55 protein-coding genes (1 of these 55 cut by a window edge) are annotated in these 55,609 nt (G+C 74.4%); 24 read left to right on the top strand and 31 right to left on the bottom strand.

The window, feature by feature from the left end; genetic code table 11:
• A protein-coding gene (locus tag IE98_RS0115145) for a rhodanese-like domain-containing protein (RefSeq protein ID WP_030269140.1) crosses the window boundary here: on the bottom strand, positions 1–350 show its 5' portion. The gene continues 217 nt to the left of window position 1, outside the view; only the first 350 of its 567 coding nucleotides appear in the window; its start codon is at positions 348–350; its stop codon lies off the left edge, out of view.
• A 185-nt stretch (positions 351–535) separates the two neighbouring features.
• On the opposite strand from IE98_RS0115145, the gene IE98_RS0115140 reads away from it, so the two are divergent.
• On the top strand, positions 536–808 hold the full coding sequence (locus IE98_RS0115140) for a metal-sensitive transcriptional regulator (protein ID WP_030269138.1): 273 nt from the start codon (positions 536–538) through the stop codon (positions 806–808).
• Between the two features lie 15 nt (positions 809–823).
• Here the strand turns inward: IE98_RS0115140 and IE98_RS0115135 are convergent, their stop codons facing one another.
• The 3 genes from IE98_RS0115135 to IE98_RS0115125 form a co-directional block, all read right to left on the bottom strand.
• Positions 824–1,564 carry a sulfite exporter TauE/SafE family protein gene (locus tag IE98_RS0115135; RefSeq protein WP_030269136.1) on the bottom strand — a complete coding sequence of 247 codons (741 nt, stop codon included), beginning with the start codon at positions 1,562–1,564 and terminating at the stop codon, positions 824–826.
• Positions 1,561–1,998, bottom strand: a complete 438-nt coding sequence (locus IE98_RS0115130) for a rhodanese-like domain-containing protein (RefSeq protein WP_078661031.1) — start codon at positions 1,996–1,998, stop codon at positions 1,561–1,563. Before IE98_RS0115130 ends, IE98_RS0115135 begins: the two co-directional genes overlap by 4 nt.
• Before the next feature lie 171 nt (positions 1,999–2,169).
• Positions 2,170–3,573, bottom strand: coding sequence for an MBL fold metallo-hydrolase (locus IE98_RS0115125; RefSeq protein WP_052390538.1), 1,404 nt, complete (start codon positions 3,571–3,573; stop codon positions 2,170–2,172).
• Positions 3,574–3,711: 138 nt separating this feature from the next.
• Here IE98_RS0115125 and IE98_RS0115120 point away from each other — a divergent pair, with 138 nt between their 5' ends.
• A complete protein-coding gene (locus tag IE98_RS0115120; RefSeq protein ID WP_030269130.1) occupies positions 3,712–4,680 on the top strand; it encodes a DUF1152 domain-containing protein in 969 nt (322 codons plus the stop codon).
• Positions 4,681–4,906: 226 nt separating this feature from the next.
• Positions 4,907–7,198 carry a terpene synthase family protein gene (locus IE98_RS0115115; RefSeq protein WP_078661042.1) on the top strand — a complete coding sequence of 764 codons (2,292 nt, stop codon included), beginning with the start codon at positions 4,907–4,909 and terminating at the stop codon, positions 7,196–7,198.
• A 65-nt stretch (positions 7,199–7,263) separates the two neighbouring features.
• Here the strand turns inward: IE98_RS0115115 and IE98_RS0115110 are convergent, their stop codons facing one another.
• Positions 7,264–7,809 carry a DUF1697 domain-containing protein gene (locus tag IE98_RS0115110; protein ID WP_030269127.1) on the bottom strand — a complete coding sequence of 182 codons (546 nt, stop codon included), beginning with the start codon at positions 7,807–7,809 and terminating at the stop codon, positions 7,264–7,266.
• Between the two features lie 39 nt (positions 7,810–7,848).
• Between IE98_RS0115110 and IE98_RS0115105 the strand changes: the two genes are divergently transcribed.
• A complete protein-coding gene (locus tag IE98_RS0115105) occupies positions 7,849–8,319 on the top strand; it encodes a pyridoxamine 5'-phosphate oxidase family protein (protein ID WP_030269125.1) in 471 nt (156 codons plus the stop codon).
• 64 nt (positions 8,320–8,383) lie between these two features.
• On the opposite strand, the gene IE98_RS0115100 is transcribed toward IE98_RS0115105, so the two are convergent.
• Positions 8,384–8,743, bottom strand: a complete 360-nt coding sequence (locus IE98_RS0115100) for an ArsC/Spx/MgsR family protein (protein ID WP_030269123.1) — start codon at positions 8,741–8,743, stop codon at positions 8,384–8,386.
• A 180-nt stretch (positions 8,744–8,923) separates the two neighbouring features.
• Between IE98_RS0115100 and IE98_RS0115095 the strand changes: the two genes are divergently transcribed.
• Positions 8,924–10,141 carry a cytochrome P450 gene (locus IE98_RS0115095; RefSeq protein WP_030269121.1) on the top strand — a complete coding sequence of 406 codons (1,218 nt, stop codon included), beginning with the start codon at positions 8,924–8,926 and terminating at the stop codon, positions 10,139–10,141.
• Position 10,142: 1 nt separating this feature from the next.
• On the opposite strand, the gene IE98_RS0115090 is transcribed toward IE98_RS0115095, so the two are convergent.
• Positions 10,143–10,757: an exonuclease gene (locus tag IE98_RS0115090; RefSeq protein WP_030269119.1), complete on the bottom strand. Its 615-nt coding sequence runs from the start codon at positions 10,755–10,757 to the stop codon at positions 10,143–10,145.
• A gap of 61 nt (positions 10,758–10,818) precedes the next feature.
• Here IE98_RS0115090 and IE98_RS50810 point away from each other — a divergent pair, with 61 nt between their 5' ends.
• The 5 genes from IE98_RS50810 to IE98_RS47905 all read left to right on the top strand — a co-directional run bounded on the left by IE98_RS50810 (position 10,819) and on the right by IE98_RS47905 (position 15,369).
• Positions 10,819–11,082: a DUF6011 domain-containing protein gene (locus IE98_RS50810; RefSeq protein WP_043174232.1), complete on the top strand. Its 264-nt coding sequence runs from the start codon at positions 10,819–10,821 to the stop codon at positions 11,080–11,082.
• The gene (gene murQ, locus IE98_RS0115080; protein WP_030269117.1) at positions 11,079–12,011 is read left to right on the top strand and encodes an N-acetylmuramic acid 6-phosphate etherase; all 933 of its coding nucleotides are present in this window, start codon (positions 11,079–11,081) and stop codon (positions 12,009–12,011) included. The genes IE98_RS50810 and murQ overlap by 4 nt, the downstream gene beginning before the upstream one ends.
• Before the next feature lie 97 nt (positions 12,012–12,108).
• Positions 12,109–12,948 carry a hypothetical protein gene (locus IE98_RS42465; RefSeq protein WP_234443547.1) on the top strand — a complete coding sequence of 280 codons (840 nt, stop codon included), beginning with the start codon at positions 12,109–12,111 and terminating at the stop codon, positions 12,946–12,948.
• Positions 12,949–13,108: 160 nt separating this feature from the next.
• Positions 13,109–14,947, top strand: a complete 1,839-nt coding sequence (locus tag IE98_RS0115070; protein WP_234443546.1) for a hypothetical protein — start codon at positions 13,109–13,111, stop codon at positions 14,945–14,947.
• A gap of 65 nt (positions 14,948–15,012) precedes the next feature.
• Entirely contained in the window at positions 15,013–15,369 is a 357-nt protein-coding gene (locus IE98_RS47905; protein WP_030269112.1) for a DUF5955 family protein, read from the top strand.
• Positions 15,370–15,456: 87 nt separating this feature from the next.
• On the opposite strand, the gene glnA is transcribed toward IE98_RS47905, so the two are convergent.
• Positions 15,457–16,872 carry a type I glutamate--ammonia ligase gene (glnA, locus tag IE98_RS0115060; protein WP_030269111.1) on the bottom strand — a complete coding sequence of 472 codons (1,416 nt, stop codon included), beginning with the start codon at positions 16,870–16,872 and terminating at the stop codon, positions 15,457–15,459.
• Positions 16,873–17,102: 230 nt separating this feature from the next.
• Between glnA and IE98_RS0115055 the strand changes: the two genes are divergently transcribed.
• Positions 17,103–17,570: an RDD family protein gene (locus tag IE98_RS0115055; RefSeq protein ID WP_030269109.1), complete on the top strand. Its 468-nt coding sequence runs from the start codon at positions 17,103–17,105 to the stop codon at positions 17,568–17,570.
• Positions 17,571–17,684: 114 nt separating this feature from the next.
• On the opposite strand, the gene IE98_RS0115050 is transcribed toward IE98_RS0115055, so the two are convergent.
• The 7 genes from IE98_RS0115050 to IE98_RS0115020 all read right to left on the bottom strand — a co-directional run bounded on the left by IE98_RS0115050 (position 17,685) and on the right by IE98_RS0115020 (position 25,121).
• Positions 17,685–18,374 (bottom strand): DUF4191 domain-containing protein, encoded by a 690-nt coding sequence (locus IE98_RS0115050; RefSeq protein WP_030269107.1) that lies wholly within the window; start codon positions 18,372–18,374, stop codon positions 17,685–17,687.
• Positions 18,375–18,509: 135 nt separating this feature from the next.
• Positions 18,510–18,710, bottom strand: coding sequence for a hypothetical protein (locus IE98_RS0115045; RefSeq protein ID WP_324605773.1), 201 nt, complete (start codon positions 18,708–18,710; stop codon positions 18,510–18,512).
• Between the two features lie 243 nt (positions 18,711–18,953).
• Complete coding sequence (locus tag IE98_RS0115040; RefSeq protein ID WP_030269103.1) at positions 18,954–19,907, bottom strand: lipoyl synthase; 954 nt, start codon at positions 19,905–19,907, stop codon at positions 18,954–18,956.
• A 121-nt stretch (positions 19,908–20,028) separates the two neighbouring features.
• Positions 20,029–20,799 carry a lipoyl(octanoyl) transferase LipB gene (gene lipB / locus IE98_RS0115035; protein ID WP_030269101.1) on the bottom strand — a complete coding sequence of 257 codons (771 nt, stop codon included), beginning with the start codon at positions 20,797–20,799 and terminating at the stop codon, positions 20,029–20,031.
• Between the two features lie 126 nt (positions 20,800–20,925).
• Entirely contained in the window at positions 20,926–22,836 is a 1,911-nt protein-coding gene (locus tag IE98_RS0115030) for a helix-turn-helix domain-containing protein (RefSeq protein WP_030269100.1), read from the bottom strand.
• A gap of 87 nt (positions 22,837–22,923) precedes the next feature.
• Positions 22,924–24,267 carry an MFS transporter gene (locus IE98_RS0115025; RefSeq protein WP_030269098.1) on the bottom strand — a complete coding sequence of 448 codons (1,344 nt, stop codon included), beginning with the start codon at positions 24,265–24,267 and terminating at the stop codon, positions 22,924–22,926.
• An 80-nt stretch (positions 24,268–24,347) separates the two neighbouring features.
• Entirely contained in the window at positions 24,348–25,121 is a 774-nt protein-coding gene (locus tag IE98_RS0115020; protein ID WP_030269096.1) for a 3-hydroxybutyrate dehydrogenase, read from the bottom strand.
• Between the two features lie 388 nt (positions 25,122–25,509).
• Here IE98_RS0115020 and IE98_RS0115015 point away from each other — a divergent pair, with 388 nt between their 5' ends.
• A complete protein-coding gene (locus tag IE98_RS0115015; RefSeq protein ID WP_420706187.1) occupies positions 25,510–27,075 on the top strand; it encodes a regulator in 1,566 nt (521 codons plus the stop codon).
• 11 nt (positions 27,076–27,086) lie between these two features.
• Here IE98_RS0115015 and IE98_RS0115010 read toward each other — a convergent pair whose 3' ends face one another.
• Both IE98_RS0115010 and IE98_RS0115005 read right to left on the bottom strand, forming a co-directional pair.
• Positions 27,087–28,400: an NAD(P)/FAD-dependent oxidoreductase gene (locus IE98_RS0115010; RefSeq protein WP_043174229.1), complete on the bottom strand. Its 1,314-nt coding sequence runs from the start codon at positions 28,398–28,400 to the stop codon at positions 27,087–27,089.
• Positions 28,401–28,840: 440 nt separating this feature from the next.
• Positions 28,841–29,752, bottom strand: coding sequence for a TIGR01777 family oxidoreductase (locus tag IE98_RS0115005; protein WP_030269091.1), 912 nt, complete (start codon positions 29,750–29,752; stop codon positions 28,841–28,843).
• Between the two features lie 161 nt (positions 29,753–29,913).
• Here IE98_RS0115005 and IE98_RS0115000 point away from each other — a divergent pair, with 161 nt between their 5' ends.
• Entirely contained in the window at positions 29,914–30,420 is a 507-nt protein-coding gene (locus tag IE98_RS0115000) for a GNAT family N-acetyltransferase (protein ID WP_030269089.1), read from the top strand.
• Positions 30,421–30,513: 93 nt separating this feature from the next.
• On the top strand, positions 30,514–31,494 hold the full coding sequence (locus IE98_RS0114995; RefSeq protein WP_030269087.1) for a DUF2510 domain-containing protein: 981 nt from the start codon (positions 30,514–30,516) through the stop codon (positions 31,492–31,494).
• Between the two features lie 66 nt (positions 31,495–31,560).
• Here IE98_RS0114995 and IE98_RS0114990 read toward each other — a convergent pair whose 3' ends face one another.
• The 7 genes from IE98_RS0114990 to cobU all read right to left on the bottom strand — a co-directional run bounded on the left by IE98_RS0114990 (position 31,561) and on the right by cobU (position 40,256).
• Entirely contained in the window at positions 31,561–32,076 is a 516-nt protein-coding gene (locus IE98_RS0114990) for a DUF4240 domain-containing protein (RefSeq protein ID WP_030269085.1), read from the bottom strand.
• A gap of 320 nt (positions 32,077–32,396) precedes the next feature.
• The gene (sucB, locus tag IE98_RS0114985) at positions 32,397–34,190 is read right to left on the bottom strand and encodes a 2-oxoglutarate dehydrogenase, E2 component, dihydrolipoamide succinyltransferase (RefSeq protein WP_030269083.1); all 1,794 of its coding nucleotides are present in this window, start codon (positions 34,188–34,190) and stop codon (positions 32,397–32,399) included.
• Between the two features lie 62 nt (positions 34,191–34,252).
• Complete coding sequence (gene lpdA / locus IE98_RS0114980) at positions 34,253–35,641, bottom strand: dihydrolipoyl dehydrogenase (protein WP_030269081.1); 1,389 nt, start codon at positions 35,639–35,641, stop codon at positions 34,253–34,255.
• 415 nt (positions 35,642–36,056) lie between these two features.
• Complete coding sequence (locus tag IE98_RS0114975; protein WP_030269079.1) at positions 36,057–37,553, bottom strand: leucyl aminopeptidase; 1,497 nt, start codon at positions 37,551–37,553, stop codon at positions 36,057–36,059.
• Positions 37,554–37,793: 240 nt separating this feature from the next.
• The gene (locus IE98_RS0114970) at positions 37,794–38,564 is read right to left on the bottom strand and encodes an adenosylcobinamide-GDP ribazoletransferase (RefSeq protein ID WP_030269077.1); all 771 of its coding nucleotides are present in this window, start codon (positions 38,562–38,564) and stop codon (positions 37,794–37,796) included.
• Between the two features lies 1 nt (position 38,565).
• Positions 38,566–39,684 (bottom strand): nicotinate-nucleotide--dimethylbenzimidazole phosphoribosyltransferase, encoded by a 1,119-nt coding sequence (locus tag IE98_RS0114965; protein WP_030269074.1) that lies wholly within the window; start codon positions 39,682–39,684, stop codon positions 38,566–38,568.
• A gap of 11 nt (positions 39,685–39,695) precedes the next feature.
• The gene (gene cobU, locus IE98_RS0114960; RefSeq protein WP_052390536.1) at positions 39,696–40,256 is read right to left on the bottom strand and encodes a bifunctional adenosylcobinamide kinase/adenosylcobinamide-phosphate guanylyltransferase; all 561 of its coding nucleotides are present in this window, start codon (positions 40,254–40,256) and stop codon (positions 39,696–39,698) included.
• A 93-nt stretch (positions 40,257–40,349) separates the two neighbouring features.
• Between cobU and IE98_RS0114955 the strand changes: the two genes are divergently transcribed.
• Positions 40,350–40,550: a hypothetical protein gene (locus IE98_RS0114955; RefSeq protein ID WP_030269070.1), complete on the top strand. Its 201-nt coding sequence runs from the start codon at positions 40,350–40,352 to the stop codon at positions 40,548–40,550.
• A gap of 67 nt (positions 40,551–40,617) precedes the next feature.
• On the opposite strand, the gene IE98_RS0114950 is transcribed toward IE98_RS0114955, so the two are convergent.
• Positions 40,618–41,310, bottom strand: a complete 693-nt coding sequence (locus tag IE98_RS0114950; protein ID WP_030269068.1) for a class I SAM-dependent methyltransferase — start codon at positions 41,308–41,310, stop codon at positions 40,618–40,620.
• Between the two features lie 188 nt (positions 41,311–41,498).
• Positions 41,499–42,092, bottom strand: a complete 594-nt coding sequence (locus IE98_RS0114945; protein ID WP_030269067.1) for a DUF3043 domain-containing protein — start codon at positions 42,090–42,092, stop codon at positions 41,499–41,501.
• 283 nt (positions 42,093–42,375) lie between these two features.
• Between IE98_RS0114945 and IE98_RS0114940 the strand changes: the two genes are divergently transcribed.
• Complete coding sequence (locus tag IE98_RS0114940) at positions 42,376–43,143, top strand: PspA/IM30 family protein (protein ID WP_030269065.1); 768 nt, start codon at positions 42,376–42,378, stop codon at positions 43,141–43,143.
• A 43-nt stretch (positions 43,144–43,186) separates the two neighbouring features.
• Entirely contained in the window at positions 43,187–43,480 is a 294-nt protein-coding gene (gene pspAA / locus IE98_RS0114935; RefSeq protein WP_030269064.1) for a PspA-associated protein PspAA, read from the top strand.
• 87 nt (positions 43,481–43,567) lie between these two features.
• Here the strand turns inward: pspAA and nadA are convergent, their stop codons facing one another.
• Positions 43,568–44,749, bottom strand: a complete 1,182-nt coding sequence (nadA, locus tag IE98_RS0114930) for a quinolinate synthase NadA (protein ID WP_030269062.1) — start codon at positions 44,747–44,749, stop codon at positions 43,568–43,570.
• A gap of 215 nt (positions 44,750–44,964) precedes the next feature.
• Between nadA and IE98_RS0114925 the strand changes: the two genes are divergently transcribed.
• The 3 genes from IE98_RS0114925 (at position 44,965) to IE98_RS0114915 (ending at position 48,038) form a co-directional block, all read left to right on the top strand.
• Complete coding sequence (locus IE98_RS0114925) at positions 44,965–45,891, top strand: NADP-dependent oxidoreductase (protein WP_030269061.1); 927 nt, start codon at positions 44,965–44,967, stop codon at positions 45,889–45,891.
• 89 nt (positions 45,892–45,980) lie between these two features.
• Complete coding sequence (locus tag IE98_RS0114920; protein ID WP_052390535.1) at positions 45,981–46,445, top strand: Lrp/AsnC family transcriptional regulator; 465 nt, start codon at positions 45,981–45,983, stop codon at positions 46,443–46,445.
• A gap of 210 nt (positions 46,446–46,655) precedes the next feature.
• A complete protein-coding gene (locus IE98_RS0114915; protein ID WP_234443544.1) occupies positions 46,656–48,038 on the top strand; it encodes a pyridoxal phosphate-dependent decarboxylase family protein in 1,383 nt (460 codons plus the stop codon).
• A 128-nt stretch (positions 48,039–48,166) separates the two neighbouring features.
• On the opposite strand, the gene IE98_RS0114910 is transcribed toward IE98_RS0114915, so the two are convergent.
• Positions 48,167–49,048: a GNAT family N-acetyltransferase gene (locus IE98_RS0114910; protein WP_030269057.1), complete on the bottom strand. Its 882-nt coding sequence runs from the start codon at positions 49,046–49,048 to the stop codon at positions 48,167–48,169.
• 206 nt (positions 49,049–49,254) lie between these two features.
• On the opposite strand from IE98_RS0114910, the gene IE98_RS0114905 reads away from it, so the two are divergent.
• The gene (locus IE98_RS0114905; RefSeq protein ID WP_030269055.1) at positions 49,255–49,608 is read left to right on the top strand and encodes a HesB/IscA family protein; all 354 of its coding nucleotides are present in this window, start codon (positions 49,255–49,257) and stop codon (positions 49,606–49,608) included.
• 123 nt (positions 49,609–49,731) lie between these two features.
• On the opposite strand, the gene IE98_RS0114900 is transcribed toward IE98_RS0114905, so the two are convergent.
• Both IE98_RS0114900 and IE98_RS0114895 read right to left on the bottom strand, forming a co-directional pair.
• On the bottom strand, positions 49,732–50,328 hold the full coding sequence (locus IE98_RS0114900; protein WP_159400916.1) for a hypothetical protein: 597 nt from the start codon (positions 50,326–50,328) through the stop codon (positions 49,732–49,734).
• A 117-nt stretch (positions 50,329–50,445) separates the two neighbouring features.
• Entirely contained in the window at positions 50,446–50,673 is a 228-nt protein-coding gene (locus IE98_RS0114895; protein ID WP_159400915.1) for a hypothetical protein, read from the bottom strand.
• 241 nt (positions 50,674–50,914) lie between these two features.
• On the opposite strand from IE98_RS0114895, the gene IE98_RS0114890 reads away from it, so the two are divergent.
• Complete coding sequence (locus IE98_RS0114890) at positions 50,915–51,889, top strand: carbohydrate kinase family protein (RefSeq protein WP_030269049.1); 975 nt, start codon at positions 50,915–50,917, stop codon at positions 51,887–51,889.
• 28 nt (positions 51,890–51,917) lie between these two features.
• On the opposite strand, the gene IE98_RS0114885 is transcribed toward IE98_RS0114890, so the two are convergent.
• Entirely contained in the window at positions 51,918–53,450 is a 1,533-nt protein-coding gene (locus tag IE98_RS0114885) for a cysteine desulfurase/sulfurtransferase TusA family protein (RefSeq protein WP_030269047.1), read from the bottom strand.
• Between the two features lie 339 nt (positions 53,451–53,789).
• Here IE98_RS0114885 and IE98_RS0114880 point away from each other — a divergent pair, with 339 nt between their 5' ends.
• On the top strand, positions 53,790–54,668 hold the full coding sequence (locus IE98_RS0114880; RefSeq protein WP_030269044.1) for a cytochrome c oxidase subunit II: 879 nt from the start codon (positions 53,790–53,792) through the stop codon (positions 54,666–54,668).
• A partial coding sequence (locus IE98_RS0114875; RefSeq protein ID WP_043174226.1) for a cbb3-type cytochrome c oxidase subunit I occupies positions 54,665–55,609 on the top strand: 945 nt, incomplete at its 3' end. The genes IE98_RS0114880 and IE98_RS0114875, both read left to right, overlap by 4 nt.

The following is a 55,609-nucleotide window of genomic DNA, read 5'->3' as shown; positions in this document are numbered from 1 at the left end:
CGGTCCATCGCCCAGGCGGCCCGGCCCGCATCCTCCGGCCGGTCCAGGGCGTGGCCGAGCTGTGCCCAGGCCGCGGTGCCGCCGGTCAGCGTCGCCACCGCGACACCGTGCCCGGCCAGCACCGCCGCGGCCCGCTCGGAGCGGGCGCCCGAGGCGCAGACCAGCAGCAGCGGGCCGCGCCCGGCGGCCGTCCGCAGCTCGGGCAGCAGGCCGTCCACCGCGTCCAGCGGCACGTTGAGCGCACCGGGCAGGTGGCCGGAGGCGTACTCGCCGGGCGTGCGGACGTCGACGACGGTGAGCTCGCCGGCCCGGGCCAGGGCCTGCTCGGGGGTGAGGGGAGTGGAGGTCACGGGGGAGTCCCTTCGGTTCGGGGGGCTTGCTCCTCGGGGGTGGAGGAGCTCGGGGGTGGGGTCTGTCGGGGGAGCGCGGAGGCGCCGTTCCCCGGTGCGCGGGGCGCGGCGGTCTCCGGGGAGATCGGGAAGCCGGCGGGGGCCGGGTACGCTATACCCCTTGGGGTATTCGGAGAGGAGAGGTCATGGAGCTGGCGGCCGAGGAACTGACGGGCGCGATCAACCGGCTGCGCCGCGCCCAGGGGCAGATCGCCGGGATCATCCGGATGATCGAGGAGGGGCGGGACTGCGAGGACGTCGTCACCCAGCTCGCCGCCGCGTCCAAGGCGCTGGACCGGGCCGGGTTCGCGATCATCGCCACCGGGCTGCAGCAGTGCCTCGCCGACGGCGACACCGCGGACGGCGACCAGCAGCAGGTCCGGACGAGACTCGAGAAGCTCTTCCTCTCGCTGGCCTGACACCGGCCGGGGGGCTCAGGTCACGGCGTCCACCAGCATGAACGCGGCCACCGCGAGCAGCAGCACGGCGAAGGTCCGCTGCAGCACCGGCCCCGACAGGCGGTGGGCCAGCCGCCGGCCGTCGCGCGCGGCCAGCAGTGCGGCGCCCGCGAACGGCGCCACCACCGCCCAGTCCAGCCCGCCGGCCGTGCCCGCCCGACCGGCGAGCGAGGCCATCGAGTTGGCGGATATCACCAGCAGGCTGGTGCCGACCGCGGCCCGCATCTCGAAGGCGAGCACACCGACCAGGGTCGGCACGGCCAGGAAGCCGCCGCCCACGCCCAGCAGTCCGGTCAGCGCCCCGAGCCCGGCACCGGCGCCGGCCGCCCGGGGCGCGGACGGCTCGCACCGGCCCGGTGCGCCCGGCCGCAGCATCCGCACCGCGGCCGCGCCCGCGACCAGCGCGAACGCCCCGGTCAGCACCGGCTGCGGCACCCGGGCCGACAGCAGGCCGGCCACCGCGGCGGGCACCAGGCCGGCCGCCGCGAACAGCGCGCCCGTCCGCCAGCGGACGTGGCCCTCGCGGGCGTGCCCGACCAGTGCACTCACCGAGGTCACCGTGACGATCAGCAGACTCGCCGTGGTGGCCTGCGCCGGGGCGAGGCCCAGCAGGTAGATCAGGGCCGGCACCGCCAGCACGCTGCCGCCGCCGCCCAGGGCACCCAGCGCCAGACCGACCACCGCGCCCGCGGCCAGCGCCGCGGCCAGCGCGATCACGCCGCCCCGCCCGGACAGCCGTCGCCGTCCGCGCCGGGACCGCCGGTCAGCGGCAGCCCGGCCTCGGCCCAGGCGAGCAGTCCGCCGACCACGTCCACCGCCGACACCCCGCGATGGGCGAGCAGTTCCACCGCCCGCAGCGAGCGGCGTCCGGACCGGCAGACCACCACCACCGGCCGCCCGGCCGCCTCCGCGGGCAGCCCGCCCCCCGACTCCAGGGCCGAGAGCGGCAGGTGCAGCGAGCCGGGCGGCCGTTCGTCCAGCCGCTCCGCCGCCTCGCGGACGTCCAGCAGGACGGCTGCGCCGGTGGCGGTGAGCCGGTACGCCTCGGTGGGTGCGAGCCGGCCGGGGACCGTGGTGCGGGGGGACTGCGTGGACCCGGGGGACCCGGAAGACCAGGTGGACCAGGCGGACCAGGTGGACCAGGTGGACATGGCGCCTCCTCGGCGGTCGGTGACGGGGTGACGGGACGGGCCGGGCCGCGGGTGTGCGGTGCCGCACGTGTGCTCCCCCGGACCGAGGGGGACGGGTGCTGCCGGTGGTGTCGGTGGGCGCCCGGCGGTGCCGGGGCCGGGATCGGGGCCGGTTCGGGGCCCGGGCGGCGGTCAGGCCGGTGCGTCGCCGCCCTGCTGCGGGTCGGCGGTCAGCCCGGCGCGGACGGCTCCGTCGAAGGAGTCGTCGACGGCCACCACCTCGCGCCCTGCGGCGTCCAGCAGCGAGGCGGCGACAGCCGCTCTCATGCCGCCGGCGCAGTGCACCCACACCGGCCCGGGCGGCACCTCGCCGATCCGGCCGGGCAGCAGGTGCACGGGGATGTGCGCCGAGCCGGTGATTGCGCCGCCGGCCCGTTCGGAGGCCCGGCGGACGTCCAGCACCACCGGTCGGCCGCCGTTCGCCGACGGGGCGGCGAGGGCGGTCGCGAGGTCCGCGAAGTCGGCCCGGCGGAAGGAGCGCGGCCGATCGCCCGCGAGCGTCCAGGCGTCGGGGCCGCCGGTGGCCGCGGCGGCGGGCCGGTCGATCCCGACCCGGACCAGCTCGCGCTGGGCGGCGGCGATCTCCTCGGCCGTCGCGGCGAGCAGGGTCACCGGCTTGCCCCAGGGGATCAGCCAGGCCAGGTAGGTGGCGAGGCTGCCGGTGCCCTCGATGTTGAACGAGCCGGCCAGGTGCCCCTCGGCGAAGGCGACCCGGCTGCGCAGGTCGACCACCCACTCGCCGGCGGCCAGCCGGGCGGCGAGTTCGGCGGCGTCCGCCTGCCGCGGCGGGGTCAGGTCGACCGGCGCCGGGCCGGCCGCGTTGGCCGGGCCCATGTGCGCGTAGTAGGCGGGGATGTCGTCCAGGCCGGCCAGCAGGTCGGCGACGAAGGTGTCGACGTCCTTCACCAGGGCGTCGTTGCGGGTGCGCTCGACGCCGATGGTCGACCCGGTGGAGGCGCCGTCCGCCCGGCCGGCGGCGCAGAAGCTGCCGAAGCCGTGGGTGGGCAGCACCGCGGTGGTGTCGGGGAGGGCCTCCGCCAGCCGGTGCGCCGAGGCGTGCTGGGCGCGGGCCAGCTGCTCGGTGAGCCGCGGCTCGACCAGGTCGGGGCGGCCGACGGTGCCGATCAGCAGCGATCCGCCGGTGAAGGCGGCGACCGGCCGGCCGTCCTCCTCCAGCACGTAGGCGGTGTGGTGCGGGGTGTGCCCCGGCGTCGCGACGGCCCGCAGCGCGAGTCCGGCGTCCACCGGGTGCACGTCGCCGTCCTCGACCGGCACCCGGTCGAAGGCGACCCGGGCGCCCGCGGGCACCAGGTAGCGGGCGCCGGTGAGGCGGGCGAGTTCCAGGCCGCCGGTGACGTAGTCGTTGTGCACGTGGGTCTCGACCACCAGCGCGATCCGCACGCCGTGCCGCGCCGCCGTGGCGACCAGCCGGTCGACGTCGCGCGGCGGGTCGACGGCCACGGCGGCGGTCGCGCCGCCGGCCAGGTAGCTGCGGTTGCCGAGGCCTGTGAGCTCCACGGTGTCGATGAAGAACATCGCCGTCCCTTCCCGTTCCAAGGTACCCCCGGGGGTATCTGTTCTCCACCCTAACAGGGGTACCCCCGGGGGTATCCGGGGCGGGATCGGGGCAAAACTCACACCCCCGGACGGGAATGCGCCGGTAACCTCCGCCGGATGACCGCCCCCGCACTCTTCGAACCGCCGCTGCTCACCCGCCTGATGGCCGCCGACCGGATCCTGGTCGCCGGGGCCGGCGGCGGCTTCGACGTCTACGCCGGCCTGCCGATCGCCCTCGCCCTGCGCGCCGCCGGCAAGGAGGTGCACCTGGCCAACCTCTCCTTCAGCCACCTGTACGGCCTGGACACCGAGGTGTGGCTCGCGCCGGACGTCGCCGAGATCCGGCCGGACACCCGCAGCGCCGAGCAGTACTTCCCGGAGCGCACCCTGGCCCGCTGGCTGCGGCTGCACGGCATGCCGGACACCGTCTTCGCCTTCGCGTCGGTCGGCGTGCAGCCGCTGCGCGCGGCCTACCGGGCGCTGACCGACCACCTCGGCACCGACGCGGTGCTGCTGGTGGACGGCGGGACGGACATCCTGATGCGCGGCGACGAGGCCGGGCTCGGCACGCCCGAGGAGGACATGGCCAGCCTCGCCGCCGTCGCCGGCCTCCCGCACCTCCCGACCCGGCTGGTGGCCTGCCTCGGCTTCGGCGTCGACGCGTACCACGGGGTCAATCACACGCTGGTGCTGGAGAACCTCGCCGCGCTCGACCGCGCCGGCGGCTACCTGGGGGCGTTCTCTCTGCCGCGGGAGAGCCGCGAGGGCGCGCTCTACCTGGACGCGGTCGAGCACGCCCGGGCCGCCTTCCCCGAGCACCCCAGCATCGTGCACGGCTCGGTGGCGGCCGCGCTGCGCGGCGAGTTCGGCGACGTCCGGTTCACCGCGCGGACGAAGGGCGGCGAACTGTTCGTCAACCCGCTGATGACGCTCTGGTTCGGCGTCACGGTGGAGGCGCTCGCCGCCCGGCACCTGTACCTCGACCGGATCGAACGGACCGTTCTGATGCGGCAGATCAGTTCGGCGGTCGAGGAGTTCCGCGACGGATTGCCCGCACAGCGCCCACCTCGGGTTTTCCCGCACTGACCGGAGCGGGTCCCGGCTGCCGCCCGCCGAAGAGGAGTGAACCGGCCGCCGCGCGCTGGGTGTGCAGGAGTTCGCGCCCGGCGCGCGGCCGGTCCGGGTGCCTCCGCGCCCGCTCCGCCGACGGTGTGTCGCCGCCGTCGCTCGGGCAGACTCCGCCGCGATCATGACCGCCGGCCCGGACGAACCCGTCCGGACCGCCGGACGGCCCAGGAAAGGCGACCCGGCAGTGCCACAACCCTTCGAGCTCCCGGAGTTCTACGTCCCGCACCCGGCGACGCTCAACCCCCACCTCGACCACGCCCGCGCCCACACCAAGCGGTGGGCCCGCGGTATGGGGATGCTGGAAGGCTCGGGAGTCTGGGAGGAACGCGACCTCGACGCGCACGACTACGCGCTGCTCTGCGCCTACACCCACCCCGACTGCTCCGCCGAGGAACTCGCCCTCGTCACCGACTGGTACGTCTGGGTCTTCTTCTTCGACGACCACTTCCTGGAGCTGTTCAAGCGCACCCAGGACCGCAAGGGCGGCAAGGCCTACCTCGACCGGCTGCCCGCCTTCATGCCGATGGACCTCCCCGACGGCGTGCCCGCGCCCACCAACCCGGTCGAGGCCGGCCTCGCCGACCTGTGGCTGCGCACCGTGCCCACCATGTCCACCGCCTGGCGCGAGCGCTTCCGCGAATCCACCGAGCACCTGCTGTACGAGTCCATGTGGGAGCTCTCCAACATCAACGCCGGCCGGATCTCCAACCCGGTCGAGTACATCGAGATGCGCCGCAAGGTCGGCGGCGCGCCGTGGTCCGCCGGCCTGGTCGAACACGCCGTGGGCGCCGAGGTCCCCGCCGGGATCGCCGCCTCCCGACCGATGCGGGTGCTGCGCGACGCCTTCTCCGACGGCGTCCACCTGCGCAACGACCTCTTCTCCTACCAGCGCGAGGTCGAGGACGAGGGCGAGCTCTCCAACGGCGTCCTGGTGCTGGAGACCTTCCTCGGCTGCCCCACCCAGGAGGCCGCCGAGCGGGTCAACGACCTGCTCACCTCCCGGCTGCACCAGTTCGAGAACACCGTCTTCGCCGAACTCCCGCTGCTCTTCGCCGAGCACGGCCTCGACGCGGGCCAGGCCGCCGACGTCATGAAGTACGTCAAGGGCCTGCAGGACTGGCAGTCCGGCGGCCACGAGTGGCACATGCGCTCCAGCCGCTACATGAACGGCGGCGGCGCGATCGCCGAGCGCACCCCCGACCTTCCCGGCCCGACCGGGGTCGGCACCCAGGCCGCCGACCTGCTCAAGTCGCTGCGCGGCCTGGCCGACCCGGCCCGCGCCCGCAGCTTCGGCCACACCCCGTTCCGCCCGGTCGGCGCCTCGCCGCCGCCCGCGTTCGAGATGCCGTTCCCGACCCGGCTCAACCCGCACCTGGACGGCGCCCGGCAGCGCCTGGTCGACTGGGTCCGGCAGGTGCAACTGATCGACCCCGTCCCCGGCGTCTGGACGGAGGAGAAGCTGGTCGACTTCGACTTCGCCCTCTGCGCCGCCGGCATCGCCCCGGACGCCGCCCCCGACCAGCTCGACCTGGCCGCCGGCTGGCTCACCTGGGGCACCTACGCGGACGACCTCTACCCGGCCGTGCACGGCGCGGCCCGCGACCTCGCCGGCGCCCGGCTGCGCAACGAGCGGCTGTCCGCCCTCATGACGCTGGACGGACCGGCCGCCGTCGTCCCGGCCGACGGTCTGGAGCGCGCCCTCGCCGACCTGTGGGCCCGCACCGCCGGGCCGATGGACGACGGATCCCGCCGCCGCTTCCGCGCCGCGGTCGAGAAGATGCTCGACTCCTGGCTCTGGGAGATGCTCAACCAGGCGCAGAACCGCATCCCGGACCCGGTCGACTACCTGGAGATGCGCCGCCTCACCTTCGGCGCCGACCTCACCATGAGCCTCGCCCGCCTCGGCCACGGCCGCACCGTCCCCGACGAGGTGCACCGGCACGCCTCGCTGCAGGCCCTGGAGAACTCCGCGGCCGACTACGCGATGCTCGTCAACGACGTCTTCTCGTACCGGAAGGAGGTCGAGTACGCGGGCGAGGTGCACAACCTGGTGCTGGTCACCGAGAACTTCTTCGACTGCGACCGGCCGACCGCGCTCGGCATCGTGCACGACCTCATGAAGTCCCGGCTGAGCCAGTTCCAGCACGTCGCCGACCACGAACTGCCGCAGCTCTACGAGGACTTCGAGCTGGACGCGGCCGCCCGCGCGGTGCTCGACGGCTACGTGGCCGAGCTGCGGGACTGGATGGCCGCCGTGCTCACCTGGCACCGGGAGTGCCACCGCTACGCGGACGAGGACCTCGCCCGCCACCACCGCCCGGCACTCCCGCAGCCGCCGACCGGCCTCCGCCCGCCGGCGGAGGTGTCCGCCGCCGAGCCGGTGCCGCCGTCGCCCGTCCCGGTGCCGCTGGGGCCGACGGGCCTCGGCACCACGGGCACCCGGCTGCCCGCCCCGGCGGTCGCCGCCGTCCACTGAGGCGTTCCCCTGCGGCGCGCGAGTACCCGTGGGACGCACGGGTCCCGCGCGCCCCCGGGGTCACCTCACTTCTTCGCCGCAGCCAGGATCTTGACGGTGGTGTGGAAGAAGCGCGAGGTCGCCGTCCCGGCGTACGCCTTGCCGAACAGCGCGGCCGGGTTGCCGCCCAGCCGGCCGTTCCGCAGGTGGAGGACGACGAAGGCGGCGTTCGGCACCGCACCCACCAGCTCCCAGTCGCCCTTGGGGGAGGCGGCCGGCGGGGCGAGCTCCGCCGGCAGCGGCTCGGACAGGAACAGCACGCACAGCCGCAGCTCCGGCGTCACCTCGATCCCGGCGAACGGATCGGCCGCGACGATCGCCTCCAGCTCGTCGAGCGTGCACAGCACCGTCGGCACCGGATAGCCGAGCGCCTGCTCCAGGTGCTCCTCGATCCGCGCGGTGAGCGCCGCCCGGTCGGCCCCGTCCGCCTCGAAGAAGACGTTCCCGCTCTGGATGTACGTCCGCACCCGGGCCAGGCCCAACTCCTCGAAGAGTTCGCGGAGCCGCTGCATGGTGACCGTGCGCCCACCCACGTTGACCGCACGGAGGAAGGCGATGTACGTCTGCGTCATACCGCCAGTCTGGCAGTGCCCGCTGCCAGACTGGGGACCATGACGACCTGGCAGGACTTCGAGTACGAAGCGCCGGATCTCGCCCCGCTGGTGCGGGCCCGGTTCGAGGCGAACAAGCACCACGTGCTGGCCACCCTGCGGCGCGGCGGCGGGCCCCGGGTCAGCGGCACCGAGGTCCGGTTCGTCGGCGCCGACCTGACCGTCGGCTCCATGTACGGCGCGGTGAAGGCCCTCGACCTGCGCCGGGACGGCCGCTTCGCGCTGCACAGCAACCCCGGCGACGGATCGATGGCCGACGGCGACGCCAAGGTCTCCGGCACCGCCGTCGAGATCACCGACCCGGCCGAGCTCGCCGCTTACGAGGGCGACCTCCCCGAGGCACCGCCCGGCGCCTTCCACGCCTTCCGGCTGGAGCCCGAGGAGGTCGTGCTCACCACCGTCGCGGACGACCGGCTGGTGATCCACTCCTGGCGGCGCGGCGAGGGCGTCCGCCGCTTCGAACGGACCTGAACCGCCGTACCGGCCGCAGCCGCTCGGGGCGCCGAGCCCCCTGGACCGGTGCCCCGCGGGCGCGCTACTCGGGGAGCACCGAGCGGACGGCCTCCGGCGTACGGGCCACCACCGCGTGCCCGTCGTCCGCCGTGATGATCGGGCGCTGGATCAGGATCGGCTGCCCGGCCAGCGCCGCGATCCAGCGGCTGCGGTCCGCCTCCTCGCGCGGCCACTCGCGCATGCCCAGCTCCTCGGCCACGGCCTCGTCGAGCCGGGTGATGTCCCACGGCTCCAGGTTCAGCCGCGCCAGCACGTCCGTCAGCTCCGCCGAGGTCGGCGGCTCCTCCAGGTAACGCCGCACGGTGTACTCGACGCCCGCCGCGTCCAGGTCCTCGACGGCGCTGCGGCACTTGCTGCAGCGCGGGTTGATCCAGATTTCCATGCCGCCAGCCTAGCGAGGGCGGTCCGCCGCCCCCGGGACGCGGTACCCGCGCCGACACCGCCACTCCGGCCGCCCCCGGCCCCGGCCCGCTCACTCCCGCGGGTGATCCCGCACCCGCCCGGGAACTCCCGCCCCGCACCCGGAGGTTGTATCCCCGACGAGCGAGAGGGGAGCCGCGGAATGGACGGCGAAGCGATCATCGAGCAGTTGGTGGGCCCCGACGGGCGGGCCGATCCGTACCCGCTGTACGAGCAGGCGCACGGCCTCGGCCCGGTCGCGCCCTGCGGCCCCGGGATGCTGATGACCGTCGGCCACCGCGCCTGCGACCAGGTGCTGCGCAACCCCGCCTTCGGCATGCCCGACCCGGCGCAGCGCGAGGCGTTCGAGCCGGGCTTCGCCGACCACCCGGCGAAGGTCCTGCTGAGCCGCTCGATCCTGGAGCGCAACCCGCCGGACCACGGCCGGATGCGCGCGCCGATCGCCTCGGTCTTCACCGCCCGCCGGGTCGCCGCCCTGGAGCCGGCCGTCACCGCCGCCGTCCACCGCCTGCTCGACGGGATGGCCGCGCGGGGCGCCGACGGCAGACCGGTCGACTTCATGGAGGACTTCGCCTTCCGCCTTCCGGTCGGCGTCGTCTGCGAGCTGCTCGGCGTTCCGGAGGAGGACCGCCACCGGTTCCGCGGCCTCGCCTCCGACCTCACCGCCGCCCTGGAGCTGCTGATCGACGACAGCGAGCTCGCCGCCGCCGACGAGGCCGCCGAGGAGCTGTCCGACTACTTCACCCGGCTGGCCGCCGCGCGCCGCGCCCACCCGCAGGACGACCTGGTCAGCGCACTCGTGCAGGTCGCCGCGGAGCAGCCCGAGCGGCTCACCGGCCACGAGCTGCTCGCCAACCTGGTGCTGCTGCTGGTCGCCGGCTTCGAGACGACGACCAACCTGCTCGGCAACGCCGTCGCCCTGCTCTTCGACCACCCCGAGGCCGCCGCCGGGCTGCGCGCCGGCACCGTCACCCCGGACGGCCTCACCGAGGAGGTGCTGCGCCACGACTCGCCCGTCCAGCTGACCTCCCGGATCGCCCTCGCCGAGGGCCTGGACGTCGGGGGCGTCCCCGCCCCGGTCGGCACGGGCATCTTCCTGCTGCTCGGCGCGGCCAACCGGGATCCCGCCCGCTACGAGCAGCCCGCGCGCTTCGACCCCACCCGCCGGGACAGCCACCCGCTGAGCTTCGGCGGCGGCCCGCACTACTGCCTCGGCGCCCAGCTCGCCCGCTTGGAGGCCCGGACGGCCCTGCCCGCCCTGTTCGCGAGGTTCCCCGCGCTCGCCCCGGCCGGGCCCGCCGAACGGCGGGACCGCCTGGTCCTGCGCGGTTACCGCACCCTGCCCGTCCGAACGGCCTGACTCACGCCTGCGGCCCGGCCCACTCCATCAGGTTGGCGAACAGCTCCGCCTGCTCGCGGGCGTCGTCCAGCGCGTGGTGGGTGTGCGGCAGGTCCGGCAGCAGCGAGGCCGGCATCGACCGCTTGCCGATCCCGGCGAACGGCACCCCCGCCCGGGCCGCGTACAGCGTCTTCACGTCCAGGCACCCGGAGTGCCCGAACGGGCTGCGCCCGGCGAACTCCATCAGGTACCAGTACAGGAACAGCCAGTCGTACGGCGCCGGGTAGCCGACCATGACCGGCCGGTACCGCTGCCCGCCGGGCCCGGCGCGGACCTGCTCCACCCAGGAGCAGAACGCTGTCATCGCCGCCGCGGGCGGGGTGCCGCCGGTCAGCAGCGCAGCCCGGTCCAGCCCGGAGACGGCCAGTGCCTGCGGGTCGAAGCGCTCGGAGACCGGCCGCAGCTCCCGGTAGAAGCCGGCGGCCTGCCGCCCGGCCCGCCGGAAGCCGTCCGCGTCGTGGTGCCCGGCGACGGCGGCACCGAAGGAGAGCATCGAGTACGGGCCCGGGATCGGGCCGTCGGCCTCGACGTCGACGGAGATGTACACGGTCGGGGTGGTGCGGCGTGCGGCGGACATGCGGGGGATTCTTCCGGGCCGGGCGGTGCCGCGGCGACCGGATTACCGCGAGAATCGGCGCATGTCCCAGCCCGCCCTGATCCCGCCCGTCCCGCCGCGGCTGCCGGAGCGCGTCCGGTGCCGGCGCTGCGGCCGCCCGCTGCACGACCCGCTCTCCCGGATGCTGCGCCTCGGCCGCGAGTGCCGCGGCCCGCAGGAGCCGGTGCGGGTCGTCGAGGGCGACCAGGAGACCCTCCCGGGCCTGGCCTCGCCGGCCCCGACACCGGCCCCGACACCGGCCGCGCCCACGGCGACCCCCACGACCACGGAAGGCGGTGCGCCGTGACGGAGGACCTCCGCGCCCGGCTGGACACCCTGGCGACCGAGGCGCACCGCCCCGAACTGGCCGGTCTCGACCGACTGCCCACGTTGGAGATCGCCGCCCTGATGAACGGGGAGGACCGTACGGTGCCCGAGGCGGTCGGCCGCCGACTGCCGGAGATCGCCGCGGCGGTGGACGCGATCGCCGAGCGGCTCGCCCGCGGCGGGCGGCTGGTCTACGCCGGGGCCGGGACGGCCGGGCGGATCGGGGTGCTGGACGCCGCCGAGTGCCCGCCCACCTTCGGCACCGCCCCCGGGCTGGTCGTCGGCCTGATCGCGGGCGGCCCGGAGGCGGTGCTGAACGCCGTGGAGGGCGCCGAGGACAGCCGCGTGCTGGCCGTCGCGGACCTGGACGGGATCGGCCTGACCGCGGAGGACGCGGTGATCGGGGTCTCCGCCTCCGGACGGACGCCGTACGCGGTGGCCGCCGTCGAGTACGCCCGGGCCCGCGGCGCCCTGACCGTCGGCCTGGCCTGCACCGCCGGTTCCGAGCTGGGCGCCGCGGCCGAGCACCCGATCGAGGTGGTGGTCGGCCCGGAGGTGCTCACAGGCTCGACCCGGCTCAAGGCCGGCACCGCGCAGAAGCTGGTGCTCAACATGGTCTCGACGATCACCATGGTCCGGCTCGGCCGCACCTACGGGAACCTGATGGTCGACCTGCGGGCCACCAACGAGAAGCTCCGGGCCCGCTGCCGCCGGATCGTCGCCCTCGCCACCGGCGCCGCCCCCGAGGCGGCCGACCGCGCCCTGGACGCCGCCGGCGGCGAGGTGAAGCCCGCGGTCCTCGCCCTGCTCACCGGCCTTGCCCCCGCCGACGCCACCCGCCTGCTCACCGCCCACGGCGGCCGCCTCCGCGAGGCCCTGGACGCCGCCGGCGCCGACCGCGCTGACTGATGATCACATCCTCTTACTGCCAAAGGAATTGAAAGGATCGTGTCCGGCCTTCGTGCCATACTGGGCGGCCTGCCCGGAAAGGCCGTCGAGGGGGACGATGAACACAGGCCATGACGAGCGCGCCGGTACCGCACCTCCGATGCACTGGGACCCGACCGCACGCGGCGGACAGGGCGGGTGGAGGGACGGGGTCCCCGTCCCCGGGGCGGTGCCGACCGCTCCGGGGACGACCGCTCCGGCGACGCCCCGGCCGACCGGCCCGCACCGGCAGCGGATCGCCCTGGCCGCCGCGTTCGGCGTGGTCGCCTGTGTCCTGATCGGGGTGCTTGCGCACCGGTCGACGGACGGGGCTGCCGAGGGCGCCGCTGCACCGTCCGCACCGACCGCCCCCGAGACGACGGCCGGCACGGCGTGGTCGACCGGCCCCGGCGACAGCGACGGCGACGGTCCCGGAGCCGGACCCGGGCTCGCCGTGACCGACAGCGGTGCGGCCGCACGGCAGGCCGCCGCCCTGGACGCCCTGCTCGGCGACAGTACGGCCGACCGCCGGCAGGTCACCGAGGCCGTGAACCAGGTCGCGGAGTGCCGGTCGGTGACGGCCGCCGTCACCGTCCTGGCCGCGGCGGGTGACCGCCGCGACGCGCTCGTCTCCCGGCTGGCCTCGCTCGACCTCGACTTGATCGACGGCGGCCCGCGCGCCGCGGCCGATCTCCGCACGGCCTGGCAGCACTCGGCCGAGGCGGACCGCTCGTTCGCCGCCTGGGCCCGCACCGCCGAGGGCTGCACCACCGCAGCGGACGTGGCCCGCGGTGCCGACTACGACCGCGCCGTGGCGGAGAGCGGCCAGGCCGGCCGCGCCAAGGCGGCGTTCGCCGAGGGATGGGCGACCATCGCCGCCGCCAACGGCCTGCCGGCGCGCTCCGCCGACCAGTTGTGACCACGGGCCGCCGGGCGACCGGCGCCGAGAAAGGCTCCCGACTTCCGTGACTTCCCCGCCAGGCCCCCTTCCACCGCCCCGGTCGGACACGCCGCCCAACACGGATGCGACCGTCGAGACGGACGCACCGCCCGGACCCCCGCCGGTGACGCCCCCGCCGGTGACGCCGCCGCCGGGGCAGGGCGCGCTCGACCAACTGATCCGGGCCCAGGCCGGACACCCGCAGAGCGACGCCACGGCCTACCTCCGCGCGGCGGCCCACCTCGACCGCGGCTTCCGGCACGCCGTCATCGAGGAGCTCGCCGAGAACCCGCACCGGATCCCGCCGCCCTCCTTCGGCATCGACCTGGTGGCGGTGCTCAACGAGTGCTTCGCGGCACGGCGGTGGGAGCTGCAGCGCGGCGCGGTGATGCTCCTCCTGCCCCTCGCGGCGATGCCGATCCACCTCGCCGGCGCCCTGCTGCCCCTCGTCCTCACCCTCACCGCCCGCTGGTACCTCTTCCTGGCCGGTGCCGCCTCCCGCTACCTGGAGCGCTGGGCCGTCCGCCTGGCGGGGCCGGGCGTGCGCGGCATCGTGCGTCTGATCACCGGACTCTGGTGGATCGTCACCCTGGTCTACCTCGCCGTGACCGTCTCCGGCGCGGTCTTCGCCCTGCTCGACCTGTCGTTCGCCGAGTCCCTCGAACGGGACTGCGGCTACTACTCGTCGGGCGGGTACGGCTGCGACTCCGGTGCCGCCTCGGCGGCGCCGCTCTGGGCGGCCCTGCTCGTGGTCGTCGGCTGGATGGTGGTGGCCGCCGTCGACCGCCACCGCACGCTGCGCCGACTGCACCTGCTGGGCACCGGGCGCGCACCCGTCGAGCCGGACCGGGACGCGGCGCTCTGCGCCGAGCTGCGCCGCAAGCAGGCGGACCCGGAGGTCGTGTACAGCGACTTCGCGCCGTTCGTCGGGGCCGGCGTCGAGCTGGACCACTGGTCCTTCGCCGTCGAGCTCGTCCCGGACGACGCGGCGCACCTGCCGGACGGGACGCCGGACCTCTCGAAGGAGGCCGCGCCCGCGCTGACCGTGCTGGCGGTCCACGCGCACCTCCGCCGCGAACTCCAGCGCCTGGCGGAGACCGGCACCCCCGGGTACCCCGGGGACCGGATGCACACCCTCCGCGTGATCGACCACGTCTTCAAGAACGGCCGCCGGCTCGGTCCCGCCACCGACTGGAGCGGCACCGGCCCCGGATCGGCCTTCGCCGTGATGGCGCCCTACGCCGCGCGGGAGGCCGCGGCGCGGGCCGGCCGCGGTGCCGCGGACGTCCCCGACACCTGGTGGGTCGACAGCCTGGACCTGGCGGCCGAGGAGCGGCTGAGGCACTACCTCGCCGTCCGGGTGACCGGCTGGAACGACGAGGTGGCGCTGACCGTCTTCACCCGGGTCCAGCTCCAGGGCGGGCTGCTCTTCCTGGAGGCCCGCGCGTTCCTGCTGCCGCCGATCGCCCGCGCCTACCACGCGATCGACACCGCGTCGGCGCCCAACGACCTCGTCACCTGGACGGCCCTGGCCCTCCGTTCCACCGTGTCCGCCTTCGTCCTGACCGGTCGGGCCGTCCCCGACCTCGGCCGGGCGCTGCGCAGTTCCTGGCGCAGGGCCGGTACGGAGGCCTGGTACCGCTGGATGTGCCACGAGAACCGCCTGGTCGACCACGCCCCGGCCTGCTCGGTGCGGGAGCTCGGCGCGGAGTCCGAGTACCAGCAGCTCTTCCAGGAGATGGACGTCCAGCGCTTCCTGAAGAGCATCAGCACCCGGACGCTGACGGCCGTCCACGGCGCCCTCCGGGAGCACGGCTACCTGACCGACCAGTACGACAGCCTGCGGACGGTAGTGATCAACAACGGTGTGCAGGTGAACGGCGCGGTCACCGGCACCATCCAGACCGGCGAGGGGTCGAGGGCGGAGTTCCGGCAGGTGACGACGCCCGCCACCCACCTGGGCACGCGCAAGAACTGAACCGAGAGGGAGGACCGGAGCATGACGACATCCGGATCGGGCGGAGGCATCCACATCGCGGACCGGTGACCGGCATCGTCCAGAGCGGTTCCGGCAGCCACGCCGTGTACCACCAGGGGGCCGCCGGGGAGGCGGCCGCCGAGTCGCCCGGTGCGAGGCGCCTCCTGGAGGCGGTCGAGGCGCTGCGCGCGGAGTTGCGGGCCTTCGCCGGGGCGCGGCCGGACGGGCTGTCGGAGCAGGAGGCGCAGCTGGCCGAGGAGGCCCTGGACGAGGTGGCCTCCGCCGCCCCGGCCCCGGGCGCGGCACCGGACGGGACCCGGCTGCGCAGGGCGGTCGCCACCGTGACCGGGCTGCTGGCCTCGGCGACCGGGCTGGCCGCGGCCGTCGCGGCGCTCACCGCCGCGGCCGCGCCGCTCTTCTGACCCCGCCGTTCCGCGGCGCACGGGACGCACGGAGGCCCCGGCCCGGGAGGCTCGCGCTCTCCCGGGCCGGGGCCTCCGTCGGCCGTCCTACAGGTCGAAGTAGAGCTCGAACTCGTGCGGGTGCGGCCGCAGGGCGATCGGGGCGATCTCGTTGGTGCGCTTGAAGTCGATCCAGGTCTCGATCAGGTCGGGGGTGAACACCCCGCCCGCGAGCAGGTACTCGTGGTCGGCCTCCAGCGCGTCGAGGACGGCGCCGAGCGAGGCGGGGACCTGCGGCACCGCGGCGTGCTCGTCGGGGGCCAGCTCGTAGAGGTCCTTGTCGACCGGCTCCAGCGGCTCGATCTTGTTCTTGATGCCGTCCAGGCCGGCCATCAGCATGGCGGCGAAGGCCAGGTACGGGTTGGAGGCCGGGTCGGGCGCGCGGAACTCGATGCGCTTGGCCTTGGCGTTCGACCCGGTGATCGGGATGCGGATCGCCGCGGAGCGGTTGCGCTGCGAGTAGACCAGGTTGACCGGCGCCTCGAAGCCCGGCACCAGGCGGTGGTAGGAGTTCACCGAGGGGTTGGTGAAGGCCAGCAGGGACGGCGCGTGCCGCAGCAGGCCGCCGATGTAGTACCGCGCGGTGTCGGAGAGGCCGGCGTAGCCCTGCTCGTCGTAGAAGAGCGGCGAGCCCTCGGTCCACAGCGACTGGTGGACGTGCATGCCGGAGCCGTTGTCGCCGAAGATCGGCTTCGGCATGAAGGTGGCGGTCTTGCCGTTCCGCCACGCGACGTTCTTGATGATGTACTTGAACAGCATCAGGTCGTCGGCGGCGTGCAGCAGGGTGTTGAACTTGTAGTTGATCTCCGCCTGGCCGGCCGTGCCGACCTCGTGGTGCTGCCGCTCGACCTGCAGGCCGGCGGCGGCGAGCTCCAGCGACATCTCGGCGCGCAGGTCGGCGAAGTGGTCCACCGGCGGCACGGGGAAGTAGCCGCCCTTGTACTTCACCTTGTAGCCGCGGTTGCCGCCCTCCTCGATCCGGCCGGTGTTCCAGGCGCCGGCGATCGAGTCGATGTGGTAGTACGAGGCGTTCGCACTGGTCTCGAAGCGGACCTCGTCGAACACGTAGAACTCGGCCTCCGGGCCGAAGTACGCGGTGTCGGCGATGCCGGAGGAGGCGAGGTAGGCCTCGGCCTTCCTGGCGACGTTGCGCGGGTCGCGGCTGTAGGCCTCGCCCGTGATCGGGTCCTGGATGAAGAAGTTGATGTTGAGGTGCTTCTCGGAGCGGAACGGATCCAGCCGGGCCGTCGCCAGGTCGGGGACGAGTGCCATGTCGGACTCGTGGATGGCCTGGAAGCCCCGGATCGAGGAACCGTCGAACATGAGGATCTCGGACGGGTCGAAGGTCGAGGCAGGCACTGAGAAGTGCTGCATGACGCCCGGCAGGTCGCAGAACCGGACATCGACGAACTTGATGTCGTTGTCCGTGATGTACTGCCTGACCTCGTCGGCGTTGGTGAACATCCATCCTCCTCAGCTGCGGTGCGGCCCACGGTAGGAGCCGGCCGTTTCCGGTGGGTGATTTCCCCGTCCTCTGCATGTTAACCAGCAGCGCCCCGAGTGTGGGCAAAGTCATACGGGGCCGTGCAAAACGCCCAAACCAGGCATCGGCCGGTCCGGGCCGCCCGGCGGTGCCGTGCGTGTCGGGGGAGGCCCCGGAAGATCGCACGTGAAGCCCGGATACTGTGGATTTCGTGGACACCAGAGATGCGTTGGGATCGTGGCTGGACGGGCCGAAGGCCGCCGCCGAGAAGATGGGCGCCGACTTCGGCCACCGCGGCGAGCGCCTCGGTCTGCCGAAGGAGGGCCCGGGCTCCGTGGTCGGCCCCGGCCGGCGCCTCGGCGCCCTGTTCGTCGACGGCTGGCTCTGCAGCCTCGTCGCCTTCGGCCTGCTCTCCCGCGGGGACCAGGCCGGCGCCAACCTGTGGACGACCCCGCTCTTCTACGTCGTCACCGTCGTCCTGCTCGCCACCAGCGGCACCACCATCGGCAAGCGGCTCTTCGGCCTGCGCGTCGTCCGGCTGGACGGCACCCGCGCCTCGATCCCACAGGTGCTACTGCGCACCCTGCTGCTCTGCCTGATCGTGCCCGCCGCGATCTGGGACCGCGACACCCGCGGCCTGCACGACAAGGCCGTCGGCACCGTCGAGGTCCGCATCTGACACCCGGCGCCCCGCGCGGGCCGGGCCCACGGAACGTCGAACGGCCCCGGAACGTCGAACGGCCCCGCCGCGAGGATTCGCGGCGGGGCCGTGGTGTCGGTCGGGGTGGGGGGCTCAGCGGACCTGGCCGCCCTTGGGCATCCGGGCGCCCTTCGGCATCGGGCCCTTGGGGATCGGCGCGCGGGAGAGCAGGTCGCCCAGCGCGCGCAGCCGGTCGTTGGTCTCGGTGACCTGGGCCGGGGTGATCGCGCGCGGCAGCCGCATCAGGTGGATCTGCAGCTTCTTCAGCGGGATCTCGCCCTCGCCGTTGCCGACCATGATGTCGTGCACGGGGACGTCGCCGACGACCTTGGCCATCTTCTTCTTCTCGGCGGCCAGCAGCGGACGCACCCGGTTCGGGTTGCCCTCGCCGATCAGTGCGATGCCGGGACGGCCGACCGCGCGGTAGACCGCGTCCTGGCTGCGGGTGACCGCGACCGGGGTCGGGTTGGCGCTCCAGCCGCGCCGGATGTTGTTCAGCACCGCAGCGACCGCGCCCGGCTGGCCCTCCATCTGCCCGAAGGCGGCCCGCTCGGCCCGGCGTCCGAAGACCACCGCCACCGCCAGGAAGCCCACGACGAAGCCGAGGATGCCCAGGTAAACGGGGTGCCCGATCGCGAAGCCGATGGCGAGGAACACGCCGAAGGTGATGAGGCCGACTGCGGCGATGATCAGGCCGATCTTGGTGTCGACCTTCTTGGTCATGGTGTACGCCGTGCGGATCTGCTGCAGCCGCCCGGGGTTCTCGGATGTTTCCCTCGCCATAGGCCTCATGGTACGTGCCGGGGGGGCGGGTTATCCAAGGGCGGGGCCCCCTCCGGCCCCGACCCCGCCCGGACGGACCCGTCCGCGCCCGTGCGGGGAGCGGTCGACGGCCCCCGGAGGACGGCCCGGTACGGCTCAGGAAAGGCGGCGCGGACCGGGCGCCGCGTCCGCGTCGTCCCGCTCGGCGGCGTGCCGGCGGTTCTCGCAGACCGCGGCCCAGGCGTTGCGGCGGGCCTGCCGCTGGCCGCCGGCCAGCAGCACGCTCTCGGCATAGCGCAGGGCCCCGCCCACCGACGGCATCCGCGCCGGCAGCAGGCCGCGCTGCACTCCGCTCACTGCCCCCATGCTCAACAGCTCCCCTCAGGACCGGCGGGCGACTGACACGTCCAGGGTCGCCCGCAGGTGTTACCGATCGGTGACCTGCCGGTCAAAGTCGCATGAAAGCCGCACGACCGCAAGGCGGCCGCGCCGCAGGTACGCCGGAGGGCGGCAGGCCACTGCCCGCCGCCCTCCCGAGCTTCCGGTACGACCCTCGCGCGGCCCGCGCGAGGAGCCCCTCCGGGGCGCCCGGGGCCGTCCTCAGACCGCCGCGCGCTCGCGGTGCTCCAGCGCCTGCCGGTACAGCCGGCCCGCGCGGTACGAGGACCGCACCAGCGGACCCGACATCACGCCGGCGAAGCCGAGCTCCTCGGCCTCCTCCTGCAGCTCCACGAACTCCTGCGGCTTCACCCAGCGCTCCACCGGGTGGTGGCGCAGCGAGGGGCGCAGGTACTGGGTGATGGTGATCAGCTCGCAGCCGGCCCCGACCAGGTCGGCCAGCGCCTGGCTGACCTCCTCGCGGGTCTCGCCCATGCCGAGGATCAGGTTGGACTTGGTGACCAGGCCGGCCGCGCGGGCCTGCGTGATGACGTCCAGCGAGCGCTCGTAGCGGAAGGCCGGGCGGATCCGCTTGAAGATCCGCGGCACCGTCTCCACGTTGTGCGCCAGCACCTCGGGGCGGGACGAGAAGACCTCGGCGAGCTGCTCCGGGACGGCGTTGAAGTCCGGGATCAGCAGCTCCACACCGGTGCGGCCGGCCTCGCGGCCGGCGGTCATCGCGTGCACCTGGCGGACGGTCTCGGCGTACAGCCAGGAGCCGCCGTCCTCCAGGTCGTCGCGGGCGACACCGGTGATGGTTGCGTAGTTCAGGTCCATCGTGACGATGGACTCGGCGACCCGGCGCGGCTCGTCCCGGTCGAACTCGGCGGGCTTGCCGGTGTCGATCTGGCAGAAGTCGCAGCGGCGGGTGCACTGGTCACCGCCGATGAGGAAGGTGGCCTCGCGGTCCTCCCAGCACTCGAAGATGTTGGGGCAGCCGGCCTCCTGGCAGACCGTGTGCAGCCCCTCCTTCTTCACCAGCGAATGGAGGGCGTTGTACTCCGGGCCCATCTTCGCCCGGGTCTTGATCCACTCGGGCTTCCGCTCGATGGGGGTCTCGCTGTTGCGGACCTCCAGGCGGAGAAGCTTCCTGCCGTCGGGCGCGACAGCGGACACGTGCAACTCCTAGAACTAGACGGGGTACCCCCAGGGTACGCCTGTACTTTCATCGCCTGTACCGGGCCTGATGCCCCTCAATCGCAGGGCAACATGGCTACTGACCGGTAGATTCCCGCCCTCAGCGGGCGGGCGCGGGCTCCGGCAGCTCCGCGAAGACCTCGGCCAGGTGCTTGCGCACCACCGGCAGGGCATCCGCCACGCCGAACGGCCGGCCCAGCTCGCCGGCCAGCGAGCCCACGCCCGCGTCCCGGATCCCGCACGGCACGATCCGGTCGAACCAGGTCATGTCGGGGTCGCAGTTCAGTGCGAACCCGTGCATGGTCACGCCGCGCGCCACCCGGACGCCGATCGCCGCCAGCTTCCGGTCGTCGCCCCGCTGGCCCGCGTTCGACGGCGCGTACTCCGGACCGGCCAGCCGCGGGTCGATCCCCAGCGGCAGCCCCATCCGCAGCGTCAGCTTGCCGATCTCCACCACCTGCGACGGATCCACCACCGCGTCCGGGAGGTCCTCGCCGAGCACCCACACCCCGCTGCGGCCCTCCACCCGCGAGGTCGCGACCCCGACCTCGGCGCAGGCGCGGATCAGCGCCTCCTCCAGCCGGCGCACGTACGCCACCACGTCGACCGGGTCCGGCAGCTTCACGATCGGGTAGCCCACCAGCTGCCCCGGCCCGTGCCAGGTGATCTCGCCGCCCCGGTTCACCTGCACCACCGGGGTGCCGTCCAGCGGGAAGTCCTCCGGGTTGGTGCGCTTGCCCGCCGTGAACACCGGCGGGTGCTCCAGCAGCAGCACGGTGTCCGGGATCTCGTCCGCGACGCGCAGCGCGTGCAGCCGCTGCTGTTCCTCCCAGGCCTCCGGGTAGGGGACGGCGCCCTCGCCGATCCCCATCGTCACGAACCGTACGTCCTCGCTCACCGCTGCTCCTTGCCAGGCGTTCGAGACCAACCCGGTCACTGTACGCCTGCCCCCGGAGGAGCCGGTCGGCCCCCGAGACCCCCGGGGCCGCCGCCCCCGTCAGGCCCCGGCCAGGAGCTGGAGCCGCAGGGCGAGCTGCAGTTCCAGGGCGCGCTCGGGGGAGTTCCAGTCGCGGCCGAGCAGCACCTCGATCCGGTCCAGCCGCTGGACGACGGTGTTCACGTGGACGTGCAGTTCGTCCTTGGCCCGGGTGAGGCTGCCGCCGCAGTCGAAGTAGGCCCGCAGGGTGCGGACCAGCTCCGTCCCGCGCCGGGCGTCGTACGCCACCAGCGGGCCGAGTGCGGCCCCGACGAACCCCGCGACGTCGTGGCCGTCGCCGAGCAGGACGCCGAGGAAGCCGAGCCCCGCGGCGGAGGCCCCGCAGCCCTCGCGCCCGAGCACCCGCAGGGCCCGCACGCACCGCACGCCCTCGCCGTGCGCCGCCGCGAGCGCGGCCGGACCGGCGGCGGGCCCGCCCGCGCCGACGGTCACCGGGCAGCCGGCCAGCCGGGCGAGGCGTTCGGCGGCGTCCGAGGCGGCCCGGTCGGGCGGGGTGCCGTCGTCGGGCAGCAGCAGCACCACGGCCTCGCCGTGTTCGGCGCTGATGCCGCGGGTGCCGAAGAGGTGGCGGGCGGCGGCCCCGACGAGCCGGGAGCGGTCGGCGGGGTCGGCCTCGGCGACGAGCACGAGGTGGCGGCGGCCGAGGTCGACGCCGAGCCGGCGGCCGCGGGCGGTGAGGCCGGCGGGGTCGCGGTCGGGTGCGGTGAGCAGGTCGGCGAGGAGTTCGCCGCGGACGCGGTTCTCCGTCTCGGCGACGGAGCGCCGCAGCAGCAGGAGCAGCGCGGTGACCACGCTCGCCCGTTCGAAGATCCGCCGGTCGGCGTCGTCGAGGTCGGCGCGGCCGCGCAGCACCAGGCCGCCGAGCAGGTCGTGGCCGGCCAGGGCGGCGCAGACCCAGTCCTCGCCGCGGCGCACCGCGCGGCCCTCGGTGCGGGAGGCGGCGAAGGCCTCGGCGAGGTGGCGGGACGGACCGGCGGCGCCGTCCGGGCCGGGGCGGCCGGTGAGCGGGTGCCCCTCGGTGTCGTGGACGGTGACGCCGCCGCCGAGCAGGGTGGCGACCTCGGCGGCGACGTCGGCGGCCTCGGCACCGCGCAGCACCAGGTCGGTGAGCCGGTCGTGGGCCTGCTCGGCGCGCTGGACGGCGGCGGCGTGCGCCTGGATCACGTGGTTGGCGGCGGCGAGGTCGGTGAGCGCGGCCCGGGTGTCGGCGAGCGCCTTCGCGGTGTCCAGGGCGACGGCGGCGTGCGCGGCGAGGGTGCACAGCAGGGCGACCTCGTCCGGGGAGAACGCCCGGGGGGAGCGGTCGGCGGCGAACAGCACGCCGATCACCCGCCCGCCGAGCAGCAGCGGTACGCCGATGATCGCGACCAGGCCCTCGTCCAGCACACCGGCGTCGATGGTGCCGGTGTGGTGGAACCGCTCGTCGGTGCGGTAGTCGGGGGTGGCGTACGGCCGGGCGGTCTGGGCGACCAGGCCGCCGAGGCCGTCGCCGAGGCTGAGCCGCAGGGTCTGGAAGAGCTGCGAGACCGAGCCGTCGGTGACCCGCATGTAGGTGTCCCCGGCCGCCTCGTCGGGGAGGGTGAGGTACGCGGTGTGGGTGCCCAGCAGCATCCGGGCCCGGCGGACGATGGCCTGCAGTACGGCGTCCAGGTCGCGGGAGGCGGCGAGGTCGCCGGCGGTGTCGAAGAGCGCCGTCAGTTCCGCCTCGCGGCGCCGGTGCTGGCGCAGCGTCCGGTGCACCCGCAGCGCCTGCCAGGCTGCGGCGTCGATCTCGGCGAGCACCGCGGCGGGCGCGCCCTGCCGGCGCGCCTCGGAGAGCACCTCGGTGAAGTCCTCGGTGGCCGCGCCGGAGGCGAGCAGGTCGATCAGCCGGCGCAGGGCGGGGGCGGCGCTCTCGGTGGGCTCGTTCATGGTGCGGGCCATCGTGCCATTCATCCGTGCGGTCCGGGAGCGGCGCGGCCCGGGGCGGGGGAGCCGCCCCGGGCCGCGCCGGGCGGGTCAGCCGACCGGGACGCCCTCGCGGGCCGGCTCGGTGTCGGCGAGGTCCTCGCCACGGGTCTCCCGGGAGCAGAGCACCGCGAGGACGGTGATCGCGGCCGCGATCGCCACGTACACCGCGATCGGGGTCGAGCTGCCGTAGTCCTTGAGCAGCGCGGTGGCGATCAGCGGGGCCGGGGCACCGGCCGCCACCGAGGAGAACTGGGCGCCGATGGAGGCGCCGGAGTACCGCATCCGGGTGGCGAACAGCTCGGAGAAGAACGCCGCCTGCGGGGCGTACATCGCGCTGTGGAAGACCAGGCCGATCGTGATCGCCGCGACCAGCGCGCCGAAGGACTTCGTGTCGACCATGCCGAAGAAGACGAAGGCCCAGACGCCCACGCCGACCGCGCCGACCAGGTACACCGGCTTGCGGCCGACCCGGTCGGAGAGCGCGCCGAACAGCGGGATCAGCGCGAACTGGACGGCGGAGGCGATCAGCACCGCGTTCAGCGCGGTCTGCTTCGGCAGGTGGACGTGCCCGACCGCGTACGCCAGCACGAAGGTGGTCATCACGTAGTACGAGATGTTCTCGGCCATCCGGGCGCCCATGGCGACCAGCACGTCCCGCCAGTGGTTGCGCAGCACCGCGACCAGCGGCGGCTGTTCCACCGACGTCCGCTCCTTCGCGGCCCGGAGCGCCTGCTGGAACAGCGGCGACTCGTCCACCGCGAGCCGGATCCACAGGCCGACCGCGACCAGCACCGCGGAGAGCAGGAACGGCACCCGCCAGCCCCAGGAGAGGAAGGCCTCGTCCGACAGGGTCGCCGTCATCAGCGACAGCACGCCGGCCGCCAGCAGGTTGCCGGCCGGGGCGCCGCCCTGCGGCCAGGACGCCCAGAAGCCGCGCCGCGCCCGGTCGCCGTGCTCGGAGACCAGCAGCACCGCGCCGCCCCACTCGCCGCCCAGCGCGAAGCCCTGCACCAGCCGCAGCGCGGTGAGCAGCACCGGCGCGGCGACGCCGATCTGGCGGTACGTCGGCAGGCAGCCGATCAGCGTGGTCGCGCCGCCCATCAGCAGCAGGCTCAGCACCAGCAGCCGCTTGCGGCCGATCCGGTCGCCGAAGTGCCCGAACACCAGGGCGCCCAGCGGGCGGGCGGCGAAGCCGATGGCGTAGGTGAGGAAGGAGAGCAGCGTGCCGGTCAGCGGGTCGCTGTCGGGGAAGAACACCTTGCCGAAGACGAGGGCGGCGGCGGTGCCGTAGAGGAAGTAGTCGTACCACTCGACGGTGGTGCCGATGAGGCTGGCGCCGACCACCTTCCAGAGCGGGGAGCCTGGTCTCGCGACGTCGGGAGAGTGGGCCATGGGGTCACCTGTTCTCGGGGGAGGGGCTGTGCGGGAGGGTACGGGCGGGGCCCGCGGGGACGGAGGCCGGGAGGGCCGCGTCAGTGGGCCGTCCAGCCGCCGTCCACGGGCAGGCTGGCGCCGGTGATGTACGAGGCGGACGGCGAGCAGAGCCAGAGCGCGAGCTGCGCGACCTCGTCGGGTTCGATCAGCCGTTTGACGGCGGTGCGGTCGAGCATGATCTGCTCCACCACCTCGTCCTCGCGGATGCCGTGCGCCAGGGCCTGGGCGGCGACCTGCCGCTCCACCAGGGCGGTGCGCACGTAACCCGGGTTGATGCAGTTGCTGGTGACGCCGTGCGGGGCGCCCTCCAGGGCGGCGGTCTTGCTCAGCCCCTCCAGCCCGTGCTTGGCGGTCACGTACGCCGACTTGAAGGCGCTGGCGCGCAGCCCGTGCACCGAGGAGATGTTGACGATCCGTCCCCACGCGTTCCCGTACATGTGCGGCAGGGTGCGGCGGATGATCCGGAACGGGGCCTCCACCATGACCCGCTGGATCAGCGCGAACCGCTCGGTCGGGAACTCGTGCAGCGGGGCGACGTGCTGCAGGCCGGCGTTGTTGACGACGATGTCCGCGTCGTCGGGCAGGGCGTCCACCGCCTGCGGGTCGGAGAGGTCGGCGACGACGGCGACCCCGCCGATCCGCCCGGCGAGCTCCTCGGCCGGGGCGGCGGCGACGTCGACGACGTACACCCGTGCGCCGGCCGCGGCGAAGGCCTCGGCGCAGGCCCGGCCGATCCCGGAGGCGGCTCCGGTGACCAGTGCCGTCCGGCCCTGCAGGGCCGGCGGCGGGGCGGGGGCTGAAGTGGTGTCCATGGCCGAGAACGGTAGGAATCCTGCGCGCCCGCTCCCATGTGTGCGGGCGACACAGGTCTGCGTCGGCGGATGTGCTCGGACGCCATGGCAGGCCGCAGGGCGCACCGGTGGTGCAAGCCAAACCCCCTGTGCGCCCGCTTCCCCGTAACGGGCGCCCTTGCATCACCCGTTCGGAGGATTGCACGCCCGAATCGACCCATAGCGCCCGAATGCTCGCTACTGTCACGCCGATTCCCGACAGGGGGCGTCGCCCGAAAACCGGGGGGACCGGAGCGGCGCTCGAGAGGTGTTGACTGATATGCCCCAACGGCCTGTGACCGACAGCCCGGCGTTCGGACCGCTCGATGCGCTCGACCCGCACGAAGTGCAGGCCGGGGCCCCTCCGCAGGTGTCCGACGAAGACGACGACCGCCCGGTGGAGACCGCCACCGGGAACCACCGCACCCAGAACCCGCAACTCGCCGCGCTCATCGAGGAGTCCGGCTTCTCGCACGCCGGTCTGGCCCGCCGGGTCGACCAGCTCGGCCTGGAGCACGGCCTCGACCTGCGCTACGACAAGACCTCGGTGACCCGCTGGCTGCGCGGCCAGCAGCCCCGCGGCGCCACCCCGGCGCTGATCGCCGAGGTCTTCACCCGGCGGCTCGGCCGCCGCCTCACCGCCCAGGACGTCGGCCTCGACGCCTGCGCCCCGGTCTACGCCGGGCTGGAGTTCGCCGAGACCCCGCAGGAGGCCGTCGACATCGTCGCCTCCATGTGGCGCAAGGACAACGGCCCGTACGCCGAACTCCGCAAGATCGCCTTCACCCCGGCCGGCCTCGTCGTGCCCAGTCGCGACTGGCTGATCGGCCGCACCGACGAGCGGGTCGCCCGGGACGCCACCACGCTGCCCCCGGAGGAGCTGGCCGGCACCCGGCCCACCGCCGCCGGGGCCGTCCGCGGTCCGGCGCGGCCCGTCCCCGGGCGCGTCCCGCAGCAGGCCCGCCGGCCGCTGCCCGGCACCGACGCCGCCGAGCAGAACGCCCCCGGCCGGGACTCCCGCCCGGCCGTCCGGGTCGGCCGTGGCGACATCGCCGCCATCCGCGCGGTCGGCGACCTCTTCCGGGCGCTCGACCACGCCTACGGCGGCGGCCACGCCCGGCAGGCCCTGGTCCGCTACCTGGAGAGCGAGGCCGAGCCGATGCTGCGCGGCCGCTACGGCGAGCAGATCGGCCGGGCGCTGTTCGGCGCCGTCGCCGACCTCACCCGGCTGGCCGGCTGGACGTCCTTCGACATCGCGGCGCACGGCCTCGCCCAGCGGTACTTCGTCCAGTCGCTGCGGCTCTCCCAGGCCGCGGGGGACCGCGTGCTCGGCGGCTTCGTGCTCACCACCATGAGCCAGCAGGCCGTCCACCTCGGCCACGGCCGGGAGGCGATCCAGCTCGCCCGGGTCGCCCAGCAGGGCGTCGGCACCACGGCGGCCCCGGTCGTCCAGGCGCTGATGCACGCGGCCGAGGCCCGCGGCCACGCCCTGCTCGGCGACGTCCGCTCCTGCACGGCGGCGATGGTCCGCTGCGAGCGGGCGTTGGCCACCGCCCGGCCGGGCGACGAGGCACCGTCCTGGGCACGCTACTTCGACGAGGCCCAGCTGGCCGACGAGTTCGCGCACTGCTACCGCGACCTGCAGCAGTGGCGGCCCGCCGCCCAGCACGCCGAGAAGTCGCTGCGGCTGCGCGCCCCCGCCTACGCCCGCAGCCGGATCCTCTGCCGCCTGGTGCTGGCCACCTCGCGGCTCGGCATGGGCGAGGTCGAGGAGTCCTGCACGATGGCGGGCGAGTCGCTGCGGGCCGCCGGCGAGATGCGCTCCGCCCGCACGGTGGAGTACCTGCGGGACTTCCACCGCCGCCTCGCCCCCTACCGGGCCACCCCGACCGTGCGGGCCTTCGAGGAGGCCGCCCGCCAGGCCGGGGTGATCTGAGCGCCGTCCGGTCAGGCCGCCACGTCGGAGGCCCGCACCGTCGGCTCCAGCCCGAGGTCGCGCAGCACCGCCTGCGCGGCCCGGCGCCCGGACACCAGGGCGCCCTGGACGCTGCTGGTGTCCCGGTGGTCGCCGCAGACGTACAGCCCGGCCAGGACCCGCACCGACCGGCGGAAGTGGTGCGGGGCGGGCATCGCCGGTACGGCGTCCGGGGCGTGGCGGACGCTCAGGAACTCCCACCGGGTGGTGGACGTGCCGTACAGCTCGGCCAGCCGCCGGCGCACCACCGGCTCGAACCCGGCCGGGCCGCCGATGTCGTAGCCCCGCCGTCCCAGCACGGTGGTGGCCACCAGTGCCCGCCCGGCCGGCGCGTACGAGGGGTGCACGTCGCTGAGCACCAGCGTGTGCGCCACCCCGGACCGGTCGGCGTCCAGCAGCAGCGACGGCTCGCCCAGCGGCGAGCGGTCCGCCGCGTGGAAGTACGTGGTCACCGGGTGGAAGTCCGGCAGCCGCAGCCCCGGCAGCAGCGCGGCCGCCGACCGGGCGTCGCAGGCCAGCACCACGGCCTGCGCGGCCACCCGGCCGTGCCGGGCGGTCTCCACGCCGTCCGCGGACACCGCGGTGACCGCCACCCCGGTCCGCACGGTGCCGGCCGGCAGGCCCTCGGCCAACTGCGCCGGCACCGAGGCCGTTCCGCCGGCGGGCAGGCAGAGCCGGCCCCGGGCGTACGAGCGCAGCACCAGGTCGGCCACCCGGCTGCTGGTGGTCAGCGAGCGGTCGGCCAGCAGTGCGCCCAGCAGCGGGCGCAGGAAGCCCTCGACGGTCCGTCCGCCGAGCCCGCGGTCGGCCAGCGCGCGGGCCGCGGTGGTCTCCGGCCGCGCGAGCAGCCGGGGGACGGGCGTGGCGGCGAGCCGGTTCAGCGCGGCGGCGAGCCGGGCCCGCTCCAGCGGACTGCCGAGCGCCCCGCCGAGCGCGCCCCGGCCGGCGGCCTGCTGGGGGACGCCCGCCCGGTAGCGGCGGCCCGCACTGTGCACCAGCACGCCCGGCGCCAGCGGACGCAGGTCCAGCCGGTCCGGGTCGAGCCGGCGGGCCGGCTCCGGGTGGTCGGTGTTGAGCAGGTGGATGCCGTGGTCGAGCCGGAATCCGTCCAGCTCGTCCGAGGCCATCCGGCCGCCGATGCGCCGGGCGGCCTCCAGGACCTGGACGTCGAGGCCCTGTTCGGTCAGCGCGCGGGCGGCGGCCAGGCCCGCGAGGCCGGCACCGACCACGACCACGTCCGGGTCGGACGGCTGGCGGGAACGGCGGATGAAGTCGTATGCGGGCACGGGTGTGCTCCCTCCCTGACGGCGGCCTCCGGGCCCGCGCGGCGGCGGCCGGGCCCCGGGGAGCTCCGGCCGAGGCGGGCAGCGGGGTGCCGGGTACGGTCCGTCAAACGTGATGCCCCGTCAATGTGCTGATCAGACCGGCGCGGCCGGTGGAATCGGCCCCGACCACCGGGTCGTGGTGGCACTGCGGAGGGGACCGGTCACCGGGCGTGCGCCGGACCAGCGGCGATCCGGCGGCGCCGGGCGCACACGGTCACGGAGGGCGCGACGGCGCGCCCTCCGTCTGCAACCGTGCGCCCCTGTGCGCCCGGTGGGCGGACCGGGCCCGCCCCACGTACGGGGGCGCTTACCCGGAACCGGACCCTCTCAGTCCTGCCCGTCTCCCGCCCGTTTCGCGCGCGGATCCCGCGCGTCTCCCGCGCGTCTCCCGCCCGGATCCTTCAGTCCAGCAGGGCCGCCCGCACCATCGACTCCGCGTCGGGGTGCCGGAACCGGAAGCCGGCCGCCAACAGCCGCTCCGGCAGCACCCGGTGGCTGCCCACCACCTCGACGGCCATGTCCCCGAGCACCGTCCTCAGCGCGATCTCCGGCACCGCCATGACCGTCGGCCGCCCCAGCACCCGCCCGAGGACCTCCGTCAGCTCCGCATTGGTCACCGGGCGCGGACCGGTCAGGTCGACCGGACCGGACAGGTCCGCACGGTCGATCAGGAACCGCATCGCCGCCACCTCGTCGGCCAGCGACAGCACGCTCCAGTACTGCCCGCCCGAACCCAGCCGCCCGCCCAGCCCGAGCCGGAACAGCGGCAGCATCCGCCCCAGCGCACCGCCGCGCGCGGACAGCACCAGCCCGGTGCGCGGGTGCACCACCCGGATCCCGGCGTCCTCCGCCGGCCGGGCGGCGGCCTCCCACTCGACGCACACCCGGGCCAGGAAGTCGTCCCCGGCGGGTGACTCCTCGTCGATGACCCGGTCCCCGGTCTGGCCGTAGAAGCCGACCGCGGACGCGCTCACCAGGACCTTCGGCGGCCGCTGGAGCTCCGCCAGCGCACCCGCCACGGTCTCCGTGCCGAGTACCCGGCTGTCCCGGATCTCCTGCCGGTACGCCTGCGACCACCGCCGGTCGGCGACCCCGGCGCCGGCCAGGTGGACCACCGCGTCGGTGCCCTCCAGCCCGGCCGCGTCCACCTGCAGCAGACGGGGGTTCCAGCCGATCCCGACCGTCCCGTCCGGCTGCCGCCCCACCCGGCTGCGCTGTCGCACCAGCCGCACCACCTCGTGCCCGTCCGCGAGCAGCGAGCGGACAAGAGCAGAACCGATCAGACCCGTGGACCCCGTCACCGCGATGCGCATGCCCCCATCCTCCCAGCTCCGCACCCACACCACGCCCAGCACCCGGCGCGCGCCGCCTCCCACAACCCGGGAGGGCACAGTGCCGCACCGCCGTCCCCACCGGGCACCCCGCCCCCACCCGCCCCCACCCGCCCCCGTAGCCCCGGGCCCCACCTCCTACCATGACCCCCATGCCGCACGACGAGCTGACGATCCGTACCGCCCGTGCCGAGGACGACGCCGAACTCGCCGCGCTCGACCGCGCCGTCTGGTCCGTCCTCAGCGAGGTGGCCCCCCGCCGTGCCGAGGGCACCGCCTTCTTCGACGCGCGGCACGCCCCCGACGGCTACCTGGTCGCCGAACTCGGCGGCCGGGTCGTCGGATACGTGCGCCAGACCGCGCCGACCCCGCTCGCCAGCAACCGCCACGTCCGCCAGATCCAGGGTCTCGCCGTCGACCACGGCGTCCGCGGCCACGGCGTCGGCCGGGCCCTCGTCGAGGCCGCCTGTGCGGCCGCCGCCGCGGCCGGGGCCCGCCGGATGACCCTGCGGGTGCTCGGCCACAACACCCCCGCCCGACACCTGTACGAGCGCTGCGGCTTCACGGTGGAGGGCGTGCTGCGCGAGGAGTTCCTGCTGGACGGCGCCTACGTGGACGACGTCTGGATGGGCCGCCCGCTCGTCGGCTGACGGCCCACCAGGGGGCTGCGGCGGCCCGGCCGGTCCAAGTCGTGACCTTGCCGCCCCTGCCCGGCCGTACCCCGGGACCGGTACCGTACGGCCGTGAGCACATCGATTCCTCCCGGCTGGTACCCGACCCCGGAGCCCGGGCCGGGCGGCACCGCGCAGGAACGCTGGTGGGACGGCAACGCCTGGACCGCCGAGGTCCGGGGCGCCCAGTCCGCAGCGGCCCCGCAGATCGCCGACGCCCCCACCCAGGCCTGGGCCGGCCAGGCCGTCCCGCAGCCCGGGTACGGCTACCCGCAGCAGCAGCCGGGGCAGTACGGCTACCCGCAGGCCGGCCCGCCCTACGCCTACCCGTCGACGGCGGCCGGCCCGAAGAACCGCAACGGCCTGATCATCGGCATCGCCGCCGGTGTGCTGGCCCTCGCGGCGGTGGCCGCCGTGGTGCTGGTGGTCTCCAACAGCGACGACGACAAGCCGGTCGTGACGGCGCCGCCGCCGGTGAGCTTCTCCGCCTCCCCGCGGACCAGCCCGAGCCTGCCGCGGACCAGCCCCAGCCCGCGCACCAGCACGCCGCCGCTGGCCGGCAGCACCATGACCGACGTGCTGCACGGCTGGCGCGTGCCGCGGCCCACCGGCTGGACGGTGCACGCCAGCAGCGGCAGCAGCTCCGTCTACGAGGTCACCGGCCCGTACGACTGCGGCATGGAGTCGCAGTGCATCCGCGGTCAGTTCTCCATCGAGACGCTGTCGGTACCCGGCACGGACGCGGCCACGGTCGCGAAGGCGCAGATGGCCCTGTACGCCCCGCGGGTCTTCGGTGACCTCACCGACCACGACGAGCTGGCCTCCGGGCCCGTGGCGGTCGCGGGTTCGATCGGCTACGCGGTGCGCTGGCACGTCACGCCCGAGCAGGGCGCCGCCGGCTACGTGCTGATGGTGGCCGTGCCCGACAGCCGCGGCAGCGGCTTCGTGCTGCTGCACGGCGGTGTGGACGACGACCCGCAGGCACCCTCCTTCGGCACCGTCGACGCGATCGTCGCCGGCATCCGCCCCACCACCCCGGGCAGCGGCGCCTGACCCGCGTCCCGGCCGGCGCCGCAGCGCCGGCCGGGACCGCCGCCTGGGCGCCCGCCGGCGCCCGCCTCACCGCCCGAAGCGCTCCCACAGCCGCGGGAAGCGCTTGGCCATGATGCCGTCGTCCTCGAAGTCGAACGGTGCGCCCTCCGGGTCGTCCTGAGGCGGGAGACCGAGGTCGGGCAGCGGCAGACCGGTCAGCTGCTCGTGCGCCTCGTCGGCGGCGTAGCCGAGGTCCTCTGCCTCGCCGTCCTCCTCCTCGTCGAAGTCGGGCACCAGCGCGGCCAGCTCGTCCGGCACGTGCACCGCGTGCTCGTACACCTCGCGGCCCTGGCCGATCAGCCAGCAGCGGAAGAAGTCGAAGTCGTCCGCGGACGCGCCGCCCAGCATCAGGTGCGCGGCGGCCCACAGCTCGGTGGTGAAGGCCCGCTGGAACCGGGCCTCGAACAGCCGGGCGAAGTCGACGACGTCGTCCGGGGTGAGCTGCGCCAGCCGGTCCACCAGCGCGTCGGCCTGGTCGTCCGGGTCGCCCGCCGCGGCCTCGCGGGTCTCGTCGATCAGCTGCCAGAAGTCCGTCTCGTACATCACCGCTCCAGCATCCACGCTCACCCCGGCCAATGCATGCGAGGCGCGACGGGGAGGGGCGGAGCGGCCCTCCGGGGGCGCGCGGGCACGGCCCCCGCCCCGGGACGAGGGCGGACGAAACGACGGACCCCCGCCCCGAGCCGAAGGGCCCGCCGGCGACGAGAGCGAGGAGGGAGGGAACGACGAAGGAGCGACGGAACGACGAGCGTCGGCGCCGGGTCGAGAGGGCCCGGAGCGAGCGGGCGAACGGCGGACCCCCGCCCCGGGAGACCGGGGCGGGGGTCCGCCGTGCGTTGCGTCCGCGGGGTGCGGCGCGGTCCTTACAGACCGAGCTCGACCTCGAACTCGCCGGCCTCCAGGATCTCCTTCACGGCCACCAGGTAGCGGGCGGCGTCCGCGCCGTCCACCAGACGGTGGTCGTAGGAGAGCGACAGGTAGGTCATGTCGCGGATGCCGATGGCGGTGCCGCCGTCGGCCTCGATGACGACCGGGCGCTTCACGGTGGCGCCGATGCCCAGGATCGCGACCTGGTTCGGCGGCACGATGACGGTGTCGAACAGCGCGCCGCGCGAGCCGGTGTTGCTGATGGTGAAGGTGGCACCGGACAGCTCGTCCGGGGTGATCTTGTTGGTGCGCACCTTCTGGGCCAGCTCGGCGGTCTTCTTCGAGAGGCCGGCGATGTTGAGGTCGCCCGCACCCTTGATGACCGGGGTCATCAGACCCTTCTCCGAGTCCACCGCGATACCGATGTTCTCGGTGTCGAAGTAGGTGATGGTGCCCTCGGCCTCGTTGATCCGGGCGTTGATGACCGCGTGGGCCTTCAGCGCCTGGGCGGCGGCCTTGACGAAGAACGGCATCGGGGACAGCTTCACGCCCTCGCGGGCGAGGAAGGAGTCCTTGGCCTTGCCGCGCAGCGACATGATCTTGGTGACGTCGACCTCGACCACGCTGGTGAGCTGCGCCTGCTCGTGCAGCGCCTTCAGCATGTTGTCGCCGATGACCTTGCGCATGCGGGTCATCTTCACCGTCTGGCCGCGCAGCGCGGACGGAGCGGCGGCGGCCTTCGGCGCGGCGGCCGGGGCAGCGGCGGCGGGCGCGGCCTGGGCGGCCTTCGCAGCCTCCGCGGCGGCCAGCACGTCCTGCTTGCGGATGCGGCCGCCGACGCCGCTGCCGGACACGGCCGACAGGGCCACGCCGTGCTCGGCGGCGAGCTTGCGCACCAGCGGGGTGACGTAGGCGTCGCCGTTGTCCGCGGCCGGAGCGGCCGGGGCGGCGGCGACCGGGGCCGGAGCAGCCACCGGCGCGGGCGCCGGAGCGGCCGGAGCCGGAGCGGCGGCCACGGGGGCCGGCGCCGGAGCGGCCACCGGAGCCGGAGCGGCCACGGGGGCCGGAGCAGCCACCGGAGCCGGAGCCGGAGCCGGAGCCGGAGCCGGAGCGGCCGGGGCGGGGGCGGCGGCGGGCGCGGGGGCGGCGGCGACGGCACCGGCGGCACCGATCAGCGCGAGCTGGGCGCCGACCTCGGCGGTCTCGTCCTCGCCGACCAGGATCTTCACCAGGGTGCCGGCGACCGGCGACGGGATCTCGGTGTCGACCTTGTCGGTGGAGACCTCCAGCAGCGGTTCGTCGACCGCGACGCTGTCGCCCTCGGCCTTCAGCCAGCGGGTGACGGTGCCCTCGGTCACGGACTCGCCGAGCGCGGGCAGCAGCACCGGGGTGGCGTCGCCGGCCGGAGCGGCGGCGGCCGGAGCGGCCTCCGCGACCGGAGCGGCCTCCGCGACCGGAGCCGGAGCAGCGGCGGGGGCCTCGGCGACCGGCGCCGGGGCGGCGGCCGGGGCGGCCTCCGCGGCCGGGGCCGGAGCGGCCGCCGGGGCGCCCGAGCCGTCGTCGATGACGGCCAGCTCGGCGCCGACCTCCACCGTCTCGTCCTCGCCGACCTTGATCGACGCGAGGATGCCGGACGCGGGGGCCGGGATCTCGGTGTCGACCTTGTCGGTCGAGACCTCCAGCAGCGGCTCGTCGGCCTCCACGCGCTCACCCTCGGCCTTCAGCCAGCGGGTGACGGTGCCCTCGGTCACGCTCTCGCCCAGTGCGGGCAGTGTTACTGAGACCGCCATGGTTTCAGCGACTCCTATCAAGTCTTGCGTACAGGAATGGACAACTAAGGGGGTGCCGCGGATCAGTCGTGCGCGTGCAGCGGCTTGCCGGCCAGCGCCAGGTGCGCCTCGCCCAGAGCCTCGGACTGGCTGGGGTGCGCGTGGATGAGCTGCGCGACCTCGGCGGGCAGCGCCTCCCAGTTGTAGATCAGCTGGGCCTCGCCGACCTGCTCGCCCATGCGGGCGCCGACCATGTGGACACCCACCACGGCGCCGTCCTTGACCTGGACGAGCTTGATCTCGCCGGCGGTCTTCAGGATCTTGCTCTTGCCGTTGCCGGCCAGGTTGTACTTGAGCGTGACGATCTTGTCCTTGCCGTACTGCTCGGCGGCCTTGGCCTCGGACAGACCGACGGACGCGACCTCCGGGTTGGAGTAGGTCACGCGCGGGATGCCGTCGTAGTCGATCGGGACGACCTTCAGGCCCGCCAGGCGCTCGGCGACGAGCATGCCCTCGGCGAAGCCGACGTGGGCGAGCTGCAGGGTCGGGACGAGGTCGCCGACCGCCGAGATCGTCGGCACGTTGGTGCGCAGGTACTCGTCGACCAGGACGTAGCCGCGGTCCGTGGCGACGCCGGCCTCCTCGTAGCCGAGGCCGGCCGAGACCGGGCCGCGGCCGATGGCGACCAGGAGCACGTCGGCGTCGATCTGCTTGCCGTTCTCGGTCGAGACGCGGACACCGTTCTCGGTGTACTCGACGCCCGAGAAGCGGGCCTTCAGCTCGAACTTGATGCCGCGCTTGCGGAAGGCGCGCTCCAGCAGCTTCGAGGAGTTCTCGTCCTCCAGCGGGACGAGGTGCGGCAGGGCCTCGACGATGGTGACGTCGACGCCGAAGGACTTCCACACGGACGCGAACTCGACGCCGATGACGCCGCCGCCGAGGATGACGGCCGACTTCGGGATGTAGTCGAGCTTGAGGGCGTGGTCCGAGGAGATGACCCGGTTGCCGTCGATGGTCAGACCGGGCAGCGACTTGGGGACCGAGCCGGTGGCGAGGACGATGTGGCGGCCCTCGACGCGCTGGCCGTTGACGTCCACCGAGGTCTGCGAGGACAGCCGGCCCTCGCCCTGGATGTAGGTGACCTTGCGCGAGGCGACGAGGCCCTGCAGGCCCTTGTAGAGGCCCGAGACCACGTCGTCCTTGTACTTGTGGACGCCCTTGATGTCGATGCCCTGGAAGGTGGCCAGGACGCCGAACTCGGCGGCCTCGCGGGTCTCGTCGGCGACCTCGGCCGCGTGCAGCAGAGCCTTGGTGGGGATGCAGCCGCGGTGCAGGCAGGTACCGCCGAGCTCGCCCTTCTCGATCAGGGCGACGTTCAGGCCGAGCTGGGCGGCGCGGAGCGCCGCGGCGTAACCGCCGCTTCCGCCTCCGAGAATGACAACGTCGAAAACGGTGCTGGCGTCGTTCGCCACGTCACGTCCTCCATGCAAAGGGGTGCGGTTCGCCGGGCCGGTCGCGGTCCGGTGGGGTGGGAAGCCTTTGTGGGGCGCCCAGTCGTGCCGGAAATACATCTTTGCACTTGTTCGAGGCGACTGGTGTCCGGGGCTGCCCCGGCGGCCGCGGTCCGGCGGCCGCGGGTCGCTCGAATGCCCCGTACGGGTGGGTATCGCCGCAGCTCACAGCGGTGCCGGTGGCCCGGAGAGGGGCGGTTGCGGAGGCCCGCGCCCGGGCCGGTTCCGCACTGCGGAACACAGTTTCGCCCGCGGCGAACACCGTCTCGGAATGTGGCCTTCGCCACCCTCGATGTATTACCGGCTGGTAATAGGAAAACGCCGAGGGGTCCGGCGCCCACCGGGCACCGGACCCCTCCGCGGATATCGGGGAGCGTCAGGCGCCCGCCGCCACGTCCTCCGCGTACCGCACCAGGGTGCGCACCGCGCTCGCGGTGCCGCCCTTCGGGGTGTAGCCGAACGGGCCGCCCTCGTTGAACGCCGGTCCGGCGATGTCCAGGTGCGCCCAGTCGATGCCCTCGGCGACGAACTCCTTCAGGAACAGGCCGGCCACCAGGCCGCCGCCCATCCGCTCGCCCATGTTGGCGAGGTCGGCGATCGTCGACTCGACCATGCCCTTGCGCAGGTCCGCCGGGAGCGGCATCGGCCAGGACTGCTCGCCCACCGCGGTCGCGGTCTCGTGCAGCCGGGTGCGCAGCTCGTCGTTGTTGGCCATCACGCCGAAGGTACGGGTGCCCAGGGCCAGCACCATCGCGCCGGTCAGGGTGGCGACGTCCACGATGACGTCCGGGTTCTCCTCGCCGGCGCGGACGATCGCGTCGGCCAGCACCAGGCGGCCCTCGGCGTCGGTGTTCAGCACCTCGACGGTCTTGCCGCCGTACATCCGCAGCACGTCGCCGGGGCGGGTCGCCGTGCCGGACGGCATGTTCTCGGCCAGCGCCAGCCAGGCGGTCACGTTGACCTGCAGGCCGAGGCGCTTGGCGGCGACCACGGCGGCGAACACCGCGGCGGCACCGGACATGTCGCACTTCATGGTCTCGTTGTGGCCCGCCGGCTTCAGCGAGATGCCGCCCGAGTCGTAGGTGATGCCCTTGCCGATGAAGGCCAGCGAGGTCTTCGCCTTCGGGTGGGTGTAGGCCACCTTGACCAGCCGGGGCGGGTTGGCGGAGCCGACGCCGACGCCGAGGATGCCGCCGAAGCCGCCCTTGAGCAGCGCCTTCTCGTCCAGCACCTCGACCTTGAGGCCGTGCTCCTTGCCGGCCGCCTGGGCGATCGCGGCGAAGGACTTCGGGTTGAGGTCGTTCGGCGCGGTGTTGACCAGGTCGCGGGCCCGGTTCATCTCCTCGCCCAGGGCGGCGGCGCGGTCGACCGCGGCCTTGGCGTCCTTGCTGCCCTTGCGGGGCGCCAGCACCACCAGCTCGCCGACCGGGGTCTTGCCGTTCTCGCCCTTGTAGGCGCCGAAGGCGTACGAGCCCAGCAGGCCGCCCAGCGCGACCGCCTCGATCTCCTCGGCGGACTCGGCGGGCAGCACCAGCGCGGCCTTCTTCACGCCGGCCAGCGTGCGGGCGGCGACACCGGCGGCCCGGCGCAGCGCCTCCGCGGCGAAGCCGTCCTCGGACGCGTCACCGAGGCCGACCGCCAGCACGAGCGGCGCCTTGAGCCCGGCGGCCGCCGGAACCTTGACCGCCTCGCCCTCGGCACCGGTGGCGCCCAGGGTGGAGAGGACCTCGGCCAGCGTGCCCTCGAACGCCTCGGCCACGGCCTCGGCGCCGGCGGCGAGCACCAGGCCCTTGGGGCCCTTCGCCACGCCGACCACCAGGGCGTCCGCGCGCAGGCTTGCGGCGGAGGAGGTGCTCACAGACAGTGTTGTCACGACGATGCGTCCTGTTCTTTCGCGGTCCATGGCCGGCGACGGCTCGGGGTGTGCCGTACCGGCATAACCCCGGCTGACTCCGCGGGGAAACGGGGCGCAGGGCTACGGTGCACCCCGCATGGTAGTCCGCATGTTGGGACCGCGCGGCGCCAGGGCTCGCCCGGTTCCGGCGGACCGGGCGTACACGGTGTGACGAACCGTGCGAACCGGGCGCCCCCGCACCCGGGCGGCGAGGGCCGCTCAGACCGTGCCGATCAGCGCGAGCGCGACCAGTGCCCCGGTGGCCGCGGTCTCCGCCGTCGCCCCGAGCACGTCCCCGGTGATCCCGTCGAACCGCCGCACGCAGCGGCGCAGCAGCAGCTGGGCGCAGCCGAGCCCGACCACCAGGGCCGCCGGCCAGACCCAGGCCTGTCGGCCGTACCCGGCGCCGGCCGCGGCGAGCAGCAGCGCGCAGCCGGCCGAGACCGCGGCCGCTCCCGCGCCCGGAACGGTGCCGGCGACCGCCGCGCCCAGGCCGCCGGGCCGGGCGGCCGGCACCCCGCGGCGGCAGCCCCAGGCGAGCGCGCAGCGTCCGGCGAGCGCGGCGGTCAGCACCGCGAGCGCGCCGCGGCCGAGCGAGGCATCGAACTGTCCTGCCAGCGCGGCGATCTGACCGAGCATCACCAGCAGGAGCGTCAGCACGCCGAACGGCCCGATGTCCGACTGCTTCATGATCCGCAGGGCGTCCTCGGCCGGCTTGCCGCTGCCGAGGCCGTCGGCCACGTCGGCCAGACCGTCCAGGTGCAGGCCCCGGGTCAGCGCGGCGAGTGCGCCGATCGCGGCCACCGCGCCGAGCGGGCCGCCCGCCCGCCAGGCCACCAGCGCCCCCGTGCCGGCCGCGAGCAGGCCGAGCACCGCGCCGACCGCGGGCGCGGTGAGCATCGCCCGCCCGGCCGTCGGCCGGTCCCAGCGGTCGACCCGGACCGGCAGCACCGAGAGCGTGCCGAAGGCGAAGCGCAGCCCGTCCGGCACGTCAGCCGAGGCCCAGCAGCTCCGCCGCGGTGGGCAGCTTCGCGGGCGGCCGCGGTTCGGCCCTCACGGCGGCCGGCACCTCGCGGGGCTCCGCAAGGCTGTCGGAGGCGGCCTGCAGCAGCGGCAGCGCCAGCAGCGAGCCGACGCCCTCACCGGCCTTGACGCCGAGCTGCTGCAGCGGGGCCAGGGTGAGCCGGTCGTACGCCTTCGCCTGCGCGGGCTCGCCGCTGTCCTGGCCGGCCCGCCACCACTCGGGCGCCCGGAAGGCGATCCGCTGGGCGACCAGGGCGCAGGCCGCGGAGACCACGCCGTCGAGCACCACCGGCAGCCGGCGGACGGCGGCCTGCAGCAGGAAGCCGGTGATCGCGGCGAAGTCCGCGCCGCCGGTCGCGGCCAGCAGGGCCAGCTGGTCGCCGAGCACCGGGCGGGCCCGGCGCAGCGAGTCCCTGACGGTGGCGCACTTGACCATCCACACCCGGTCGTCGATGCCGGAGCCGCGCCCGGTGACGGCCGCCGCGTCGGTGCCGCACAGCGCGCCGACCAGTACCGCGGCGACCGTGGTGGAGCCGGTGCCGATGTCGCCGAGCAGCACCAGGTCGGTGCCGGCGTCGGCCTCCTCGTCGGCGACCGCCATACCGGCCCGGAAGGCCCGGGAGGTCTCCTCGGGGGTCAGCGCGTCCTCGACGTCGATCCGTCCGGAGCCGCGCCGCACCCGGTGCTGCGACACCTCGGCGGGGAACTCGTGCGGGTCGGCGTCGACCGCCATGTCGACGACCCGGACGGCCGCGCCGTAGCGGCGGGCCAGCAGCGCGACCGGCGCGGTGCCCTCCAGTACGGCGTGCACCCGGGCGGTCGTGCTCCGGCCGGGGCCGGGCCGGGAGACGCCGAGCCCGGCGACGCCGTGGTCGCCGGCGAACAGCAGCACCTTCGCGTCGGCCACCGGCCGGACGGGGGCCGCGCCCTGGACGGAGGCGAGCCAGGCGCCGAGCTCCTCCAGCGCGCCGAGGCCGCCCGGCGGCAGGCCGAGCTGCTGCCGGAACTCCTCGGCGGCCTTGCGGGCGGCCTCGTCGGGCCGCTCGACGAGGGAGGAGAAACTGTCGAGATCCACGGTCGTGTCCATCGCTCGGAAGGCTACACGGCACCGGCTTTGACGGTCAGCACCTGCCCGGCCACGACGAGCAGCACCTGCTCGGAGGCGTCGGCGACGGCCATGTTCAGCCGCCCCAGGGTGTCCCGGAAGCGCCGCCCGGCCGCGGTCGCGGGCACCACGCCCATGCCGACCTCGTTGCTGACCGCGACCGCGGGCCGCCGGGTCGCCGCCCAGGCCGCCGCGAGTGCCTCGCAGCGCCGCTGCACCGCCCGCTCGCCGCCGCCGTGCCAGCTGTCGTCGGACCAGGCGCCGTGCTCGTCCATCACCGCGGTGAGCCACAGCGCCAGGCAGTCGATCAGCACCGGCGCGGTGTCCTCGGGGTCGGCGAGCACCGCCTCCAGGTCGCAGGTCTCGGCGGTGCGCCAGGACGCCGGCCGGCGCTCCCGGTGCAGGCGCACCCGGTCCGCCCACTCCCGGTCGCCGTCCCGGCGGCCGGAGGTGGCCACGTACAGCACGTCGGCGTGCGGCGCGAGCATGAGCTCGGCACGGGTCGACTTGCCGGAGCGGGCGCCACCGAGGACGAGGGTGCGGGGGAGTGCCATGCGGATCATCCTGCCGCACGGGGTATGGGGAGCGGCGGGGCGGGCACGCTAGTGTGCGCACGTCGAGGTCACCGAGCGGGAGGAGTCCGACACATGGTGTGGACGTGGCGGTTCGAGCAGCAGGACGGCACCGGGGTCGACCAGCCGGGCGGCCAGGAGGAGTTCCCCGGCCAGGGCGACGCGGAGTCGTGGATCGGCGAGACCTACAAGCAGCTGCTGGCGGACGGCGTGGACCGGGCCGTCCTGCTGGAGGACGACCGCGAGATCTACTCGATGAGCCTGCACGAGGGATGAGTCCGTCCTCGGACGGGCAGGGGCAGCCCCTCCGGCCGGAGGCCGGGTGCCCCTCGGTGCCGCGCGACTACTTGGCGCCGACGAGGTGGAGCAGGCCGGCGACCTGGCGGTACGGGTCCTGCCGGCCGGCCCGCTCCTCGGCGTCGAGGAGCTGCGCGAGCTGCCGGCCGTCGACCGGCGCCGCCTCGTCGGGGGCGGCGTCGGTGAAGACCCGGACGCCGTACCAGTGCCGCAGCGGCACGGAGATGCCGGAGAGCGTGGTGGTCAGCTCGCCGAGCCGGTGCGCCCGCGCGGGGACGCCGTACCGGTCGGTGCAGCGGTAGGAGTCGAAGGCGGCCAGCGCCGTCCGCCAGTCGCCGGCGAGCGCGGGGCGCATGGCCAGCGCGTCGGCGTTGCGGACGAGCAGCGACAGCACGCCGCCGGTGTCGAGCACCCGGGCGAGCGCGGCGAGCAGCGGGTCCGGGTCGGCGAGGTACATCAGGGCGCCGTGGCACAGCACCACGTCGAAGGAGCGCGGCGGGAACCACCGCCCGCAGGCGTGCCCGTCCCCGCCGATGAGCCGCACCCGCGCCTGCACCTCGGCGGGCTCGGCCGCGACCGCGGCCTGTGCGGCGCCGAGGGTGACCGGGTCCGGGTCGACGCCGGTGACGACGTGCCCGGCACGGGCCAGTCGCACGGTCTGGGTGCCCTGCCCGCAGCCGACGTCGAGCACCCGCAGCTCCGTCCGGCCGGCCAGCTGCTCGGCGAGCTGCCGGGTCAGCAGCTCCTCGCGGACGATGCTGCGCAGCCCGCCCTGCCGGGTCGGCCAGGGAGCGGCCGCGTGCCGGCCGCCGCCGCCGACGGCCGGCAGCCGGTCGTGGCCTCCGACGCCCTGCCCGGGCAGCACGTACAGCCCGGGCTGGTCCGGCTGTACCGGCAGGGCCCAGGGCGGCGGGACCGGCTCCGCGGTCAGGGCCGCTCGCCCCGCTTCACCTGCGGCTTGGGCAGCCGCAGCCGGCGCATCTGCAGGGTGCGCATCAGGCCGTAGGGGACGGCGCCGCGGGTGTTCTGGTCCGGGAAGCGCTCGCGCAGGGCCTTGCGCAGGCCGAGGCCGAGACGGGCGAAGTCCAGGATCACCAGGACGAAGAACACCACGAAGAGCAGCGTGGAGAGCAGCTGCAGGGCCGGCACCTTGACGATGCTGAGCACCAGCACCACCACGGCGTACGGCAGGAAGAACTCGGCGAGCGACCAGCGGGAGTCCACGAAGTCGCGGGCGAAGCGCCGCACCGGGCCCTTGTCGCGCGCCGGCAGGGCGCGCTCGTCGCCCTCCAGCAGGGCGGTGCGCTGCTTCTCGCGCTCGGCCCGCATCCGCTCGCGGGACTGCTTGGCGGCCTCCTTGCGGTCCTTGGGCACGGTCACCCGGGTCCGCCGGTTGGCCTCGGCCTCGCTGCGCTTCGGCGTCGGGCGGCCCTTCTTGGCCTGCGGGTCGCGGGGGGTCTTCTCGTCCTGCTCGGCCAGCGCGGTCGCGGCGGAGGAGGCTTCATCACGGCGTCGGAACACACCCCCAGCGTACGTGCTGGCCGGGTGCTTTCCGCAGTGAGCGTCGGCACGAACGGATATCGATCGGCGGCGTGTCCCGTACGGGGCGCCCTCCGCGGGGCGGATCATGGTCTCAGGGTCGGCTCCACCCCAGGAACGATGACCGGCAGTGTGCGGCTGTAGCAGTCTTGTTGCAGCTCGTGCACTGCGGCGACCAGCTCGCTGCACATAGACTCGACGTGTTACGAGACGGAATTCGCAGGCCCGTAGAAGGGGGCACCCGAGGCCCATGAGCGACGGAATCATGAAGCGTATGGGGCTGATCTTCCGCTCCAAGGCCAACAAGGCACTGGACCGTGCGGAGGACCCGCGGGAGACGCTCGACTACTCGTACCAGAAGCAGCTGGAGCTGCTGCAGAAGGTGCGCCGCGGCGTCGCCGACGTGGCCACCTCGCGCAAGCGGCTGGAGCTGCAGCTGACGCAGCTGCAGCAGCAGTCCGCGAAGTACGAGGACCAGGGCCGCAAGGCGCTCTCGCTGGGCCGCGAGGACCTCGCCCGCGAGGCGCTCACCCGCAAGTCGAACCTGCAGTCCCAGATCACCGACCTGGAGACCCAGTACCAGCAGCTGCAGGCCGAGGAGGAGAAGCTCACGCTCGCCTCCCAGCGGCTGCAGGCCAAGGTGGACGCCTTCCGCACCAAGAAGGAGACCATCAAGGCCACGTACACGGCCGCCCAGGCGCAGACCCGGATCGCCGAGTCCTTCTCCGGCATCTCCGAGGAGATGGGTGACGTGGGCCTGGCGATCCAGCGGGCCGAGGACAAGACCGCGCAGATGCAGGCGCGCGCCGGCGCGATCGACGAGCTGCTCGCCTCCGGTGCGCTCGACGACGCCAGCGGCCTCGGCCGCAAGGACGACATCGAGGCCGAGCTGGAGCGGGTGGCCGGCGGCAGCGACGTCGAGCTGGAGCTGGCCCGGATGAAGGCCGAGCTGACCGGCGGCTCCCCGGCCGCGGGCCCGCAGGCCATCGAGCAGGGCCAGCAGGACCCGTCGAAGATCAACTACAACAAGTAGCAACCGGACAGCACCACGACACCGGACAGGGAGACGCGCCGGCATGATCATGAGGGTCATGGGTGAGGGGCAGTTCCAGGTCGGCGAGAGCCACCTGAACCGGCTGAACGAGCTGGACGACGACCTGCTGAAGGCCGTGGAGTCGGGGGACGGCGAGAGGTTCAAGGCCGCCCTCGACGCACTGCTGGGCGCGGTCAAGGAGTTCGGCGACCCGTTGCCGGACGAGACCCTGGAGCCCTCCGACCTGATCCTGCCGGACGCGGAGGCGACCATCGACGAGGTCCGCGAGATGCTGCGGACGGAGGGCGACGGCCTGATCCCCGGCCTGCCGGAGTAGGTCCCGTGACGCCCGGAGGGCGGGCACCCCCACGGGGTGCCCGCCCTCCGGCGTGCTGCGGGCCGCGCGCTGCGGCGCGGCGGAACGTTACGGCAGGGCCAGCATCCGGTCCAGGGCCGCCTTGGCGTACTTCTCGGTCTCCGGGTCGACGGTGATCACGTTCGGCACCCGGCCCTCGACCAGCGACTCCAGCGCCCACACCAGGTGCGGCAGGTCGATCCGGTTCATGGTCGAGCAGAAGCAGACCGCGCGGTCGAGGAAGACGACCTCCTTGTCCGGGTGCGCCTTGGCGAGGCGGCGCACCAGGTTCAGCTCGGTGCCGATGGCCCACTTGGAGCCGGGCTCGGCGGCGTCCAGCGCCTTGATGATGTACTCGGTCGAGCCGACCATGTCGGCCGCGGTGACGACCTCGTGCTTGCACTCCGGGTGCACCAGCACGGTCACCCCGGGGATCCGCTCGCGGACCTCGTTCACCGAGTCCAGGCTGAACCGGCCGTGCACCGAGCAGTGGCCGCGCCAGAGGATCATCTTCGCGTTCCGCAGCTGCTCGGCGGTCAGGCCGCCGTTCGGCTTGTGCGGGTTGTAGAGGACGCAGTCCTCCAGCGAGAAGCCCATCTCCAGGACGGCGGTGTTGCGGCCCAGGTGCTGGTCGGGCAGGAACAGTACCTTCTGGCCCTGCTCGAAGGCCCACTCCAGCGCGCGCTTCGCGTTGGAGGAGGTGCAGATGGTGCCGCCGTGCTTGCCGGTGAAGGCCTTGATGTCGGCGGAGGAGTTCATGTACGAGACCGGTACGGTCACGTCGGCGATGCCCGCGTCGGTGAGCGCGTCCCAGCACTCGGCGACCTGCTCGGCGGTGGCCATGTCGGCCATCGAGCAGCCCGCGGCGAGGTCCGGCAGCACGACCTGCTGGGCGTCCGTGGTGAGGATGTCCGCCGACTCGGCCATGAAGTGCACGCCGCAGAAGACGATGTACTCGGCCTCCGGGCGGGCCGCCGCGTCGCGGGCCAGCTTGAACGAGTCGCCCGTCACGTCGGCGAACTCGATGACCTCGTCGCGCTGGTAGTGGTGGCCGAGGATGAACACCCGGTCGCCGAGCTGCTCCTTCGCGGCGCGGGCCCGCGCGACCAGGTCCGGGTCGGAGGCCGCGGGCAGGTCGCCGGGGCACTCGACGCCGCGCTCGCTCGCGGGGTCGGCCTCGCGGCCGAGCAGCAGCAGCGCAAGGGGCGTCGGAGAGGGGTCGACGCCGTAGGTCTCGGTGGTGGTGGTCACGGGCGGGTGCCCTCCTGTGCGGCCGATCTTCCGGCCCCTGCCGAGCTGCGGTGGTACCGCGGGGCCTTCTCGTCTATCTGACACTATCTATGATAACCCGTTAGCGTCACTCTGACGATGGACGTTCTGTCGATGTGACGAGAACCGCTCTCCGGATCGGAGCCTTCCCGGCGTGGCCGAACCGATATCGAGCCGCGATCGCGTTGTCTTGGAGCATGAAGGCCATTGTGATCAGGCAGTACGGCGGCCCCGACGTCGTCGAGTACACCGACGTGCCCGACCCCAAGGTCGGCCCCGACTCCGTCCTGGTGCGGGTGAAGGCCGCCGGCGTCAACCCGGTCGACTGGAAGCTCCGCGAGGGCCACCTCGACGGCATCATGGACGTCCACTTCCCGCTGATCATGGGCTGGGACATGGCCGGCGTCGTCCAGGCCGTCGGCGGCGGGGTCACCGAGTTCGCCCCCGGCGACGAGGTCGTCGGCTACGTCCGCAAGGACTCCGCCGAGCACGGCACCTACGCCCAGCTCGTCGCCGCCCCCGTCCGCACCCTCGCCCGCAAACCCGCCTCGCTCGACTGGGCCCAGGCCGGCGGCCTCCCGCTCGCCGGACTCACCGCCCACCAGGCCCTCGTCAAGGCGCTGCGCATCCGCGCCGGCCAGACCGTCCTGGTGCACGCCGCGGCCGGCGGCGTCGGCAGCCTCGCCGTCCAGATCGCCACCGCGCACGGCGCCCGGGTCATCGGCACCGCCGGCGAACGCAACCACGCCTACCTGCGCGAACTCGGCGCCGAACCGGTCGCGTACGGCGACGGCCTGGCCGACCGCGTCCGCGCGCTCGCCCCCGACGGCGTCGACGCCGCCCTCGACCTGATCGGCGGCGACGCCGTCGAGGTCTCCGCCCAGCTCGTCCGCGACCCCTCCTGCATCGCCTCGATCACCGACTACGGCGTCGCCGCCCGCGGCGGCCACTACGTCTGGGTCCGCCCCGACGCCGCCGACCTCGCCGAACTCGGCCGCCTCGCCGACACCGGCAAGCTCCGCGTCCCGGTCGCCTCGACCTTCCCGCTCTCCCAGGCCGCCTCCGCCCAGGCCCTCAACGCCGAGGGCCGCACCCGCGGCAAGATCGTGCTGCTGGTGGACTGACCGCCCCCGTCCGCCAGAATGGGGCGGTGCGCCGTCCCACCCCGACGGCCCCACCGCCCTCACACGCACCACCAGTGGAGCCCGCAGCCATGAGCACGCACCGACCCACGGACCCGGGCGGGGCGCCGCTCGACGACACCGACCGGCTCCTGCTGGAACACCTGAGCAAGGACGGCCGTGCCTCGTACGCCGAGATCGGCCTGCTCGTCAACCTCTCCGCGACCGCCGTCCGCCGCCGCATCGACCGGCTCCGCGCCCGCGGCGTCGTCCGCGGCTTCACCGTCGTCCTCGACCCGGGCCTGCTCGGCTGGCGGACCGAGGCCTTCGTCGAGATCTACTGCCGCGAGCGCACCAGCCCCGAGGAACTCCTCGCCAGCCTCCGCCAGTTCCCCGAGGTCGCCGCCGCCTGGACGGTCACCGGCGACCCCGACGCCCTCGTCCACCTCCGCGCCGCCGACACCCGGCACCTCGAAGCCGTCATCGAACGCATCCGCAAGGAGCCCGGCGTCCAGCGCAGCCGCAGCTCCGTCGTCCTCTCCCGCCTCATCGGCTGACACCCCCGCACCGGCCCCCGGCACCCGCCGGCACGCCACGCAGGAAAGCTGCGCGACCCCCGCCGAACACGCACGAAAGCTGCCCGCGCGGCCCCGTTCCGACGCGCGCCGACCGAGCGCCGCTGCCTACGCTGATCGTGTCCGGTACGCCCCAGCAACCCCACCCGTACCGGGCCGCCGCACCCCGCAGCCAGAACGAGAGGGACCACCGTGTCCGCAGCCGCCGACCGCATGCACCAGCCCGACAACCAGCTGGTCGACCTCGTCTTCGACTACATGCGCGAGCGGCTGCAGTACGACCCCGTCCCCCTCGACCACCCCGGCGACGGCGACCACCTGCGCACCCACCTCGCCGGCCTGCTCAACGAGCACGGAAACGACCCCGGCGACGTCCTCAAGCTCTACGACCACGAGCTCTCCCGGGCCGTCATCTCCGCCGACAGCCCCCGCTACCTCTCCTTCATCCCCTGCGCCCCCACCAAGGCCGCCCTCCTCTTCGACATGGTCGTCTCCTGCGCCTCCCTCCAGGGCATCTCCTGGCTGGAGGCCGCCGGCGCCATCGCCGCCGAGAACCAGGTGCTGCGCCTGATAGCGGACCGCGCCGGACTCCCCGCCTCGGCCGGCGGCACCTTCGTCTCCGGCGGCTCCGCCGGCAATCTCTCCGCGCTCGTCGTCGCCCGCGACACCGCCCGCCGCAAGCTGGCCGATCACGGTGGAGACCGTGGCCCGGAGGCCCGGCTGCGGATCGCCGTCGCCGACCAGGTCCACTCCTCGGTCAAGAACACCTTCAACATCATCGGCGTCGAGGCCTTCGTCGTCCCGACCGTGGACCGCCGCTTCACCGGCGAGGCGCTGCGCGCCGCCCTGGCCGCCGACCCGAACCCCGAGACGGTGATCGCCGTCGTCGGCACCGCCGGCACCACCAACGAGGGCATCGTCGACGACCTCGCCGGCCTCTCCGAGGTCACCCGCGAGCGCGGCCTCTGGTTCCACGTCGACGGCGCGTACGGCGGCGCCGGGCTGTTCGCCCCCTCCGTCCGCGAGCGCTACAACGGCATCGAGCACGCCGACTCCTTCGTCGTGGACCCGCACAAGTGGCTCTTCGCGCCGTTCGACTGCGCCGCCCTGCTCTACCGCAACCCGCAGCTCGCCCGCGCCGTCCACACCCAGGACGCCTCCTACCTCGACGTCCTGCACACCGAGGGCGACGAGTGGAACCCCACCGACTACGCGTACCACCTCACCCGCCGGGCCCGCGGCCTGCCGCTCTGGTTCTCCCTCGCCGTCCACGGCACCCAGGCCTACACCGACGCCATCGAGACCGGCCTGGCGCTGGCCCGGGACACCGCGCAGCTGATCCGCGACACCGACCACCTGGAGCTGCTGCACGACCCGCAGCTCTCCGCGGTGTGCTTCCGCCGCACCGGCTGGACCCGCGAGGACTACTACCGCTGGTCCCAGCAGCTCCTCGCCGACCAGATCGGCTTCGTCACCCCCACCGGCTGGGACGGCGAGACCGTCGCCCGCTTCGCCTTCCTCCACCCCGGCACCACCCTCGACATGGTCAAGGAGATCCTCGCCACCATGGAGTGACGGGACCCGTCCGCGGGGAACCGCGCAGGTCAGGGGCATGCACAACCAGGGGCACGGGGAACTGCGCGGTCCGGGGCTGAGCATCGGACCGCGCAGTTCCCCGCGCCCCGGTTCCGTCCTGCCCGGCCTTACAGGAAGGCGCCTTCGGGGAGGTACGGCACCGGTGGGCGCATGCCGCGGAGGGCCACGTAGCCGCGGGTGCCGACGGTGAGGCCGACCTCTAGGCCGACGTCGAGCGCCCACTCCTGTTCGGCGGTCAGGTGCTCGACCAGCGCGTCCGTCCCCTCCGGGACCCGCGCCAGCGCCTCCCGCAGCAGCCGAACGGCGATCCGCTTCGACGTCGCCGCCAGCAGCTTCACCTCGCCGCCGTCCCGGTAGCAGTACCCGCTGCCCGCCAGTGAGTCCGCCACCAGCAGCTCCTCGAAGTGCGCCAGCATGAAGCCGTGGTCGGGCCCGTGCGCGGCGCCCCGCAGCCGCCGGTCCACCGAGTCCAGCAGGTGCAGCTGCCCCGGCCCCCCGGGGTGCACCGGGACGTCGCCCGGGTCCTGCAGCCCCGTCCGGTCGACCGGGCCCCGCAGCTGCATCGCCGGGTGCAGCGTGAACCCGCTCAGCCGGTACCGCCGCGCCGCGGCCGGCGACGGCGAGGCGCACAGCATCCCCCGCAGGCAGCCCCGCCCGTGCGCAGCCGCCCGCTGCAGCAGCAGCCGCCCGACCCCCTTGCCCTGCACCGCCGGGTCGACCACCAGCAGGGCGAGCAGCCACACGTCCTCGCGCCGCAGGGACAGCGCGGCCCCCACCGCCCGTCCGCCGTCCTCGGCCAGCCAGCACCCCTGCGGGTCGGTCACCGCCAGGTGCCGGGTCCGCGCCTCGTGCCGGACGGCCCGGACGGCCCGGGCGGCGTCCGGTGCCTCCCGCCGCTCCGGCGCGGGAGGGCTCCCGAAGGCCGCCGCGGCCACCTCCCGCACGGCGGCGGCGTCCGCGGCACTGTCCCTGACCGGCCGAATGATCACGCATCTCATCCTGGCCCGCCGCCGGACCCGCTGCGGGCGGTTTGCCGAGATCGGACGCCGAGTACGCACCGCCGGTGTGCGAGCATGGGAGGCGTAGCGGTGCGGGCGGCGAAAACGCCTCCCGGAATCACCACCGACCGGAAATGAATCCGGGCGGCCGCCGGTTGGCACTGGCGGCACACTGTCGTCACAGACCGGGAGTAAGCATGACCGTCCAGGACGAGACCACTGTCGAGAGTGGCATCCTCCTCACCGACGCCGCCGCGGCCAAGGTCAAGGGCCTGCTCGAGCAGGAGGGCCGCGAGGACCTCGCGCTGCGCGTCGCCGTGCAGCCGGGCGGCTGCTCCGGCCTGCGTTACCAGCTGTTCTTCGACGAGCGCTCGCTCGACGGCGACGTCGTCAAGGACTTCGGCGGCGTGAAGGTCGTCACCGACCGCATGAGCGCCCCCTACCTGGGCGGCGCCACCGTGGACTTCGTCGACACCATCGAGAAGCAGGGCTTCACGATCGACAACCCGAACGCCACCGGCTCCTGCGCCTGCGGCGACTCCTTCAGCTGAGCCGCGCGCCCAGCAGCACCCGCGGCAGCGACAGCAGCAGCGAACCGCCGGAGGGCGGCCCCGACGCCGGGGCCGCCCTCCGGCGGTTGCGTCCTGTCCGTGACCCGGGTCCGCCGACCGGCGTCAGCGCGGCCCGCCCGGCATGTCACCCGTCATGGTGAGCCCGGTGCCGGAGGTCATGTCGACCACCTTGCGCTCGCCGATCGGCTGCGCCAGCTGGGCCGACACGGATTCCTTCTTCGCCAGCGCCGGGCACTCCTGGCCGCGCGGGGCCGGCTTCTCCACCGTCACCCGGACGCGCACCAGGCCGGGCGCCTGCTCGTCGGCCTTCAGCCCGTACTGCTCGCAGACCCCGCCGTAGAAGTAGACGGTCAGGTGCGTTCCGCCCTCCACGGTGTAGCTGATCGCGGGCATGCTCGCCGCGGTCGGCGTCGGCTCGCCGACGGCTATCCCCGGCTGGGTCGGCCGGGTCGACTGCCCGGGCTGCGGGGCCGCACTGCCCGCGCCGGACGCACTGGGGGAGGGGCTCGGCGAGGCCGGCGCGGCGGTGGCCGGGGCGCTCGCCGTGGGCTGCGCCGTCGGCGCACCGCCGGCTCCGGTCGACGTCTGCGACCCGCAGGCGGAGAGCCCGCCGACGACGAGCGCCACCCCTGCCGCCAACACGGCGGCCCGCCGCCGACGAGCGGCCCCGAACGGTACGACTGCGGTCCTTGCGTCCATGGTGCGACTTCCTCCCGAGGGTCCAGCGAACCGCCACCTGAGCGGTGCTGCGCCGGTTTGACGTGCCCCGGAGGAATCCGGTTCCACCCCCGTGCGGGAGCGGCACCGGGGGAGCGGTCAGCTCCCGTAGTCGGCCATCGCGGCCACCAGCTGCTGCGCCCCGGACGGCACCGACACCCCCGCCGGACGGGCCGCCGCGGGCTGCGGGCCGGCCGCGAGCGGCGGCCAGAACCGGCCGAGCCGGCGCGAGGAGCTGACCAGGGCGTCGAGGCTCTCGAAGTCGGCCTCGCCGCCGAGGGCGCCCGGACGGACTGCAGGGGGCTGGGTGGGCATCATCGCTGTCATCGCTCCGATCACCGGGCCGCGGCCTCGTCGCCACGGCACGCATGGCCGGGGACCGGCCGACCGGCCCCCGTGCTGCGACCCTAGGCCGCCGCCGGGCGCCCCACCAGGGCTACTGCGGGGTAGTACCGGTTCGGGTCGTCCGGGTCCGGGGCAGGCTTGGCTGTACCGTAGGTGGGTCCACCACCACCGCTTCCGGCCGCCACCAGGCCCCGCCGCCACCAGGCCTCCCGAGGAGACTCCCGTGCGTATCGCCGTCGCCGGCTCGATCGCCACCGACCACCTGACGACCTTCCCCGGCCGCTTCGCCGACCAGCTGGTCGCGGAGCAGCTGCACACCGTCTCGCTCTCCTTCCTGGTCGACACCCTCGACATCCGGCGCGGCGGCGTCGGGCCGAACATCGCCTTCGGCATGGGCGTGCTGGGCCTTCGCCCGGTCCTGGTCGGCGCGGCCGGCGCGGACTTCGACGAGTACCGCAGCTGGCTGGAGCGCAACGGCGTGGACACCGCCTCCGTGCACATCTCGGAGACCCGCCACACCGCGCGCTTCATGTGCACCACCGACCTGGACCACAACCAGATCGCCTCCTTCTACACCGGCGCCATGGCGGAGGCCCGCAACATCGAGCTCAAGCCGATCGCCGACCGGGTCGGCGGCCTCGACCTCGTCCTGATCGGTGCCGACGACCCGCAGGCGATGGTCCGCCACACCCAGGAGTGCCGCAGCCGCGGCTACGCCTTCGCCGCCGACCCCTCCCAGCAGCTGGCCCGCCTGGAGGGCGACGACATCCGCGAGATCGTCGACGGCGCCGCCTACCTCTTCACCAACGAGTACGAGGCCGCGCTCATCGAGTCCAAGACCGGCTGGGCCGCCGAGGAGCTGCTGAACCGGGTCGGCACCCGGGTCACCACGCTCGGCCCCAAGGGCGTCCGGATCGAGCGCAAGGGCGAGCCCGCGATCACCGTCGGCTGCCCCGCCGAGGAGCGCAAGGCCGACCCGACGGGCGTCGGCGACGGCTTCCGCGCCGGCTTCCTCGCCGGCGTCTCCTGGGGCCTCGGCCTGGAGCGCGCCGCCCAGGTCGGCTGCATGCTCGCCACCCTGGTGATCGAGACCGTCGGCACCCAGGAGTACGAGCTGCGCCGCGCCCACTTCACCGACCGCTTCGCCGCCGCGTACGGCGACGAGGCCGCGGCCGAGGTCCGCGCGAAGCTGGCCTGACCCCGCCCGGTCGCGGCCGGGCGGGCGTTCAGTCCGCCCGGCGCACCAGGTAGGCCGTTCCCCGGTCCGCGCCGTACTGCGCGGCCGGGGCCTCGCCCAGGTACTCCTGGGCCCGCATCCCGCACCAGGCCGGGATGTCCAGCCGGGCCGCCTCGTCGTCGGCCAGCACCACGACGGTGCCGCCCGGCGGCACCTCGCCGATCCGCCGGGCGAGGTCGATCACCGGCAGCGGGCAGCGCCTGCCGAGGGCGTCGAGCACCAGCACCTCCGCCCCGCCCGCGCTGCCGCCGGCCGTCCCGGCATCCTCCGGGCCCGCCGCCGCGTCCGTCTCCGCGCCGGTCTCCGCGTCCGTCGTCGGGGGAGTCTTCGGGTGAGTCTCCGCGGCGGCCTCCCGGACGGCCTGCGGGCCGGGTTCCGCCGCGGGCAGCTGCAGGTCGATCCCGAGCGGGGCCCGCACCGCGGCGACCAGCTCGGGCAGCGCGGCGAGGAAGCGGTCCACCTCCTCCTCCGCGGTGCCGTACGGCAGCGAGACCCGGACGTTGCCCTCGGTCAGCACCCCCATCGCCGCCAGCACGTGGCTCGGCGTCAGCGTGGAGGAGGTGCAGGAGGAGCCCGAGGAGACCGCGAACCCGGCCTTGTCCAGCTCGCCGAGCAGCACCTCGCCGTCCACGTACAGGCAGGAGAAGGTGACGACGTGGGGGAGCCGGCGCACCGGGTCGCCGACCACCTCGACCTCGGGCACCAGCGCCGGCACCCGGGTGCGGATGCGTTCCACCAGCGCGTGCAGCCGGGCGTTCTCCCGTTCGGCGTCGGTGCGGACGGCGCGCAGCGAGGCGGCGGCCGCGACGATCGCCGGCACGTTCACGTAGCCGGGCACCCGGCCGCGCTCGCGCTCGTCGGAGGGCAGCGGCGAGGCGTAGCGCACGCCCTTGCGGACGGCGAGCACGCCGACGCCGGCCGGGCCGCCCCACTTGTGGGCGCTGGCGGTCAGCAGCGACCAGCCGTGCGGCACGGGCAGCCGGCCCGCGCTCTGGGCGGCGTCCACCAGCAGCGGGACGCCGACGTTGCCGCAGAGGTCGGCGACCTCCTCGACCGGCTGGACGGTGCCGACCTCGTGGTTGGCGCTCTGCAGCACGGCGAGCGCGGTGGCCCCGGTGAGCCGCGCGGCGAACTGGGTGGCCTTCACCCGGCCGTGGCGGTCGACCGGGACGACGCCGACCTCGCCGCCGCGGGCCTCGTGCAGCTCGGCGGTGTGCAGCACGCTGGAGTGCTCGACCGCGGAGTGCACCAGGTGGGCGCCGCGCCGGCGGTTGCCCTGCAGGGCGCCGAGGATGCCGAGCTGGACGGCCTGGGTGCCGCTCGCGGTGAACGAGACCTCGTCCGCCCGGGCGCCGAGCTCGGCGGCGACGCCCTCGCGGGCGGCGTCGAGCAGCATCCGGGCCTGCCGGCCGGAGCGGTACAGCCGCGCCGGGTCGGCCCACCCCTCGTCGATCGCCGCGTTCAGCGCCTGCCGGGCGACGGGGTGCAGGGGTGCGGTGGAGGCCACATCGAAGTACGACACCCTCCCACGCTATCCCCGCCCGGCCCGCGGTCGACCCCGCGCCCGATTTCGTCGCATTCGTCCGGTACGACGCACCGTCACCCGCGTGTCGCAGTGGGGTCCCCCGATCGGGTGTGGGACCCTCGGATGCCTGCCATGACCTGCGCCGGAACGCCTGCCGGGGCTGATCGGGTAGGCGGGCGGCGCGTTAGCGGGGGCTGCTCGTGAGTGCCGCATAAGGATGCAGTAGCGTTTGGCCCGCATAAGCATTCAAACCGTGCCCGTGGCCGGGTCGCCGGGGAGGCGCACAGCACTCCCGGAGGCGGCGCGATCGCGGGCGAGACTTCGGGAAGGCGCTACGTGAGTCCCAACGGCTCCGACCGCTCGCCGCGGCGCACGATGCGGCGGAAGCTGCCTCAGGCGCTGGCACTGGGCCTCGTCATCGCGACCGCCACCGGCTGCTCGGCCAACGACCTCCCCAGGCTTGGCCTCCCGTCGCCCGTCACCGAGGAAGGCCCCCTGGTCCTCCACATGTGGCAGGGCTCGTGGATCGCGGCGCTGGCAGTGGGCGCACTGATGTGGGGTCTGATCCTCTGGAGCGTGATCTTCCACCGGCGTAGCCGCACCAAGGTGGAGATCCCCGCTCAGACCCGGTACAACGTGCCCATCGAGGCGCTGTACACCGCGGTCCCCCTTGTCATCGTCTCGGTGCTCTTCTACTTCGTCGCCCGCGACGAGACGCGCCTGACCGCGGTCAGCGCGAAGCCGCAGCACGTGGTGAACGTGGTGGGCTTCCAGTGGAACTGGGCGTTCAACTACGAGAACACCGAGATCCCGAACCCGGCCAGCACCACCGCCGCGTACGACGTCGGCACCCCGGCCGAGGTGCCCACCCTGTACCTGCCGATCAACGAGTCGGTGGAGTTCGTCCTGACCTCCAACGACGTGATCCACGACTTCTGGCCCGTCAACTTCCTCATGAAGATGGACGTCGTGCCGGGCGTGGTGAACAAGTTCCAGGTGACCCCGACCTCCTTCGGCACCTTTGCCGGCAAGTGCGCCGAGCTCTGCGGCCAGGACCACTCCCGGATGCTGTTCAACGTCAAGGTCGTCACCCACGACCAGTACGAGCAGCACCTGAAGGAGCTTCGGGCCAAGGGCCAGTCCGGGGCGGTGCCCGCGGGCATCCTCGGTGCCGGCCACGCCCGCGAGACGACCACGGGAAGTGAAGAGAAGTGACCATCCTCAACGAGCCCGCCGCGGCCGGCGGGGGCGCCGGGGGCGTCACGGCCGGCAAGAGCGCCCGTGTCGGCAAGCGGGGCAACGCGATCATCAAGTGGCTCACCACCACCGACCACAAGACGATCGGCACGATGTACCTGGCGACCTCGTTCGCCTTCTTCCTGATCGGTGGCGTCCTCGCCCTGGTCATGCGCGCCGAACTCGCCCGTCCGGGGACCCAGATCCTCTCGAACGAGCAGTTCAACCAGGCGTTCACCATGCACGGCACGATCATGCTGCTGATGTTCGCCACCCCGCTCTTCGCGGGCTTCGCGAACTGGATCATGCCGCTCCAGATCGGCGCCCCGGACGTCGCCTTCCCGCGTCTGAACATGTTCGCCTACTGGCTCTACCTGTTCGGCTCGATCATCGCGGTGGCGGGCTTCCTGACCCCGCAGGGCGCGGCCGACTTCGGCTGGTTCGCCTACTCGCCGCTCTCCGACGCCGTCCGCTCGCCGGGCGTCGGCGCCGACATGTGGATCATGGGTCTGGCCTTCTCCGGCTTCGGCACGATCCTCGGTGCGGTCAACTTCATCACCACGATCATCTGCATGCGCGCGCCCGGCATGACGATGTTCCGGATGTCGATCTTCGTCTGGAACGTCCTGCTGACCGCCGTGCTGGTCCTGCTGGCCTTCCCGGTCCTGGCCGCCGCCCTGTTCGCCCTGGAGGCGGACCGCAAGTTCGGGGCACACGTCTTCGACCCGGCCAACGGTGGCGCCATGCTGTGGCAGCACCTGTTCTGGTTCTTCGGCCACCCCGAGGTCTACATCATCGCGCTGCCGTTCTTCGGCATCGTGTCGGAGATCGTCCCGGTCTTCAGCCGCAAGCCGATGTTCGGCTACTCCGGCCTGATCGCGGCCACCATCGCGATCGCCGGTCTGTCCGTGACGGTGTGG

The sequence above is a fragment of the Streptomyces sp. NRRL B-24484 genome (genome assembly GCF_000717715.1).
Lineage (GTDB): Bacteria > Actinomycetota > Actinomycetes > Streptomycetales > Streptomycetaceae > Kitasatospora.
The sequence above is the reverse complement of the archived record's forward strand: the minus strand, read 5'-3'. Positions and strand labels throughout refer to the sequence as shown.

What these genes read in the sequence shown, in the direction of transcription:
- IE98_RS0115140 (WP_030269138.1), top strand. Translation starts at nt 536, where the DNA reads ATGGAGCTGGCGGCCGAGGAACTGACGGGCGCGATCAACCGGCTGCGC.
- IE98_RS0115130 (WP_078661031.1), bottom strand. Translation starts at nt 1,998, where the DNA reads ATGTCCACCTGGTCCACCTGGTCCGCCTGGTCCACCTGGTCTTCCGGG.
- IE98_RS0115125 (WP_052390538.1), bottom strand. Translation starts at nt 3,573, where the DNA reads ATGTTCTTCATCGACACCGTGGAGCTCACAGGCCTCGGCAACCGCAGC.
- IE98_RS0115120 (WP_030269130.1), top strand. Translation starts at nt 3,712, where the DNA reads ATGACCGCCCCCGCACTCTTCGAACCGCCGCTGCTCACCCGCCTGATG.
- IE98_RS0115110 (WP_030269127.1), bottom strand. Translation starts at nt 7,809, where the DNA reads ATGACGCAGACGTACATCGCCTTCCTCCGTGCGGTCAACGTGGGTGGG.
- IE98_RS0115105 (WP_030269125.1), top strand. Translation starts at nt 7,849, where the DNA reads ATGACGACCTGGCAGGACTTCGAGTACGAAGCGCCGGATCTCGCCCCG.
- IE98_RS0115100 (WP_030269123.1), bottom strand. Translation starts at nt 8,743, where the DNA reads ATGGAAATCTGGATCAACCCGCGCTGCAGCAAGTGCCGCAGCGCCGTC.
- IE98_RS0115095 (WP_030269121.1), top strand. Translation starts at nt 8,924, where the DNA reads ATGGACGGCGAAGCGATCATCGAGCAGTTGGTGGGCCCCGACGGGCGG.
- IE98_RS0115090 (WP_030269119.1), bottom strand. Translation starts at nt 10,757, where the DNA reads ATGTCCGCCGCACGCCGCACCACCCCGACCGTGTACATCTCCGTCGAC.
- IE98_RS50810 (WP_043174232.1), top strand. Translation starts at nt 10,819, where the DNA reads ATGTCCCAGCCCGCCCTGATCCCGCCCGTCCCGCCGCGGCTGCCGGAG.
- IE98_RS42465 (WP_234443547.1), top strand. Translation starts at nt 12,109, where the DNA reads ATGAACACAGGCCATGACGAGCGCGCCGGTACCGCACCTCCGATGCAC.
- glnA (WP_030269111.1), bottom strand. Translation starts at nt 16,872, where the DNA reads ATGTTCACCAACGCCGACGAGGTCAGGCAGTACATCACGGACAACGAC.
- IE98_RS0115050 (WP_030269107.1), bottom strand. Translation starts at nt 18,374, where the DNA reads ATGGCGAGGGAAACATCCGAGAACCCCGGGCGGCTGCAGCAGATCCGC.
- lipB (WP_030269101.1), bottom strand. Translation starts at nt 20,799, where the DNA reads ATGGGGATCGGCGAGGGCGCCGTCCCCTACCCGGAGGCCTGGGAGGAA.
- IE98_RS0115030 (WP_030269100.1), bottom strand. Translation starts at nt 22,836, where the DNA reads ATGAACGAGCCCACCGAGAGCGCCGCCCCCGCCCTGCGCCGGCTGATC.
- IE98_RS0115025 (WP_030269098.1), bottom strand. Translation starts at nt 24,267, where the DNA reads ATGGCCCACTCTCCCGACGTCGCGAGACCAGGCTCCCCGCTCTGGAAG.
- IE98_RS0115020 (WP_030269096.1), bottom strand. Translation starts at nt 25,121, where the DNA reads ATGGACACCACTTCAGCCCCCGCCCCGCCGCCGGCCCTGCAGGGCCGG.
- IE98_RS0115005 (WP_030269091.1), bottom strand. Translation starts at nt 29,752, where the DNA reads ATGCGCATCGCGGTGACGGGGTCCACGGGTCTGATCGGTTCTGCTCTT.
- IE98_RS0115000 (WP_030269089.1), top strand. Translation starts at nt 29,914, where the DNA reads ATGACCCCCATGCCGCACGACGAGCTGACGATCCGTACCGCCCGTGCC.
- IE98_RS0114990 (WP_030269085.1), bottom strand. Translation starts at nt 32,076, where the DNA reads ATGTACGAGACGGACTTCTGGCAGCTGATCGACGAGACCCGCGAGGCC.
- sucB (WP_030269083.1), bottom strand. Translation starts at nt 34,190, where the DNA reads ATGGCGGTCTCAGTAACACTGCCCGCACTGGGCGAGAGCGTGACCGAG.
- IE98_RS0114965 (WP_030269074.1), bottom strand. Translation starts at nt 39,684, where the DNA reads ATGGACACGACCGTGGATCTCGACAGTTTCTCCTCCCTCGTCGAGCGG.
- cobU (WP_052390536.1), bottom strand. Translation starts at nt 40,256, where the DNA reads ATGGCACTCCCCCGCACCCTCGTCCTCGGTGGCGCCCGCTCCGGCAAG.
- IE98_RS0114955 (WP_030269070.1), top strand. Translation starts at nt 40,350, where the DNA reads ATGGTGTGGACGTGGCGGTTCGAGCAGCAGGACGGCACCGGGGTCGAC.
- IE98_RS0114940 (WP_030269065.1), top strand. Translation starts at nt 42,376, where the DNA reads ATGAAGCGTATGGGGCTGATCTTCCGCTCCAAGGCCAACAAGGCACTG.
- pspAA (WP_030269064.1), top strand. Translation starts at nt 43,187, where the DNA reads ATGATCATGAGGGTCATGGGTGAGGGGCAGTTCCAGGTCGGCGAGAGC.
- IE98_RS0114925 (WP_030269061.1), top strand. Translation starts at nt 44,965, where the DNA reads ATGAAGGCCATTGTGATCAGGCAGTACGGCGGCCCCGACGTCGTCGAG.
- IE98_RS0114920 (WP_052390535.1), top strand. Translation starts at nt 45,981, where the DNA reads ATGAGCACGCACCGACCCACGGACCCGGGCGGGGCGCCGCTCGACGAC.
- IE98_RS0114905 (WP_030269055.1), top strand. Translation starts at nt 49,255, where the DNA reads ATGACCGTCCAGGACGAGACCACTGTCGAGAGTGGCATCCTCCTCACC.
- IE98_RS0114900 (WP_159400916.1), bottom strand. Translation starts at nt 50,328, where the DNA reads ATGGACGCAAGGACCGCAGTCGTACCGTTCGGGGCCGCTCGTCGGCGG.
- IE98_RS0114895 (WP_159400915.1), bottom strand. Translation starts at nt 50,673, where the DNA reads ATGACAGCGATGATGCCCACCCAGCCCCCTGCAGTCCGTCCGGGCGCC.